The 57,671-nt window shown below is 40.2% G+C and carries 54 protein-coding genes and 1 tRNA gene; 24 read left to right on the top strand and 31 right to left on the bottom strand.

The window, feature by feature from the left end:
* The first annotated feature begins 93 nt into the window (after window positions 1-93).
* The 8 genes from PSF27_RS09105 to PSF27_RS09140 all read left to right on the top strand — a co-directional run bounded on the left by PSF27_RS09105 (window position 94) and on the right by PSF27_RS09140 (window position 7,310).
* Entirely contained in the window at window positions 94-483 is a 390-nt protein-coding gene (locus PSF27_RS09105) for a helix-turn-helix domain-containing protein (protein ID WP_206085158.1), read from the top strand.
* A gap of 82 nt (window positions 484-565) precedes the next feature.
* Window positions 566-1,129, top strand: a complete 564-nt coding sequence (locus tag PSF27_RS09110; protein ID WP_094960889.1) for a fimbrial protein — start codon at window positions 566-568, stop codon at window positions 1,127-1,129.
* A 174-nt stretch (window positions 1,130-1,303) separates the two neighbouring features.
* Complete coding sequence (locus PSF27_RS09115; protein WP_272681341.1) at window positions 1,304-1,741, top strand: fimbrial protein; 438 nt, start codon at window positions 1,304-1,306, stop codon at window positions 1,739-1,741.
* A 28-nt stretch (window positions 1,742-1,769) separates the two neighbouring features.
* Window positions 1,770-4,301, top strand: a complete 2,532-nt coding sequence (locus tag PSF27_RS09120; RefSeq protein ID WP_404461887.1) for an outer membrane usher protein — start codon at window positions 1,770-1,772, stop codon at window positions 4,299-4,301.
* A gap of 13 nt (window positions 4,302-4,314) precedes the next feature.
* Complete coding sequence (locus PSF27_RS09125) at window positions 4,315-5,064, top strand: fimbria/pilus periplasmic chaperone (RefSeq protein ID WP_206085160.1); 750 nt, start codon at window positions 4,315-4,317, stop codon at window positions 5,062-5,064.
* A 10-nt stretch (window positions 5,065-5,074) separates the two neighbouring features.
* A complete protein-coding gene (locus tag PSF27_RS09130) occupies window positions 5,075-5,689 on the top strand; it encodes a fimbrial protein (RefSeq protein ID WP_206085161.1) in 615 nt (204 codons plus the stop codon).
* A 39-nt stretch (window positions 5,690-5,728) separates the two neighbouring features.
* Window positions 5,729-6,295, top strand: a complete 567-nt coding sequence (locus PSF27_RS09135; protein WP_206085162.1) for a fimbrial protein — start codon at window positions 5,729-5,731, stop codon at window positions 6,293-6,295.
* 13 nt (window positions 6,296-6,308) lie between these two features.
* Complete coding sequence (locus PSF27_RS09140; RefSeq protein WP_241016866.1) at window positions 6,309-7,310, top strand: fimbrial protein; 1,002 nt, start codon at window positions 6,309-6,311, stop codon at window positions 7,308-7,310.
* Between the two features lie 45 nt (window positions 7,311-7,355).
* On the opposite strand, the gene PSF27_RS09145 is transcribed toward PSF27_RS09140, so the two are convergent.
* From PSF27_RS09145 to PSF27_RS09175, 7 genes are all read right to left on the bottom strand, one after another.
* A complete protein-coding gene (locus tag PSF27_RS09145) occupies window positions 7,356-8,033 on the bottom strand; it encodes a fimbrial protein (protein ID WP_272681342.1) in 678 nt (225 codons plus the stop codon).
* Between the two features lie 92 nt (window positions 8,034-8,125).
* Window positions 8,126-9,742, bottom strand: coding sequence for a fimbrial protein (locus tag PSF27_RS09150; protein ID WP_272681343.1), 1,617 nt, complete (start codon window positions 9,740-9,742; stop codon window positions 8,126-8,128).
* Between the two features lie 25 nt (window positions 9,743-9,767).
* Window positions 9,768-12,263, bottom strand: coding sequence for a TcfC E-set like domain-containing protein (locus tag PSF27_RS09155; protein WP_206085166.1), 2,496 nt, complete (start codon window positions 12,261-12,263; stop codon window positions 9,768-9,770).
* 19 nt (window positions 12,264-12,282) lie between these two features.
* Complete coding sequence (locus PSF27_RS09160; protein WP_206085167.1) at window positions 12,283-12,966, bottom strand: hypothetical protein; 684 nt, start codon at window positions 12,964-12,966, stop codon at window positions 12,283-12,285.
* Window positions 12,967-13,058: 92 nt separating this feature from the next.
* On the bottom strand, window positions 13,059-13,667 hold the full coding sequence (gene ecpA / locus PSF27_RS09165) for a common pilus major fimbrillin subunit EcpA (RefSeq protein WP_206085168.1): 609 nt from the start codon (window positions 13,665-13,667) through the stop codon (window positions 13,059-13,061).
* A 135-nt stretch (window positions 13,668-13,802) separates the two neighbouring features.
* Complete coding sequence (locus tag PSF27_RS09170; RefSeq protein ID WP_272681344.1) at window positions 13,803-14,123, bottom strand: helix-turn-helix domain-containing protein; 321 nt, start codon at window positions 14,121-14,123, stop codon at window positions 13,803-13,805.
* Between the two features lie 772 nt (window positions 14,124-14,895).
* Window positions 14,896-15,381: a cold-shock protein gene (locus PSF27_RS09175; RefSeq protein WP_206085170.1), complete on the bottom strand. Its 486-nt coding sequence runs from the start codon at window positions 15,379-15,381 to the stop codon at window positions 14,896-14,898.
* 178 nt (window positions 15,382-15,559) lie between these two features.
* Here PSF27_RS09175 and PSF27_RS09180 point away from each other — a divergent pair, with 178 nt between their 5' ends.
* Window positions 15,560-16,258 carry an RluA family pseudouridine synthase gene (locus PSF27_RS09180; RefSeq protein ID WP_272681345.1) on the top strand — a complete coding sequence of 233 codons (699 nt, stop codon included), beginning with the start codon at window positions 15,560-15,562 and terminating at the stop codon, window positions 16,256-16,258.
* 289 nt (window positions 16,259-16,547) lie between these two features.
* Here the strand turns inward: PSF27_RS09180 and PSF27_RS09185 are convergent, their stop codons facing one another.
* On the bottom strand, window positions 16,548-17,087 hold the full coding sequence (locus PSF27_RS09185; protein ID WP_272681346.1) for a DUF2058 domain-containing protein: 540 nt from the start codon (window positions 17,085-17,087) through the stop codon (window positions 16,548-16,550).
* A gap of 362 nt (window positions 17,088-17,449) precedes the next feature.
* Between PSF27_RS09185 and mtnK the strand changes: the two genes are divergently transcribed.
* The 4 genes from mtnK to PSF27_RS09205 all read left to right on the top strand — a co-directional run bounded on the left by mtnK (window position 17,450) and on the right by PSF27_RS09205 (window position 21,615).
* Window positions 17,450-18,715, top strand: coding sequence for an S-methyl-5-thioribose kinase (mtnK, locus tag PSF27_RS09190; protein ID WP_272681347.1), 1,266 nt, complete (start codon window positions 17,450-17,452; stop codon window positions 18,713-18,715).
* A 9-nt stretch (window positions 18,716-18,724) separates the two neighbouring features.
* Entirely contained in the window at window positions 18,725-19,825 is a 1,101-nt protein-coding gene (gene mtnA / locus PSF27_RS09195; protein WP_272681348.1) for an S-methyl-5-thioribose-1-phosphate isomerase, read from the top strand.
* A 42-nt stretch (window positions 19,826-19,867) separates the two neighbouring features.
* Window positions 19,868-20,515, top strand: coding sequence for an L-fuculose-phosphate aldolase (locus PSF27_RS09200; protein ID WP_272681349.1), 648 nt, complete (start codon window positions 19,868-19,870; stop codon window positions 20,513-20,515).
* Between the two features lie 95 nt (window positions 20,516-20,610).
* A complete protein-coding gene (locus PSF27_RS09205; RefSeq protein ID WP_206085176.1) occupies window positions 20,611-21,615 on the top strand; it encodes a multidrug DMT transporter permease in 1,005 nt (334 codons plus the stop codon).
* A 37-nt stretch (window positions 21,616-21,652) separates the two neighbouring features.
* On the opposite strand, the gene PSF27_RS09210 is transcribed toward PSF27_RS09205, so the two are convergent.
* The 11 genes from PSF27_RS09210 to PSF27_RS09260 all read right to left on the bottom strand — a co-directional run bounded on the left by PSF27_RS09210 (window position 21,653) and on the right by PSF27_RS09260 (window position 30,862).
* The gene (locus tag PSF27_RS09210; protein WP_272681362.1) at window positions 21,653-22,648 is read right to left on the bottom strand and encodes a sugar-binding transcriptional regulator; all 996 of its coding nucleotides are present in this window, start codon (window positions 22,646-22,648) and stop codon (window positions 21,653-21,655) included.
* A 136-nt stretch (window positions 22,649-22,784) separates the two neighbouring features.
* On the bottom strand, window positions 22,785-23,108 hold the full coding sequence (locus tag PSF27_RS09215) for a hypothetical protein (RefSeq protein WP_272681350.1): 324 nt from the start codon (window positions 23,106-23,108) through the stop codon (window positions 22,785-22,787).
* A 224-nt stretch (window positions 23,109-23,332) separates the two neighbouring features.
* Window positions 23,333-23,647, bottom strand: coding sequence for a hypothetical protein (locus PSF27_RS09220; protein ID WP_206085179.1), 315 nt, complete (start codon window positions 23,645-23,647; stop codon window positions 23,333-23,335).
* An 80-nt stretch (window positions 23,648-23,727) separates the two neighbouring features.
* Window positions 23,728-24,660, bottom strand: a complete 933-nt coding sequence (locus tag PSF27_RS09225) for a fimbrial protein (protein ID WP_272681363.1) — start codon at window positions 24,658-24,660, stop codon at window positions 23,728-23,730.
* A gap of 15 nt (window positions 24,661-24,675) precedes the next feature.
* The gene (locus PSF27_RS09230) at window positions 24,676-25,179 is read right to left on the bottom strand and encodes a fimbrial protein (RefSeq protein ID WP_206085232.1); all 504 of its coding nucleotides are present in this window, start codon (window positions 25,177-25,179) and stop codon (window positions 24,676-24,678) included.
* A 21-nt stretch (window positions 25,180-25,200) separates the two neighbouring features.
* Entirely contained in the window at window positions 25,201-25,737 is a 537-nt protein-coding gene (locus PSF27_RS09235) for a fimbrial protein (RefSeq protein WP_206085180.1), read from the bottom strand.
* Window positions 25,738-25,747: 10 nt separating this feature from the next.
* Complete coding sequence (locus PSF27_RS09240; protein ID WP_206085181.1) at window positions 25,748-28,387, bottom strand: fimbrial biogenesis usher protein; 2,640 nt, start codon at window positions 28,385-28,387, stop codon at window positions 25,748-25,750.
* A 73-nt stretch (window positions 28,388-28,460) separates the two neighbouring features.
* Window positions 28,461-29,159 (bottom strand): fimbria/pilus periplasmic chaperone, encoded by a 699-nt coding sequence (locus PSF27_RS09245; protein WP_272538858.1) that lies wholly within the window; start codon window positions 29,157-29,159, stop codon window positions 28,461-28,463.
* Between the two features lie 61 nt (window positions 29,160-29,220).
* Window positions 29,221-29,757 carry a fimbrial protein gene (locus tag PSF27_RS09250; protein ID WP_206085183.1) on the bottom strand — a complete coding sequence of 179 codons (537 nt, stop codon included), beginning with the start codon at window positions 29,755-29,757 and terminating at the stop codon, window positions 29,221-29,223.
* 80 nt (window positions 29,758-29,837) lie between these two features.
* Window positions 29,838-30,386 carry a type 1 fimbrial major subunit FimA gene (fimA, locus tag PSF27_RS09255; protein WP_206085184.1) on the bottom strand — a complete coding sequence of 183 codons (549 nt, stop codon included), beginning with the start codon at window positions 30,384-30,386 and terminating at the stop codon, window positions 29,838-29,840.
* Between the two features lie 167 nt (window positions 30,387-30,553).
* Window positions 30,554-30,862: a helix-turn-helix domain-containing protein gene (locus PSF27_RS09260; protein ID WP_206085185.1), complete on the bottom strand. Its 309-nt coding sequence runs from the start codon at window positions 30,860-30,862 to the stop codon at window positions 30,554-30,556.
* 522 nt (window positions 30,863-31,384) lie between these two features.
* Here PSF27_RS09260 and PSF27_RS09265 point away from each other — a divergent pair.
* Entirely contained in the window at window positions 31,385-31,747 is a 363-nt protein-coding gene (locus PSF27_RS09265; protein WP_206085186.1) for a YibL family ribosome-associated protein, read from the top strand.
* Between the two features lie 292 nt (window positions 31,748-32,039).
* Here the strand turns inward: PSF27_RS09265 and PSF27_RS09270 are convergent, their stop codons facing one another.
* From PSF27_RS09270 to PSF27_RS09285, 4 genes are all read right to left on the bottom strand, one after another.
* Window positions 32,040-33,131, bottom strand: a complete 1,092-nt coding sequence (locus PSF27_RS09270) for a nucleotidyl transferase AbiEii/AbiGii toxin family protein (RefSeq protein WP_272681351.1) — start codon at window positions 33,129-33,131, stop codon at window positions 32,040-32,042.
* Window positions 33,100-33,519 carry a DUF6088 family protein gene (locus PSF27_RS09275; RefSeq protein ID WP_272681352.1) on the bottom strand — a complete coding sequence of 140 codons (420 nt, stop codon included), beginning with the start codon at window positions 33,517-33,519 and terminating at the stop codon, window positions 33,100-33,102. Before PSF27_RS09275 ends, PSF27_RS09270 begins: the two co-directional genes overlap by 32 nt.
* A gap of 207 nt (window positions 33,520-33,726) precedes the next feature.
* Window positions 33,727-34,671, bottom strand: a complete 945-nt coding sequence (locus PSF27_RS09280) for a helix-turn-helix domain-containing protein (RefSeq protein WP_272681353.1) — start codon at window positions 34,669-34,671, stop codon at window positions 33,727-33,729.
* A gap of 142 nt (window positions 34,672-34,813) precedes the next feature.
* Window positions 34,814-34,908: transfer RNA gene (locus PSF27_RS09285), tRNA-Sec, on the bottom strand.
* Between the two features lie 309 nt (window positions 34,909-35,217).
* Between PSF27_RS09285 and prlC the strand changes: the two genes are divergently transcribed.
* Together prlC and rsmJ are read left to right on the top strand one after the other, a co-directional pair.
* Complete coding sequence (prlC, locus tag PSF27_RS09290; RefSeq protein ID WP_272681354.1) at window positions 35,218-37,260, top strand: oligopeptidase A; 2,043 nt, start codon at window positions 35,218-35,220, stop codon at window positions 37,258-37,260.
* On the top strand, window positions 37,253-38,023 hold the full coding sequence (rsmJ, locus tag PSF27_RS09295; RefSeq protein ID WP_206085190.1) for a 16S rRNA (guanine(1516)-N(2))-methyltransferase RsmJ: 771 nt from the start codon (window positions 37,253-37,255) through the stop codon (window positions 38,021-38,023). The genes prlC and rsmJ overlap by 8 nt, the downstream gene beginning before the upstream one ends.
* Before the next feature lie 82 nt (window positions 38,024-38,105).
* Here the strand turns inward: rsmJ and gdhA are convergent, their stop codons facing one another.
* Window positions 38,106-39,440, bottom strand: coding sequence for an NADP-specific glutamate dehydrogenase (gdhA, locus tag PSF27_RS09300; protein ID WP_206085191.1), 1,335 nt, complete (start codon window positions 39,438-39,440; stop codon window positions 38,106-38,108).
* A 268-nt stretch (window positions 39,441-39,708) separates the two neighbouring features.
* Entirely contained in the window at window positions 39,709-40,143 is a 435-nt protein-coding gene (gene uspA, locus PSF27_RS09305; protein WP_206085192.1) for a universal stress protein UspA, read from the bottom strand.
* A gap of 445 nt (window positions 40,144-40,588) precedes the next feature.
* Here uspA and uspB point away from each other — a divergent pair, with 445 nt between their 5' ends.
* Complete coding sequence (gene uspB / locus PSF27_RS09310; protein ID WP_206085193.1) at window positions 40,589-40,924, top strand: universal stress protein UspB; 336 nt, start codon at window positions 40,589-40,591, stop codon at window positions 40,922-40,924.
* A gap of 122 nt (window positions 40,925-41,046) precedes the next feature.
* Here uspB and pitA read toward each other — a convergent pair whose 3' ends face one another.
* Complete coding sequence (pitA, locus tag PSF27_RS09315; RefSeq protein WP_206085233.1) at window positions 41,047-42,537, bottom strand: inorganic phosphate transporter PitA; 1,491 nt, start codon at window positions 42,535-42,537, stop codon at window positions 41,047-41,049.
* A 376-nt stretch (window positions 42,538-42,913) separates the two neighbouring features.
* On the opposite strand from pitA, the gene PSF27_RS09320 reads away from it, so the two are divergent.
* Together PSF27_RS09320 and PSF27_RS09325 are read left to right on the top strand one after the other, a co-directional pair.
* Window positions 42,914-44,113: an NAD(P)/FAD-dependent oxidoreductase gene (locus tag PSF27_RS09320; RefSeq protein ID WP_272574367.1), complete on the top strand. Its 1,200-nt coding sequence runs from the start codon at window positions 42,914-42,916 to the stop codon at window positions 44,111-44,113.
* Window positions 44,114-44,619: 506 nt separating this feature from the next.
* Window positions 44,620-45,318: a pirin family protein gene (locus PSF27_RS09325; RefSeq protein WP_272538854.1), complete on the top strand. Its 699-nt coding sequence runs from the start codon at window positions 44,620-44,622 to the stop codon at window positions 45,316-45,318.
* 63 nt (window positions 45,319-45,381) lie between these two features.
* On the opposite strand, the gene pckA is transcribed toward PSF27_RS09325, so the two are convergent.
* The 4 genes from pckA to PSF27_RS09345 all read right to left on the bottom strand — a co-directional run bounded on the left by pckA (window position 45,382) and on the right by PSF27_RS09345 (window position 50,689).
* Complete coding sequence (gene pckA, locus PSF27_RS09330) at window positions 45,382-47,001, bottom strand: phosphoenolpyruvate carboxykinase (ATP) (protein ID WP_206085196.1); 1,620 nt, start codon at window positions 46,999-47,001, stop codon at window positions 45,382-45,384.
* A gap of 203 nt (window positions 47,002-47,204) precedes the next feature.
* Window positions 47,205-48,077, bottom strand: a complete 873-nt coding sequence (gene hslO, locus PSF27_RS09335; protein ID WP_206085197.1) for an Hsp33 family molecular chaperone HslO — start codon at window positions 48,075-48,077, stop codon at window positions 47,205-47,207.
* Window positions 48,078-48,113: 36 nt separating this feature from the next.
* The gene (gene hslR / locus PSF27_RS09340; protein ID WP_047756490.1) at window positions 48,114-48,527 is read right to left on the bottom strand and encodes a ribosome-associated heat shock protein Hsp15; all 414 of its coding nucleotides are present in this window, start codon (window positions 48,525-48,527) and stop codon (window positions 48,114-48,116) included.
* Between the two features lie 62 nt (window positions 48,528-48,589).
* The gene (locus tag PSF27_RS09345) at window positions 48,590-50,689 is read right to left on the bottom strand and encodes an IgaA/UmoB family intracellular growth attenuator (protein ID WP_272681355.1); all 2,100 of its coding nucleotides are present in this window, start codon (window positions 50,687-50,689) and stop codon (window positions 48,590-48,592) included.
* Window positions 50,690-51,013: 324 nt separating this feature from the next.
* Here PSF27_RS09345 and nudE point away from each other — a divergent pair, with 324 nt between their 5' ends.
* Window positions 51,014-51,565 carry an ADP compounds hydrolase NudE gene (gene nudE / locus PSF27_RS09350; protein ID WP_206085199.1) on the top strand — a complete coding sequence of 184 codons (552 nt, stop codon included), beginning with the start codon at window positions 51,014-51,016 and terminating at the stop codon, window positions 51,563-51,565.
* Window positions 51,566-51,728: 163 nt separating this feature from the next.
* On the opposite strand, the gene mrcA is transcribed toward nudE, so the two are convergent.
* Window positions 51,729-54,245, bottom strand: coding sequence for a peptidoglycan glycosyltransferase/peptidoglycan DD-transpeptidase MrcA (gene mrcA / locus PSF27_RS09355; protein WP_272681356.1), 2,517 nt, complete (start codon window positions 54,243-54,245; stop codon window positions 51,729-51,731).
* Between the two features lie 116 nt (window positions 54,246-54,361).
* Between mrcA and pilM the strand changes: the two genes are divergently transcribed.
* The 4 genes from pilM to PSF27_RS09375 are packed head-to-tail and all read left to right on the top strand — an operon-like array spanning window position 54,362 to window position 57,393.
* Window positions 54,362-55,243, top strand: a complete 882-nt coding sequence (pilM, locus tag PSF27_RS09360; protein WP_206085201.1) for a pilus assembly protein PilM — start codon at window positions 54,362-54,364, stop codon at window positions 55,241-55,243.
* A gap of 3 nt (window positions 55,244-55,246) precedes the next feature.
* Entirely contained in the window at window positions 55,247-55,801 is a 555-nt protein-coding gene (locus PSF27_RS21050) for a PilN domain-containing protein (protein WP_272538852.1), read from the top strand.
* Window positions 55,794-56,345 carry a hypothetical protein gene (locus PSF27_RS09370; RefSeq protein WP_206085203.1) on the top strand — a complete coding sequence of 184 codons (552 nt, stop codon included), beginning with the start codon at window positions 55,794-55,796 and terminating at the stop codon, window positions 56,343-56,345. The genes PSF27_RS21050 and PSF27_RS09370 overlap by 8 nt, the downstream gene beginning before the upstream one ends.
* Window positions 56,338-57,393, top strand: coding sequence for a secretin N-terminal domain-containing protein (locus tag PSF27_RS09375; protein ID WP_272538861.1), 1,056 nt, complete (start codon window positions 56,338-56,340; stop codon window positions 57,391-57,393). Before PSF27_RS09370 ends, PSF27_RS09375 begins: the two co-directional genes overlap by 8 nt.
* Window positions 57,394-57,671 lie beyond the last annotated feature (278 nt).

Below are 57,671 nucleotides of genomic sequence, written 5' to 3' on the forward strand. Positions count from 1 at the left end.
GTTGCGTTTACTGAGCAAAAAGAAAGCAAATCGTTTACTTTGCAAGCGGGTCTGACTGTGTAACCAAATTACATAAAGCTTTATTGGTGAGATATGAAAAATAACAAGTTAAAAACCAGTATAGATAATTTTCAGAAAATACTAACTGAGCAAATTGGTTTGGAGTTATTCCACCTTAGAAAAGAAAAAGGGCTAAGCGGTAAAGATCTAGCTAAAAAATTAAAAATATCACAACAACAAATTTCTCGATATGAAAGAGGAATATGTAGCATTAACTGTGGGATGTTATTTTCAATCTTATTCTATCTAGATACTAACCCTAGTGCATTTTTCGAAAGTATAACATTGAAAATAAATGAAGAACATCCTAATGCTAATTCATTTATTCATAACAATGAAAACCTCTTCGATGAGCAAGATAATTGCCATTATATTTTTAATCGGCAATCAGAAATTATTCTAAATTCTTTATACAGCAAATAGTTATTTAAAAAATATAAAATTTTAACTATGCCCACTTAATTGTTGGGTAATCATCACGTTGTTATATATAAATGAGGTTCAAATGAAAAAAGTATTTTTAGCAGCTCTTGTTTCTGCCGCTATCGCTTCTCCAGCACTCGCTGATCAAGGGCATGGTAAAGTTACATTTAAAGGTGAAATCATCGATGCACCTTGCTCAATTAGTTCCGACTCTATTGACCAAACTGTATGGTTAGGCCAAATCGCTAACTCTGTTTTAGCAAATGGCGGTACTTCTAGTGCTAAACAATTCAACATTGAATTAGAAGACTGTGTATTCCCTAAAGATGCAGATGACAAAGTCTATAATGACAAAGTCAGCATCACATTCTCTGGTTCTAGTGCTGCATTCAACTCTAAATTATTAGGTGTAACTGGCTTAGATGCAACCGATCCAACTATTGCGGGTAACGTCGGTATTCAATTAACTGATACAAACGGAGCAGCATTAGATATGGGTGTTGCAACAGCACAAGAACACCAATTACAAGCGGGTGATAACACTCTACGTTATAGCGCTTATGTACAAGGTGCAAACGTTGCAGTAGATAAAATTCCATTAGGTAAATTCGAAGGCGTAACTAACTTTACCTTAACTTATAACTAATTGATTAGTTAAAGAGGAATACTCCTGTATTCCTCTATTAGTCACCTAATTAAGTCAGAGGTTAAAGTGAAAGGATTTATCTATTCGCCAAGAAATGTATCGTCTCTATTGCTTCTTACATTATTTCTTTCGCCACAAATGGCGGCATCACCTCATGGATGGGGAAAAGTCACAATGAACGGCGAAATAGTCGATACTGCCTGTGCAATAGATATCGGGTCAAGGGATCAGACCATTAATATGGGGGTTCTTCCAATAAGCTATATTCGCGAAGTTGGGAAAGGCCCCATAAAAGAATTCAATATTAAGCTCGTTGATTGCCGTTGGGAAAAATATTCAAAAGATAATAACGAATGGAATTCACTCGAAGTCACTTTTGATGGTCCATCAGAAGGTGATTTTTTCACACTCTCGGGTGAAGCAAAAGGAGTGCAATTGGCGCTGCATGATATCTCGGGATACTCCATTACACCAGGGAAGCCATTGCCTGCACAAGGAATTATCCCTGGCACAATGATACTGAAATATCAAATGCAATTAGTCACCAATTATCATCCTGTTAAAGCGGGTAATTACCAAACCTTATTAAGGTTCAAGGTCGATTATTATTAATTCTAAAAGTTATATTGGTGTTTTAGGGATGTTTTTTATGTTTTTTAAACAACACAAAATAAATATAATAACGACAACGATAATGTTCGCTTTTGGGTCATTATCTGCCCAGTTATATGCTGCTGATACTATACAATTTAATACAGCATTATTTGATTTAGAAGACAAAAAAAACATCGATATTAAGCAATTCTCACGTGCTGGCTATATTATGCCTGGCACTTACCCTCTAAAAATACAATTAAATAAAGAAACTCTGCCTGAACAACGATTTTCTTTTTATGCGCCTGAAAATGACCCTGAAGCAAGCCTTGTATGTATTACACAAGAACAAGTCCAACAATTAGGGCTAACAGCGGACTCATTGAAGAAAATTACGTGGTGGCATAATAATGAGTGTCTTGATTTACTCAGTTTACCTGGCTTTCAAGCTCAGGGAGATTTATCTGACTCAACATTATACCTAAGTATTCCTCAAGCCTATCTTGAATATAGAACCGCTAACTGGGATCCACCCTCTCTTTGGGATGAGGGGATTTCAGGAGCTATTTTAGACTACAACATTAATGCAAGAGCCAATAAACCTCATGATAACAATAGTAATTATAATGTGACGGCAAATGGTGTTGCGGGTGTTAACCTCGGTGCATGGCGCTTCAGGGGCGATTGGCAGGGACGTGCTCAACGAGAAACTGGCTCAAACAGTAAAAATGAGCATGATTTCCAATGGAGCCGACTTTATGCTTATAAAGCTTTAACTAGCATTAAAGCAAAACTGACTTTGGGTGAAGACTATTTTAATACGGATTTATTCGACAGTTTTCGATTCACTGGGATTAGCTTACGCTCAGATATCTTAATGCTTCCACCGAACTTACGTGGATATGCGCCAGAAATCACAGGTGTTGCAACCACCAATGCAACGGTCATTATTAGTCAACAAGGGCGAGTTATTTACCAAGAACAAGTTGCTGCTGGGCCTTTTCGTGTCCAAAACTTAAGCGATGCAACGACGGGTAAACTGGATGTTCGAATCGAAGAACAGGATGGTTCTGTTCAAGAATATCAAGTTGAAACGGCTAATATCCCTTATTTAACGCGCCCAGGTAGTATTCGATATAAATTAGCAATGGGTCGACCAACCGATATGGATCACCATGTTAACGGAGACACATTCGCAAGTGGTGAAATGTCATGGGGAGTCACCAATGGTTGGTCATTGCTCGCAGGCTCATTAAATAGCCAAGACTATAATGCATTCAACGTAGGTGTAGGTCGCGATCTATTAGCATTTGGTGCTTTGTCTTTCGATATTACGCATTCTATTGCAAATATTCCGAATGATAAAAAACTGACAGGTAACTCTTATCGGATAAACTATTCGAAGCGCTTTGATGACTATGATAGCCAAGTCCAATTCGCAGGTTACCGCTTCTCTGAGCGCAGTTTTATGACTGTGACTGATTTTTTAACGGCTAAAGATTCAGGCGAACGCCAAGGCAGTAATAAGGAAATGTATGTGATTTCTCTAAATAAAAATTTTAGAGAACCAAGGATCACTGCTTATTTAAATTATTCGCACCAAACCTATTGGGATAAGCCAGAAAGCAATCGCTACAATTTAATGGTAACAAAAACCTTAGATTGGGGAAGCCTGAAAAATATTAATATTTCATTATCGGCGTACCGCAATAAATATAACGAAACAAATGATGACGGTCTTTATATTTCAGCATCAATGCCTTGGGGAAATGGTGCCAATATCGGCTATTCATTACAAGCAACACGGGACGACACCGTTAACCGGGCAACTTATTATGACAAGCTGTCTGATAGAACCAATTACCAAGTCAGCGCAGGGTCAACCAATAAAGGTGGAACCGCAAGCACCTATATTACTCATTACGGCGATAATACGAAGTTAACCGCAAATGCCAGCTATATTCACAATAATTACACGTCATTTGGATTAGGGGCTCAAGGCGGATTCACTATGACGTTAAAAGGTGCGGATGCTCACCGAGTTTCAAATATTGGCGGCACTCGTTTACTCATAGACACTGACGGCGTAGCTAAAATCCCCGTATCAGACCGTGGTATCCCTATTGCATCGAATGCATTCGGTAAAGTGGTCGTGCCTGACTTAAATAGTTACTACCGCAGTAAAGTTAAAGTCGATTTAAATGCATTACCGAATAATGCCGAGGTGACTGATTCTATTGTCCAGGCCACATTAACAGAAGGCGCAATTGGCTACCGTAAATTTAATGTATTGTCTGGTGAAAAAATGATGCTTTCAATGCGTATGTCTGACGGCTCTGCGCCGCCATTTGGTGCTCAGATTACTAATTTGAAAGGAAAAGAAACAGGGATCGTCACTGATAATGGATATGCCTACGTCAGTGGTATCAACCCAAATGAAGTCATGATTATTCATTGGGGTGGCGCAGCTCAATGTGAAATTCATTTTCCTGAGAACTTAGAAACAATTAGCCAAGGATTATTCATTCCTTGTAAGCCACTATCAAATAAACGTAATGAAACAGATAATAATCTGTAACTGAGTGATTGCTATGAAAAAATTAACTAATTTATATATCAGTACTATTTTATTAAGCAGTTTAGTTAGCGGAAGCGCTTTCTCAGCAATTGCTTTAGATAGAACTCGCATTATTTTTAATGGCGATCAAAAAAGCGTTTCAATTACTATTACCAATAAAAATAACCAACTGCCTTATTTAGCCCAAGGCTGGGTAGAAAATATTCAAGGAGTGAAAGTTACCTCTCCTTTTGCAGTATTACCCCCAGTGCAAAGAGTTGAACCCGAAAAATCAAGCCAAGTTCGTGTTGAAGCGCTTCCTGAAATAAACCAGTTACCTCAAGATAGAGAAAGCGTTTATTACTTTAATTTAAGAGAGATACCACCTAAAAGTGATAAGCCGAATGTTTTACAATTAGCATTACAAAGCAAAATTAAATTATTTTACCGCCCGAAAAGTATCATGCTAAGTGAAACGGAAATGTTGAATAACCCTTGGCAGGAAAAAACACAGCTTATTAAACAAGGCGACCAATATATTATTAAAAATCCAACGCCTTTTTATATCACCATTATTGGCGCTGCGGAGCGTATCAACTCACCAGTAAATCAAAACTTTAAAGCCGTTATGGTCGCACCATTTAGCGAAGAAAATTTAGGTGTCCCAAGTTCCACTGTTGGTGCGAACCCAGTACTAACCTATATCAATGACTACGGTGGCCGTCCTAAATTGCAATTCAAATGCCAAGCCAGCACATGTCAGGTTGTTCCTGAAAATAAATAGAGAGGAAAAGATGATTAATCAAAAAAGTCTTACCTTACTTCTCGGGCTTTCTCTGATATTTCCACCGTCTGTCATATATGGGGCGTCCTCGAATGCCTTTCATGACGCCACAGGAAATTGGGATGTCGAAGGCGCCAATGGAAAAATTTTTGTTTACGGCTCCTTAACTGAGAGTGCTTGCCATTTATCGATGGACTCTGCATTTCAATCTGTTGATTTGGGGAATGTTGAAACTGCGTCATTAAAAGCAATTGGCGCACAAGGCCATAAAACCCCGATTAATATTGAATTGCTGGATTGTATCGACACACCAACTGCCCTAAGAAATGATAAATCGGGCAATGTCACATGGAGCACTTCCCAGCCAGGGATGAAAATTCGGTTTATTGCCCCTGTCATTCCGTTTCGCCCTAACATTGCCAGCGTAGAAGGTGTTACTGGATTGGGATTACAAATCACCAACCCAAAAGGAAAAGAAATCGCCTTTGGTGAGTACAGCGAACCACAACTTATTTCGTCTGGGCAAAATATTTTAACTTATTACGTAGCCCCCGTCAGAGTTGCAGAAAAATTACAGGCAGGCGCATACCGAAGCATTATTTCTTTCCAAATAACCTATGAATAAGCTAATTCAATTAGCGGATAGAGCATTGAAGGTCTTTATATGAATAACTTAAATTTCAATTTTTACAAATTTAAAAAAATAATACTCTTCATGCTATTCAGTTTGTTATTTTTTTCATTACCGAGCCATGCAAAAAATGGCCAAATCGGTGAAATTAAGATAAGAGGGCAGCTTGTCGCTGAAGCTTGCACGGTAAGGCCTGGTGATGAAAATATCATTGTAGATTTTGGTACTATCGTCAATAAGTATCTCTATATTAACCAAAAAACACCACTGGAAAATTTTAATATTCACCTAGATGACTGTGATAATAGTATCTTTAAAACAGTGACAGTTAAGTTTACTGGAACCGAAAATAGCTATTTACCAGGCCTCCTTGCATTAGATTCTGGCAGCATGGCTTCGGGTATAGGAATTGAAATTTTAGAATACAATGGTAAAAAAATTCCCATTAATAGTACGACGCCCGCATACAATCTAGAGAATGGCACAAATATATTAAGTTTTAATGCGAATGTGCAAGGGGAACCCGATGCAATAAAAAATAAAAGTATTGCATTTGGCCATTTTACTGCAACCGCTATTTTTAGTTTAATTTATGATTAAGGTATCAGTAACAATGAAGATATTAATATTACTTCTCGCAACCTTATTATTCTCCCCGACCATATTTGCATTCCAATGTAAAACAAATGGGGGCCAAGAGGTTGGCGGCGGAACACAAAGCATACAAGATGTTCCTCTTGATAATGATATTTTTGCTGTACCTAATCGAATTAATGAATTCGCGGATGTGAGTGACTTTATGACCTGCCGCAATGAAGCGCCATCCGCCTATGTCGACTACCTGAATGTCACAGGCGCTGACTTAGGCCCTGCGTTTAAAAATAATCCTGAATTAAAAGCTGGTGTTGTTGTACGCGGTGCTTATTATTTAGCACCATTTAGTGGTCAAGAAATTCCAGTTTTCCGTTTAACCACCGCTTCTGAGCCCTTGCAAATTAAGTTATATTTGCAAGTAAATGTTAAGCCTACACCTTCAGTTTTAGTCAGAAAAGGAGATTTATTGATGACGCTTGATCTCCATAAATATGCAACATTTGTAGGCAGCAACCAACATATTGACCACGCTTATTTTAAATGGAATTTCTATGCTGGAAATGATGTGGTTGTAGGAACAGGGACATGTGATATCAATGATAACCAAATCATTATTGTTGATTTTGAAACGGTTAATGCATCAGGTATTTCAACAGTGGGTAGTGCGAGCCGTTTTCAGCGTAATGTTGAGATCACATATAGCTGTGAAGATAATAACCTAACAGCACCAATAAAAATGATTTTAAGTGGTGAAACATCAACCTTTTCAGGAGATGCGCTACTCGTCAGAACAGGTGATATCGGCAGTCAAGGCCCGATCATGCCAGGATTAGGTGTAGAGATTTATCATCAAGGACAACGTGTTTCCCCAATGAATGGGCATTTCAATTCAAAAATCGAAAATGGCCATGGCAGAGATACATTAATGTTTACGTTAGTAAAGAAGCCAAATTTATCGCCAAATGAGCTCATCGAAGGCCAGTTTAACTCTGCAGCAACAATTATTATGTCTACACCATAGTGTTATAAAGAGGCTTTTACTTATTAAAAGCCTCTTTTGCATTAATTATTCACAATTCCCGACCGAATAATATTTATCGAAAATAACTATATATTTTCGGCTTTTCTTTTTTAAGCGTACATCGTTAAACTCTTGATTAGGTAACAAATAAAAGACGTAAGGCTCCGAGTCATCATTAGCATCACAGCTGTCATGTAATAACACCCTAAAATAGGTATTACCCGTATTTTTTAGTACCCCATCATTTGAATTGAGATCGTATTTAAAGTCTGGCTTTTGTGGCCTCACAACAAAATAGGTTTCTAAGCTAACTGTTGGGTAAAATAATGGCTGCTTTTTTTTCCCATCATCATTACGCATATCCAAAGGCGTTTCGCTAATAATAATCTTATAATAGCGCTCAGTTTCATCCGCTTGCCCTCGATAAAAAATCTTAAAAAACTCCTGCTCTCCTGGTAATAAAATTTTCTTCAGCGGAGTAAAGATAATTTCACCGTTGAGTATCGGCTCACCCTGTTCTTGGCCACCTGGTCTATCAATTTTATAAGCGCTAAAATTATATAAATTCGTTTTTTTCGTATCATTAACGTATGGCTTAGAAAAAAACTCTTGGCCCGAATCCATCGAAGAAATATCTGAATTGATATATAACGCAAATGCGTTGTTGTAAAACGAAAACAACACCATCAAGAATAGGATTTTAAGCAAAGAGAAGCGTTTCATAATAAAAATCCGCTATTAAATTGAAGGAAGAATTGGTACCAATAAAAAAGCTACTTGCGTCTTTACAAGTAGCCACAAAATAGCCATTAAAGTTATTGAATATCAGGTCCCGTCCAAATCGCCTTAACGGTAATCGTCCCACTTGCTGAAACTGTCCCTAACCAATCAATACCGTCTAATGTGAAAAACGAATTAGCGTCATTCATTGGGAATGATAAGTCTAAATCAGTACGATAAAAAGAACCGAGATCTTCATTTGGCCGGTCCCAGGGGGTCTCCGCCCATAATGCGTTTTTTAATGAAATTTCATTATTATCACAACTAGCGCGGTATGACTCCTTCACCCCACTGCCATTTTTAAATGAAAGGTAAGCAGAAAAAGGGACATTAAATTTGTTATCACTTGAAGTAAATAAACAGTACGACTGACCTTTTAATGTTGTTTGGGGCCCCTCAACTTTTGCCGTAATAGAGTCTGCCTGTCTTGGGCCACTGGTCGTCACAATGTAATTAAATTCTATCGGCGGCTCTTCGCTACCGACCTTACCCGTTTTCGATTGATTTGGATTAAAGTCTGCAGGAATAATGCTAATTCCATAATCTCTCGGTTTAATTATTAAGTAGTTTGATGGCGTAAATTCATAAAAACCAGACTGTGGCAGTGGAGATTGAAAACCAAATGTATAAACACTGTCTGCCAATGTCACGGTTGAATTTGGCGAGGCATCAACAATCGATTTTAAATACGCATTGGAAAGAAAGACTTCAATATTCTGTGAGCCATTATTAAAAATCTCAGACATATTTGTTGTTGAAGACCAGTTCGTCCAACGTGTGCTATTACTGCCTTTATATTGAATCTGTGCAGCAGCTGGCGCCCTCGCTAAACCTAGCTTTGCACTATCAATATACATACGGACAGTAAATGAGCCACTAATTGATGAACCTTTGGTTTCTAACTCCACTAATTTACAAATCACACCAGAAGCATTTGCCACAATCCCTGTGGAACAAAAATTAGAACCCAGCCCAATGGTTGGATTCCCATTGCTGTCCACAAACACCTCTTGCAAGGCGCCAGTGCCTTTCAAAATAATGTTCCCTTTTTTATTGGTTGGAATGTAGTGTTGCTGCGTACTTGTTCGCCCCCCGCTGGTCATACACGTTGTATTACTTAAATTATAATCATCACGACTTGTACATGTTCTTAAATCAAACGTGTATTCTGTTCCTGGCGGGATTTCCGCTAACCAACGATAAAATGCTTCCGAGAAAATAGGCCTTGAATAACCCGATTCACCTGGCGTACCTGTTTGCTGTATTTTATATGCGCCATTATCCCGTAATTGCTGAGCAGGCCAATAAGAGGTTGCAGGGCAATTTCGGTTGTTCGTCATACAACGGTTTCCAATAAAGGGTTGGTTAACAGGGGAATTTTCTAACCAAATATCGCCTATATTATACGTTGAGCTAAATGGTGTACCGGTATATCCCATATAGCCTAAACTTAATTGACTATTACGCTGATATTTTGTGAAAACATTGGAACCCGAAAAACGCGGATCAACCCTATTTGCCACAATAAAAAATTCATTATCAACTTGGTTTTCAACAATGACATATTCTTGCAGGGGTGCGGTTGCTGCAAAAGAATTCGGCGTTAAAACAGCGAATGAAAAAAAGAGTGCTGTTATCGATAATAATCGCATATTAAATTAGCCTTTAAAGAGATAATTAACGTTTAGCAAATGCTTCTTGAGGCTCACAAGTCACCTCGCCAACCCACAATGCACCGCGTGCACCTTGCAGGTTTAAGTCTGCTTCACAAATAGTCTGTTGGTCGTCCTGTAATAACGATATCACTGGGTATCGAACATCAACGTCCATGGAAAACTCACCATTTTGGTCGGTTTTTGTTCGACCGATATGGTTTCGAATGGAAGCATATTTTATATATTCGCCATTAGGCGATTTCAGACGACCAAATACGGTCACTAGTTGCCTAACTTCAGGTTGATAAAGGGCAATATTTCCTGGATATAATGTAACGGACTTGTTTCGACCAGAGACAATATCAAAACTGTCTTTTGATTTGCCGTCATTCATTAATTGGATGTCATAATCAGAATAAGGAGACAATGGAATAAACGTATTTTTTCCACTAATTGGGTAGTTTTGGCCATTCACTTTCGCGACCATACTGCCACTACCTTTAATATCTGAATTAATAATCACGCCAGATTTACCTTGCTGCCCGCTAGGCGTGATCATTCCGTCACTATAGGCTACTGAGCCGCGCGAAGTTAAGTTACCATTGAGCCGGTTATTATCAGGCCTATTAATCGTCACAGTCCCTGAATTATATTTTGTGTCGTAAGACGCATAGCCCAACGTTGAAAAATCAGACTCGCCATTATCTTTATCACGAACTAATTTTGAAACTGAAACACCTGCATTGGTAATCACGGAATTTTCAAAATTCTTATTCGCATAAATATTGGCTTTTACGTTACCGTTTGTCGAAGAAACGCCAGTACTAAGCCATGTAGAGAGCGGCAAAGAGAAATCAAGATTCACGTATTTTTCGTTGGTACTGTTTTGATTATCATAATGATAACGCTGAACACCCGCTCTTAATCCTACCGTGCCATAACGACCCGAGAATAATGTGTTCGCGTACTCATAGTTGATTGAATCACTGCCGACACGGCGGTCTTTGGTGTTACTAATAGTAAACGAGCCTGTTCTATCAATGATTTTGTCAAAGTTAATCGTGCCGCCGTAAGAATAGCTATCCGCATCATAAAGCGGTAAATCGCCCGTCACGACGGTCTTTTCTTTAGATGCCCATAAAGAACCGTACCCTTCGGGGATATTGACCGAAACCGTCGCAATATTACGGTGACTGCCATGATTTTCTAACATGCCCTGCCAAGCAACTGAAATATAGTTATTTAAAGTGGCGTTAACGCTGGTTTCTTGTACAACAAACTTATCAAACCCATAGTTGGACATTTGGAAACGAATACCCGATAACACTGGGAAGTTATAAGCAAAAGAAACACCCGCTAAATAACTTTTTTCAGGGGTCTGACTAGGTGAGCCTTCACCTCTCACATAATGGCGCTTATCAAAATCAATATATCCTCCGTAAATTTCCCAATTTAGCTTGTCGTAATTTCCCGTTATCGCACCGAAGGATTTATTAATTGTTTGGTGCTGTGTGGTGACAACTTTCCCATCAACAACCGTTTCGATAGTGACTTCGTAAATACCATAAGGCAATACGCTCGTATCAACCTCAAAATTACCCATCGGGAAATTTTGAATGTTCAATAATTTACCTTGACGGTAAATACGCACTTCCCCAGGACTATTTAAAAAAGCATAAATGGGTGTTAATGACTGTTGTTTATTCACCACCATACTAGATGAATTATTCCCGATGGAAGCGGCATAAATTTTACTGCTACTAAGGGCGGTTAAACTGGCAATCGATTGTAAATTCCATGTGCTCATTAAACCTAGCGCAAAGCGAAATCCATTAAAATCACGTTCATACATTGCACGGTAAAGTTCAACGTTCGAATTCGATTTTCCAATACTGTACGCTGAGGCGTTCACATTAAAATGATGTTCTGCAGCAGCAAATAAGGTATCTAAATTAAAATAGCTACTTGATGAATCTTTCGCGTCTTTGACTCGGCTCTGAAACACACCTAAATCATAATTGGCGACGGCTGAAAATGAATTAACTGAAGAATTTCCTAAGACAGATTGTCTCGCATGCTCTTTTGCTGCAAATGCGGCTTTATCAACATCTAATGATAGGTTGAATGAAGAGATGTTTAATTGAAGAACGGCATTGTTATCAATAACAATCCCATTATTTTCATTAAAAATAGCATTTTGCTTACTTTCAAGCTTATCAACTAATAAATTATTGAGTTTCGCACCCTGATCATTCTCAATGAGATGAAGACTTGATAATTTAATTTTACCCTGATCAATGACAATAACTGCATCCGCAATTTTGCTTTCACTCTGACTTTTTTTAGCCTCATCATTCAGACGTAAAAAAACAGGCACAGACATTCCTTCCTCCAATGCACTCACAAATGCAGGAGGAATAATATATCCACCAATCTTAATACTTTTCATTTCATCAGCATTAATCGAATTCGAAAAAATAATACTCAATATTGATAAAGCAATAGCACTCTTACGCATGATTTAAGTCCATTCTTCATTATTTGACAACAATGAACTCTCCTTTGTGCCAAATACCTACGCTTGATTTTTTATTTGAGAGATCGACAAATTGCAATTTAACGGCTAAATGTGGCATGAGGTAATATCGCTCACGGCAAACACCATCCACTGCATATTTTTGTTTTTCTGCTAAACACGGTCCTGAAGCCACAACACGAAAAGAACTATTACCCGTATTCGCAACTTGGGAATTAATATATTGGTAATTAAAATTTTCAATTCTTGGTGCGACAACTAAAATCGTGCTAATTGTTGCCGATGTCGTTGCTGATGCTGATTTTGAACTTTGTGTAACACCACTTTCACCAATAGGGTCATCTTTCCAATTTAATCGGTAATAGCGTTCTTTATCGTCCTTTGGCCCCTGATAAATAATTTTAAACACATCTTTTGCTTTACCTGGCAGAATTAAATTAGCTGGTGTTGACAATATTTCATTAGGATCATTGACAGGAATAACCTTTCCATTTTCAAGTGGAGAGTCAATTTTTTCGATTGTTAGATTTACCAGCCTTGCTGTATCAACTGTATTTTCAATTTCTTTCGCTATCGTATCTTCATCGGATGGTATTATCTCAGTAATATTCCCCACATTAACAGCGAAGCTATTTTTTAATGGGAGCCATGATAATAAAATTAATGCTAATGTTATTTTTTTCATAATCATAAATTTCTAAGAAAGGAATAACGATAAAGATATTATTTCCCTATAGTATCTTTATCGTAGTATTCAATTATCCAATTAAGAGATAATTAAGGTGCTGGTGTGAAAGTACCGTCCCAAGTCGCGGTAAATTGAACTTTTACATCACCATCCCATGTACCATCGGTCAGTGCTTTAAAGTCTGTTGCTGCACCAGCAGCTTCTGCGCTTGCAATAACAAATGTGAATTCACCGCGGTCTGTTGCACGCTCAGAACCGTTATAGATACCATCAGCAGCTAAGTTATCTAAACCAGAAGTTAAGCCTTTTGATGTATCAATTAAAACTAAATCTGTATTTTTATTAAGATCTTCACCATTCCATTTAACACCAACCGTTAATTTAGAATCGTCAGTTGTTCTTGCTAATGTGTTCGCAATAATTTTTGATGCTAATTTAAAGTCTGTAGCGCCTGCTTGCCCTTGAATTGCAATATCGAACGCACCATTTTGCTGGTTAAAGCTTTTTTGGCCTTCAGCATAATTAAACGTTAAACTTTTTAATGGAGTAACAACTAACATACTTGTTGTATCTTTAATTGCGGTTGCTTGCCAAGTTGCAGTCGCTTGAGCTGTACGTGTATCGGCATTAGCAACGGTTGCAAAAGACGCAGCAATAACTGTTGATAGCAAAACAGATGCCATTTTTTTATTTAACATATTATTCTCTCTAATTTAATTTATATCAAAAAATAATTACATAGTATAAAAAACACTTTTAACCGTGCTTTTTATAAAATATAATCAATAAAATAATCAGAAAACCTGATTATTTTATTCTGCCTGTTCTAATAATTAGAAATTATTAATGAAGCTTTTAGTAGAATAGCCTTTCCATGAAAGGTATTTATTTTTACTTTCGTTTTTATCTGTTTTTATTCCAATCAATGATTCATCTTCAAGAAATCGAAGTACGTCAATCCATCTTTTATCTAATATTCTCAAAAATTGTTCTAATTGATCTAACGTGATAGCTGTGGTCCCTATTTCATAACGTGAGATTTGCTGTTGACTAATATTCATTAACTTAGCCATCTGTTTTCCTGTCATGTTTCTTTCTTTACGGGCACGTCTTAAAAAAATACCGACATGACAACTAATTATATTAGATTTCATTAACCACACTCCAATATAAAATAATTAATTAAACATTTAACTTTTATTAATAATAAATACATTAAAATAAGAGTAAAAACGTTTATATCGATCGAATCGCTTTATTTGATAGGTGCAGACTATTAAATGATGAATATCGATCACTTTAACTGATTGATATACACATTTAATGTGTATTTAAGTTAAGGAATGGATAATTAACTATATGATAAATATATTAATTAAATATTATTAGTATATTATAATTTATGGAGTGTATTATTGAGAGTAATTCCGAACGATTAATTACTCTCATAAGGATTAAAACACATAAAGTTACATTGAATTACAAATTGACACAAAACACATTAATTTTAATTATAAAAACTCATAATATGAGTAAAACAATAAACTATAAATATGGATGATTTTAGTTTTACCCATAAAAAGTAATGGCCAAGCCAATATTTATCTCTAAAAAAATAAAAACTCAACTTAATAAACCAATGAAAAAGTAAGGCAAAATGCGACTATCAGCCTATTCTCGTGATGTATTTACCTTTACCAATATTATGAGTATGCGTAAATTAAATTTATCATCGATATTTAGGCGATTACGCGTTTAAGCCCAAAAGAGAAGCCAGCCTCTTTAACACACTGCATCGATATTAAGTGGATTTACCTAGAATAACAAACGATATTATAACAATGGGAATTTATTAACGTTATCTAGCTAAGAGCGCCATATAAAATAGCGCTCTAGTACTCATCAATTTTCTGCTCTATCCAAGGACTAATTCTTACATGAATTCAACCGTTTTACCGTTTCTTCAATATCGATTTCATCTTCTGAAAACGTCAATGTGGTGCCATGTAGCGTAGTGATAGCTAATTTTTTCAGTGAGCGCATATCACCAGGTTTAATTTCCGTTTTTGGACGAATGCTGCTCATCAGCGCACCTACCGATAACACGGTATTCGCTTTATCAATACCCGCATCTGCGGGAACTTCTTCACTGTATACAAGGAAAGATTTAATTGAAGTGATTTTCAAACGCTCGCCCGCAATAAAAATATACTTGCTTTCAGGGATCACTTTAACAGCAAAAGCAGACAAGCCTTTATTATTGGTTGTTGGTTCAAAGGTGATTTCTGCACCCTTTTTGATCAGTTCAGGGTTAGCAACCTTAATCACATGGAAATAACGGTTATCTCCGTTCTCATCTTTGATAAATCCAAAGCCTTTATCTTCAAACCACGTTGTGATTGTTCCTTTCATTGCATTACCACCTAATTAATCGTTTTAAACTCAGTTTCTCTGACGGCAGTATAAAGCACAATGTAGGCTCAGACCATGCCTTTGGTTTTTAGCTGGATGATAAATTTACAACACCCCAAGGCGACGGCAGATGATAAATTAGTTATTATTCTTTCCCCTTTTTTATTTAGAGAAGTCGATGTCTACGATTATTGATACCTTTATTGCCCCGCCTTGCTATGAGCAGGTTGATGTCCTCTATCAAGACGAACATTTACTGATTATCAATAAACCTTCGGGATTACTCAGCCTTTCAGGGAAAAACCCTCAGAATTTAGATTCTGTACATTATCGACTGGTGAAGTTATTTCCAGATTGTACCCTTGTTCATCGATTAGATTTTGGCACTTCAGGGCTGATGATCATTGCCCTTAATAAAGCCATCAATGCCGCACTTTGCCAACAGTTTAGCCAACGTACTGTTGCTAAAGTTTATCAAGCGCTACTGTGCGGGCACTTGAATAATAACGAAGGGATAATTGATGCGCCGATAGCAAAAGACCCAGCGTTATTTCCACGTATGTCTATTTGCAAAGTGAATGGAAAACCCGCACGTTCCCGTTATTTGGTACTGGAGCGCTTTCAACAAGAAATAGTGGGTGGTACAACTGTCCCATTAACACGAGTGCAGCTCACCCCTGAAACGGGGCGCACCCACCAGCTACGTATTCATTGCCAATATTTGGGGTATCCCATTTTGGGGTGCGATTTATATGGCGGCCTGTGTTTATCTGGCACAGAGCATGCACCAAGGCTGATGTTACACGCCAGCGAGCTACGTTTTACACATCCGATCAGCCATAAACCACTTCATTTTATTCATGATAGCCCGTTCTAATACTCTATATAGCCCAAACTTTAATACTCTAAATAATTCAAGTTGCAGCTAGGCGACAAGAGAATGAGACGCTAGGAGTATACATAAGTATGTGACTAGTGCGAATGAACGCGGTCAACAACGCTGCGGTTTGAAACGGTCATTTAATACTCTAAACTGCCTTTAATACTCTAAATAATTCAAGTTGCAGCTAGGCGACAAGAAAATGAGACGCTAGGAGTATACATAAGTATGTGACTAGTGCGAATGAACGCGGTCAACAACGCTGCAGCTTGAAGTATGACGAGTATTACCACATCAAATCATCTGGGATCTTAAACTCAGCGTATGGATCATCTTCATCCTGAGCTTCTTCACTCAACGCATTATTTAATACAATACTATCCACATCTCTTTGAGTAATTTTATCAGCGACAACCGCAGGGATAATTGCATATCCATTTACATTATTGCTATCAATAACTAAACGAGCAATTGCTAGGCGTCCACTGATCAATTGTTTTTGTGTGGTTTTATCTACCATCACTTGTTTAATGACATTGTTGTCGGTGAAGTTAAAAGCGATATCGCCTTTCGCTATTTCAATTTTATTCATTTCGATCAGCTGCTTCACTTGCGCTTTGTATTCTTTTGATAGCTGCGCTTGTTTTTGCTGTTCATTGAGCTGCTTATCCCGTTCCTGCTGTGCCTTTTTATTTTCTTCGACCGCTTCTCTGGCTTCCCGAGCTTGTACCCGTGATTTTTTCGCAGTTCGTTGAACTTTAGCCATTTTTTTACTGGTGACAAGCCCTGCCTGTAGCATCTGTTCTTGTAAAGTGAGTTTTGCCATTTCTATTTCCGCATCAATAAAATTGTCAGTGAGATAATGGGGGATTATACCTGTAATTTTTGAGTCTGTACGGAGTCAGCATATGAATGCAAATTAAAGGGCAAAAGTTCATTAACTTGATGCCAACCACTCTCTAACCAATAGTTTTCACCATCCCAAACAATACAAATGAATAATAAAATATACATAAGATAAGATAAATCAAAAGACACCTCACCATACCAATAGATAAAACGCACAAAATCAACTCAAAATACGGCTTATCGAAAATTAAACACCGATCACATTAATATACATTTGATAATGTATACTTTACACATGTAAAGCAAATGATGATTATAACAAGATTAAGGGGATTTGTTATGTTGGACTCAATTCCAGCAGGCTACAAGCCGCTGACATGTGAAACACTGCCACTTTATCTAGCTTCTCAATTGACCGAGTCATCTGAATTGGGCGGAACGCCTGAACAATGGAAAGTCAGTGAAGTGGGTGATGGTAATCTGAACATGGTGTTCCTTGTAAAAGGAACGCTCAAAACAATCGTCGTTAAACAAGCTCTGCCTTGGGTTCGTGCAGGTGGGGAAAGTTGGCCATTATCGCTGACTCGAGCTGGTTTTGAATATAATATCTTATCGCAAGAAGCCCGCTGTGCAGGTCACGAGCTCGTCCCTGAAGTCTATTTTTATGACCAAGAGATGGCGCTATTTGCGATGGAGTACCTTTCACCCCACATCATCCTTCGTAAAGAGGTGATGGCAGGTAAAAAGTTTCCAAATCTCGCTGAAGATATTGGAACCTTTATCGCCAAAACCCTTTTTTATACCTCTGATATCGGTATGCCAGCTGATCAGAAAAAAGCGCTGACAGCCAAATTTGCACTCAACCATGAGCTTTGCAAAATTACAGAAGACCTTATCTTTACTGAGCCATATTTCAACGCTGAACGTAACAACTGGCTATCTCCTGAGCTTGATCAGGCTGTCGAAAAGATGTGGCAAGATAAAGAAATGATCCAAGTGGCCATGCGTTATAAATACAAATTTATGACTGAAGCACAAGCATTATTACATGGGGATTTACACTTAGGGTCTGTCATGGTGACAGAGACTGATACAAAAGTCATTGACCCTGAGTTTGGGTTTATGGGGCCGATGGCTTTCGATATCGGAAACTACATGGGTAATCTACTCATGGCCTTCTTCTCGAGACCAGCCTGGGACGAAAACACATCAAGCCGCGTCGAATATCAAAATTGGCTTCTCAACCAAATCGAAACAACGTGGTCTGTATTTGTTCAAGAGTTTCGTCACTTATGGAATAACAAAACGGAAGGCGATGCATGGTCTTCAGAACTCTATCAACAAGAGTCTGGCCGAAAAGCTTTACAGGAAGCCCAAAATCAATTCTTTACTACGCTTCTAGAAGACACTTTAGTCAATGCTGGTATGGAAATGAATCGCCGAGTTATTGGATTTGCTGGCGTTGCTGAGTTTAAACAAATTAAAAACACAGCCCTTCGCGCCGAATGCGAACTACGCACACTCACTATGGCTCGCGAGCTTATCGTCAATGCCAATCTGTATAAAGACATGGCTTCCGTTATTCAATTAGCCAAAAAACAATAAGAGGAACGCATGAATATTGAAGGGAAACACTACCGTACCGTTTGGGTCTCCAAAGATGGAAAGGCCGTAGAAATTATCGACCAAACCAAACTACCGTTTAAGTTTGAATTGCTAACACTCAACTCCGCACAAAAAGTGGCTACCGCCATCCAAGAGATGTGGGTACGCGGTGCACCGCTGATCGGCGTTGTTGCCTCCTACGGAATGGCACTTGGTATGCAACAGGATCCGAGTGATAAAAACCTGCAATCGAGCTATGACCTTCTTATTAAAACTCGCCCAACGGCTATCAACCTAAAATGGGCTCTCGATAGAATGATGGCAAGTTTGAAAGATGCACCAGAACAAAAACGCCGTGATATCGCTTGGGAGCTTGCTGGAAAATTAGCAGATGAAGATGTCGAACTGTGTGAGCAAATTGGCCGTCATGGCGTTGAAATTATTCGAGAAATCGCACAGAAAAAACCTGCGGGTAGCGTCGTGAATATTCTCACTCACTGTAACGCAGGTTGGCTTGCAACAGTGGACTGGGGAACCGCGCTTTCGCCTATCTATAAAGCCCATGAAGAAGGCATTAAAGTGCACGTTTGGGTAGATGAAACTCGCCCACGTAATCAAGGGGGGCTAACTGCATTTGAATTAGGCTCACACGGCGTACCACACACGCTGATTGCGGATAATGCTGGCGGTCACCTCATGCAACACGGAGAAGTTGACCTCTGCATCGTCGGAACTGACCGAACCACAACGCAAGGAGATGTCTGCAATAAAATTGGTACCTATCTTAAAGCCCTCGCTGCTTATGATAATCAAATTCCATTCTATGTGGCGCTTCCCTCACCAACAATTGACTGGACACTTAAGGACGGGAAAACAATTCCTATTGAACAACGTAATGGCACAGAGCAATCACATGTCTATGGGATCAACCCTCAAGGCGAACTAAGTTGGGTGAATACGGCTCCCGAAGGAACATCATGTGGGAATTATGCTTTTGATGTCACTCCCGCTAGATATATCACAGGCTTAATCACCGAACGGGGAGTGTGTGGCGCGAATGAGCCTGCACTCAGTAGCATGTTTGCTGATCTAAAAAATGCGGCTATTTAATTGAGACCGCATGCATAAGATGCAGGTTTTTAAGGAACGAAGATGAAAAGACTCACGTTAGCAGCGGATATCATTACTACCTGTCTAGAGATGAATGCTTCAGGGCTCAATCAGGGGACATCAGGTAATGTTAGCGTCCGGTATCTTGATGGCATGCTCATCACACCAAGCGGCATACCTTACGCGAAAATGACGCCAGATATGATTGTCTTTGTGGATGGTCAGGGCATTTCAGAACCTGGGAAAGTACCGTCAAGCGAATGGTTATTTCATCTGTCTTGTTATCAGGCTAGGCCTGAGTTAAACGCTGTCATTCATACTCACGCGGTCAACTGTACTGCCGTCTCTATCATGAACCATGATATTCCAGCAATTCATTACATGATAGCTGTGACAGGAACAGATCATATTCCCTGTATTCCGTACCATACATTTGGCAGTGCTGAGCTCGCCAACAGCGTATTTGAAGGTATTAAATCCAGTAAGTCGCTTCTTATGCAACATCACGGGATGATAGCCATGGAAACCTCATTGGAAAAAACACTTTGGCTTGCAGGAGAAACTGAAACGCTAGCTGAGCTTTACATCAAAACAGGCGGACTACACAGCAAAGTCCCTACATTATCTAAAGAAGAAATGACAAAAGTCATCGGAAAATTTAAAACGTACGGCTTAAAAACCGACGATTAAATTCACCTATTTTCACATCGATGACAGCCATGGTCGAAAATGGCTGTCAACCTCTACCTATAACGATTAATAATAACTACCTCAAGGAGTTATGTATGTTTATCGTGGAATCATATCCTATAGCAATAATTATGTGTTTTATCACGATGATTTGTTGGGGGTCATGGGCTAACACAACAAAACTGGTCAGTAATAACAAATGGGAGTTTCCGCTATTTTATTGGGACTATTCCATCGGCGTTTTAGTCTGCTCATTGCTGTTCGCTTTCACTCTCGGTTCGATCGGAGAAGAAGGCCGAGACTTTGTTTCGGATATTCTGCAGGCGGATATCAATATTATCTTCCTTCCAATACTTGCAGGGATGATTTTTAACGTCTCAAACATCCTTCTTGTCGCGTCCATTAGTTTAGCGGGAATGGCCGTCGCATTCCCTGTTGGCGTAGGTTTAGCGTTGGTTCTTGGCGTGATCACCACCTATATAGGTAGTCCGCAAGGTGATCCAACCATTCTATTCTTAGGCGTTGGTTGTGTTGTTGCAGCTATCATCTTAACCGCGATTACATACAGCAGAGTCACTCAGTCATCAGATAAAAGTCGACGTAATAAAGGTCTGATAACCGCTATTTTTGCGGGTATCATCATGGGGTCATTTTTCCGCTTCTTAGCACAGTCCATCTCTGGCAATTTAAGTGAACCTGAAGCAGGGCTGATGACACCTTATACTGCACTTGTGCTATTTGCACTGGGTCTATTTTTATCCAACTTTGTGCTTAATACGCTCGTGATGAAAAAACCCATTGTTGGGGAGCCCGTTCAAGGGAAAATGTATTTCTCGGGTAGTTTACGTGACCATTTGTGTGGCTGGTTAGGCGGCATAATCTGGTGTATCGGCTTAGGGTTCAGCCTCATTGCCTCTGGCCAAGCAGGGTATGCAATATCTTATGGGTTAGGCCAAGGGGCGACGATGATTGCGGTTATCTGGGGCGTATTTGTTTGGCGTGAATTTGCCAACGCACCCGCTGGCACGAATAAATTGATCATGGCAATGTTCTTCCTGTATATCGCAGGCATTGTCCTCATCATCGCCGCGAATCAGTAAAATATTTCGCCCCATGATGTCTATCGTGGGGCAAATATCATGGCTTATCGTTGGGCAACTCACACGCTAATAAAAACTCAGCAGTTCCCTCATCAACAATTAAATCTGTCACATAGCCACCCAACAATGCACCTAACGTTGCGGCATAGCCATTCTCGCCACCTGCTAAAAATATTTTACGCTCAATTTGCCTTAGCTGAGCAAGACTGATCCCGAGAATACGTTGGTCAACATCACCAATAACAGGTATTCCGTCTTTATCATAAAAGCGCCCACAAATGACCCCAACCGCGCCTGCATCCCGATAACCTTGCATCTCCCTTTTGCTCAATACACCCACACGAATTAATGGATTTTCATCCAGCGCACTACCAACAACAAAGAACGCTTTTGTACAATGGGTTAATACCTCGAAATTCGCACGAATGATCGGCTCAGCCTGTAATTCCATCGCGAGTCTTGCACTAGAAACAACGGCGGGAACATGAAGTGAAGCAACTTTTCCTGAAAGTTTAAACGCTATCTGTGAGGAAGACTCAAGGATTGTCAGGTCTGGCTGAGAAGGCATAGAACCGAGCATCTGAATAACGGTGACATTTTTACATGAATTAGGTGTCATCGTTTTACTCATCTCATGGATAGTTCTTCCCCAAGCGACACCTAAAACATCATCATTCTCAATAACTTGGTTCAAATACATCCCACCAGCGCGAGAAAGACGAGAACGCATCAATTTGGAATCTGTTCGTTTTCCTGCATGTTCACCATCTGGCACGATGATAACTCTATGCAAACCAAATTTATCACGAATACGTAAAGCCGCATCAATGGAGCCGAAGACATTAGTATCTAGATTAATTTGGACTAAGCCATTTTCCCTAGCAGTTTGCAGGTATTTGACGACCGTTACACGAGAAACTCCCATTAGGGCAGCAACTTCAGTTTGGCTTTTACCTTCCTGATAATATAACCATGTTGCGTGTAGTACAGGATCATCATTAAACAAGCTACTGTTGACTTGCTCTTTGCTCATCATTGTCTCCTGACATAATTTGGAAAAGCCTAGTTTAAACGATCAGAATATTACAGCCAGTCTTTATCACCATGGCTGGTCTTTTTAGGGACTCAATCCGATTTTATTCTCACCTATCCATACAGATAAAACCTTGCTACCCACCAGACTTACATACCACATCATATGACATTAAGTTTGGCTTTTCATTTTTTATCCATTCAACAATGACCTTCAATCCATCCGCGTAATAAGCATCACGCCCAGACCAAAGAAAATACCCCTTCCGCCATGCGGGCCAATCGCTTTCAAGCTGATAATTAAACTCAGGCGCCCGAAGTAACCCATGGCTTGCATTTGGCAATACTATGACGCTCGCTCGAGGATTAGTAGACAAAATAGACTTGTAACGGCACGCGTTGAATTGAGCATCCACATTCAGGTCATTAGTTCCCCAAACAGCCAGTACACGCCCATTCATATTAGAGAGATCGGAAGAAGAATCACTTAGGTAATTTTTGACAACAAAATCAAAGATCTTAACGCTCGATTAAAAAACGTTAGCTACACCCTAATATGGCGTGAGTACTTTTAATTCCAAAGACTATCCAGAGACCATAGTGATAGGCAGCCATATGGTTATTAAATAAGCTAAAATATCAGAGTTTACAATGAATGGTAAATAATGAAGGCGATAGGTGTGTACTACCCAAATTGTTTTTCATAAGCATCGAGGTGATGCTTAAAAAATTTCGCATATTCTTCGGCGGATTCAACTAAAACAGTGACCTCGATACATTGCTCGCCCAGTTCTGCGGAATAATCGTCAAACGAGATAGAGTTACAGGCAATTTCTTCATTGGTTTCGTCGGTATATAGGCTCAAATGTACTTTATCGATATCTGCGGTATAAAATACAGTTGGCTCCAGCATACCAAACACAAACCCCATCGGAGGATCTCCCCCTTCTAATGCAGTAATCCCAATCACCTTGTTTTTATATCGAATTTTATATTTCATAATCTGGCTCGCAATGGTGAATATTGGTGGGTGGAGAATTAAACCCCACCAGTGATTTAACCAATAATTCAACCAGCATGCTAATCATAAGTAAAAGTGACACCAATAATAGACTGCACTTTCCCTGCTGAAACTTGGCCTGAAGTACGTCCATATCGTGCACTTAAGCCAAGGCTAACAGCACCTGTGGTGACCCTACCTAAAGCCACTTTTTGATTAACGGCTATCGCATTCCCATTACTGACCAGTTGAATACCGACGCCTTTTGCCGCATTTGTTCCCGAAAATGTATTCGCAAAAATATTTGAACGAGTATCTGTGGTCCCTGAAAGATAATAATACAGGTTTTGCCCTGAGGCACAGTGGACCGAAAGCGGAACAGGTGCTGTGCCAGGGTATTCGGGTAGATTTACAATAACATTTCGTGAAGATACATCACATCCACCAATAGGAATGAGTACATCATTATTGGTGTAGAGGTTCCATGTAAAGGTAGCCGTCCGTACATTTCCCCCTCCAATAATATCAGAGCCCACCTGATGCATAACAAGGGTGGCAAAATGAGAGCCTTTTTTAATGGCAATTCCACCTGCAGCATTAATAGGTGTTAGGAATAATTGGGTATTCCAAGGGGTGTAATTCCCAGACGGAAAACTTTGTTGGTGCGTGGGTTGCATAAGTGGAAACGTATTGTTGATACCATAGTATTTTAGTGAACCATTAAAATTGACAAGTGCCCCACCAAATGCAGACCCTCTGATCATACTCACCAAGTCCCGACGCGTTGTTGGTGAATCATTCTTACATGAAATGGATTGTGACAAGTCAACAACTAGATTTTGCCCAGGCTGCACACTAGGCTGTAGGTTTACATAAACATCTGCGATTTTCGTACCATTATCGCTATTTACAATATTTCCCGTAGAATCTGTGCAGGTGAAAGCATAGCTCAAAGAAATACCCACGGTATAAATCGTTAAGCCTGCTGCAAATAACTGAACACATTTTTTTATATTCATAATATTAACTCATTGATAAGTATAGGTAACATCAATAACAGCTTGTATGTTTCCTTGAGTAGCTTGGCCTTTGACGGAAAGCGCTCTGACTTGCAAAGGAAAACGGGTGGATAATGAAGAGTCGTTAACTTGCAGTTTTTTTTGCGCACCATTGTTTAAGTTATTACCCGCGGTATCTTGGAGTTGTAGCTGAATATTGCCTGCTGTTCCCTGATTTTTATAATAACCCGTCGTATCAGCGATACCGCTGAAAGTGGCGGTCACCGTGGACGTTCCTACAGGGCAATTGACTAAATCTAATGAAACGGGGTGCCATATTGAGGAAGAACCTGGCGTGATTAAATTAAAAGTGTATAAATCACCTAAATCAACATTGGCACTCGTCGTTGCAACAGTGCATGGCTTCGCAACAACACTCCCATTCACTGTAATCGTCACATCAGCGGCATATGAGGATGTGGCTAGTGAAAATAAAATCAGCCAGATAAACGGGGCTGCTCCCTTCCATTTAATGTTCATGATGACATCCTCTGCTTACTGGAACTCAAGCGTAAAAGTGGCGGTAGCTCGAACATGCCCCGCTGTGACTGGTAATTTAGACGCCATTAATCGAGCATAAAAATGCAGTGTATTATTCTTACCTGCCACTAAAGGGGTCCAAACCATGTTGTTACTGGTAGCATTGAGTGCGAGTGGTTTTCTGGCACCATCTAAAATTTGTATACCTGCGCCTGATGCATTGAGGCTTCCGGGGTCTAACGCCAATAAGGTCTGATTGTTGGTATCCGCAATTCCCACAAAACCCACTTTCACCGCAGTAACCGAGTTGCCACAAGGGGTGAGCTCAATATTAAATGGAATGACAGGGGTCACTTCCCCCACGGCATAAAGTTGCTTCACCGCGTTATTAAGTAAATCAACAACTTGGCTTTGCGACCCCGGTGCAACCGCACACGTGTTATCTCGCACATACCCTTTAATGTTGATCGTACTGTCTGCCGCATATGCACTTTGAGATAATGATAAAAGTGCAAATAGAGAGGCAGAAAAAATCATGAACTTATTCGGCATTATTGGCTCCTTAGCGGCACAGTGCGCGGTACTTACTGAGCATCTCGTGTTGGCTTTGCTCAGGTAATGTGTAGTTAATCTGGCACTGTGAGTCGGGACCTTCTCCCCAGCGGGCAATAAGATGACCAGAAAGTGATAACCCCGTTAAGTAAACTTGACCGTCATCAGCAACAATGCTGCTACCATTGTTATCGCTTGAAGAAACAATCGCGCCAAATGGCACGGGCTTTCCGTCACTTTTTAGTAATGTCATCAGTACTTTTACCCCAATTCGAGGGTGGAAATCAGCGCGAACAACTGCACCTCGAGTAGGAACGACACTGACAACGGGGTCTTCTAAATCGACATTATTGGCTAATGTGTTGGTATCCAGCGCAATACGGTTTTCTCGGTAATCGGTGGCATAAGGTAAGATGGCATAGCCACGCCAATCAGTATTAACCCCTGTCTGATTTTCAACTTTTACGTTTCCCGCCCCCGGTGCTTTCACGAGGACAACAGTGTCATTCATTGGCTGACTAAGCGTGATGCCATTAGCATGAGCTAACACACCACCACTCAGACCATAATACATTTGGCGTACGTTATCGGTATAACTGTAACCCGCGTTAGCATTGCCATATGTACCGCGGTAATTCAGCGCCGTGTAACCAGATGCCGAAGAGTTACCTTGGCCGCCCCCTGCGTAACCCGTTTGCACGTTATAACTTAAGTTATTATCTTCAAGTAATGTGCCATAAAGGCCTGCCATGTTAGTGATACGGCCTTTTAGGTCATGGGAGACGTTATAACTGGCACTCGCATTACGCCAAATTGATTGGCTGTCAGATCGCATCCAATAGCTAAATGGGATATTCACATTCATCGCTAACATCTGGTCATTTGCTTCTTGCCAAGAGTTCTTAGACAGACTGTAATTGATCCCCCAGCTAATACCTTCAATCAGTGTATTGAAACCAACCTGTAAATGTTTATCGGACTTACTCGTGTTCCAATACGTTTCATGGCTTCCTGTCACATACAATGTTGATTGCTCACCTAATTGTTGGGTGAGGCTTAGCTGGATTTTTTCACGTTTGTTATAGGCTAAATTATAGTAATCCGAGAATGTTGGAGTGACTTGAATGACACCATCTTGTGTCGCAAGGCTATAACCATTCATGCGCTTATAAGTGGTATCCGCAAATGAATAATAGCCTTTGGTTGAATAACGATAGCCAGCCAATTGTATGGTTGTGCCCGTTTCATTCATCGACTTGTTATAAAGAAAACGAATAGATTGCCCTTGATGATTGCTATCGTCAGGCAGCTTCGCATTTGCCTGTGTAATATCGATAGACAGCGCACCAAATACACCAATGTTTTTCCCCATACCGATGTTGAAGGATTGATAGCGACTAGCGAGTTGCGAACCTCCATAAAGTGTCCACCCGTATGATAAACCTCTCATTAATGTCGCTTGCATAAAACTTGGTTTTTCTTGCTGGCCATTTCCTGCTCGGTAATCACCCGCAGTAACAGCATATTGGGTATGCCCTTCCCTTTGAAGTAATGGTACAGATGAGTAAGGCACCGTAAAACTTTGCACCGAACCATCCGCTTCAGTAATACTAACGTTGAGGTCACCACTGTTTCCTGCGGCATATAAATCATTAATAATGAAAGGCCCTGGCGGGAAAGTATTGCGGTAGATTTCATAGCCATTTTGTTTGATGGAGACATCAGCCGTACCACGAGCAATACCGCGAATAACTGGCGCAAACCCTTTTTGGCTTTCAGGTAGCATATTGTCATCAGAAGCTAGCTGAATTCCTCTAAAGTTAAAGCTATCAAAGATTTCACCGGGGGTATAACTGTCACCTATTGTTAAGCGGGAGCGTATCTGATTTATCCCACGCTCCAAATAGGTATTAATATGTTCCCAACGAGTTTCAGTCGTCGACGTTCCTGAGCTGTGACTCCACGTCGAGTTATCTCGTAAGCGCCATGCCCCAAGGTTTAGCCCGCTTTGCATATTTAGGTAGGTATAGCTACTGTGCTTACCATTTTGGTTACGTGCACTATTTCCCGTTAAACTATAATTTAAAATACCCGCCGTAATACCCGAGTCCCAATATTCCGGGGGAATAAAATCTCGAGCTCGATTAGCCATAAATATTTGTGGAACCGTAATGTAGAGCCGTTGCAAACCAACATCAAAGCGTGCTGTCGCGTCTTCAATAAGCATATTCAAAGGCTGGCAGTTATTTTGCTCTGGGGTATTTGTTCCTGAAATTGCGGGTGTATTAACACCCATTTTTGCTAATTCGCCGAGTGTGAAACAAGGCATAAGCTGGCGTTCATTTTTATTTGCGACGAAACGAACATCTTTGGTTGATAAATAGCCATCATTCAAATAAATATCAACACGATAGGTTCCTTCCGGTACTTCTTGGCCTTGCTCAAAAGCAGATAGGTCTGCAACAGCGGAAGGGTCATCTGCTAAAAATCGTGGATTAAAGTAGAGTTCTGCCTCAGCCCAAGCAGGATACAGGCAAGCACTAATTAATAGCGTCAATGGAATTAAGGGAAAATGGCGTTCGGATATATATCCAAAAAATGATTCTTTTCCCGAAATGAATTGCCTTTTTTCAGATGCCAGATATGACATATTCCCTCTCCCTGAACAACCATGTCGCCCAGTAAGTTATTTAAATCAAAGTAGTAGTGAGTAAAAAACGTTTTTACTGGATGTTTCCGGTCATTTTGGGAGTTAACGCACCATAGTCATTAATCGTTTGGAAAGTAATGCCACCATTCGCATTGGTTGGCGCAGAGACAGATGCCTCACCAAACGGAGGAACCAATACATTATCGAGTTTGGTTGAACCGATATTTAATGACGTTACTGTTGCGTAATAAGGTGTAGGATTAATAACGGTAACGCTGCCAGCTTGGCGCCTGAAACGTAATGATTCCGCAACAGTTTCAGGCGAAACAGATAAATTGGTCGGGCGATAATACAGTTTGATCCGGCTGATGATGGCCAATTGAAGCGTATTTTCATTCAGCTTGGATTTATCCATGGCAGGAATGGCTTTTACATTGAGCCAGAAAAGGCTTTCTCTATCTTGAGGTAATTGGTTATTAGTGGCGTCAATAATACGCAATGTATTTTCTTTTTTACCTTGCATGGTAAATAAGGGTGGCGTAACCGCAAATTGGCTATCTTTTTTCCCTGATGTATTCTCTACCCAAGATTGAATAAGAAAAACGCTTTTTTCATCATTATTTGTCACTGCAAGCTGAACTTGTTTTTGCCCAGCAGGGTAAATAACACGTGTCGCGCCTAATGCAACACCGGCATATGCCTGAGTATATATATTTGAACAGAGTAATATTAATAAGGCGCTAATTAGTTTGCGGATTGTTACGTTTTTCATTGTTACGTCTGTCCTTTTCTAACAAAAAATTAAATAGGTATATAAATTATTTACGGATGTTTTATTCATAGGTCAGCGAAAAAAGAGCCTGTGCGTTTGCCTTTCCACCCGTAATTTGATAACTCGTCGCGCGATATTTAGCGATAAAGTGCAACGTCATATCACCATTAATAACGCGTGCTATTTTCCGAGGTGTACTATTAATAGGAATTAAGGTGTTAGCGGAATCAAAAACAGCTAGCCCTACGCCACTGGCGCTATTCGGGCCATCACCAATAGCAAAAATATCTGGGTTGGTATTATCTGCGATCCCCGAGAAAGTGATAGAGACATACTCAGTCGCGGTTTTGCTGCATTCGCGTAAATGGATATCAAATAGAACAGGCGCGGTTTCTTGACCTGGGGCAGTCAGCATATTCGTTCGTAGTTGTCCCATATTTACAGTCAAATTTTTGTCTGAAGTTTCGACACTACACGCTTCTGCGATGAGTTCCCCATGGAAGTGCATTCCTCCGCCTGGTAACTGAACATTCCACTTGTTTCCAGCCTCAAGGAGTGGAGCGAATAAAAGTAGTAGCGCAAACATCACCTCTCTCATGAGACTTTACCTTTCTAATTTTATTGATAAATAAAGCCGTCCTTGGCTAACTAATTCGACATCCTAAATCTGCTTAAAAATTACTCGTACTGAACAGCAAATGTTGCATCTGCGTTTGCCACACCCGCGGTAGTTGCATCAAGTGCATAGTAGCGAGCTTGGAATGGCAGAATGTTAGTACCATCTTTCAATGTCATCGCGGTGCTAAATGTTGCACCATCAAGGCCTAGAGGAATGCTTTTAGAATCTAAAATTTGGATACCTACATTCGTTGCAGAACCAGCAGCAGAAGAGGCTACAGATAGAACTGTCGGGTTTGCTGCATTTGCAGACACACCGGTAAATGCAACTTTTGCAGATGTCGCAATAGTGGTATCACAGTCATTTAATTGAATGTTAAAACCAACAGGCGTACTCACATCACCTGTTTGTGCTAATTTAACAGTACGAACTTGACCAAGCTGCACAGTTTGTTCAACGGAACCCGCGTCAACAGCACATGCCGCATTCACTAGCTCACCTTTAAAATGAACTGTGCCACCATTTACTGTCGTTGTAGCAGCAGAAGCCACCATTGAAGATAAAGACAGCGCAGCAGCGATTGATAAAGAAATAACTTTAAATTTCATGAAATTTACCTTTTTATTAATATTTCCTAATGGACATGTGTACTACAAAAACTTTTATTAACGCGTGACGAATAGAATCATTAGATTTGAAACCTAATGATTGTTTTTATATTGATAAACACTTTTAAATTTTATTAATAAATATAATTTTAAAAAAAGAGAAATAACTATCTCTTTCTTACTGTTATAAATGAATTTTCATACGTTGGTTTTTCAGGCTCACTTTTATAAAATGTTAGGATATTTTCCATAAAATATTCTATATCACAGTTTTTAAGTCCTAGAGCAAATAAGAAATTCATTAACCCATCAATAGTTAATGTATTTGTTCCACACTCATAACGTGAAATTTGTTGCTGGCTTATGTTTAAGCGTGCACCAAGTTCAGCTCCCGTTATTCCCAACGATTTTCGGTAGCATCTTAATAATGAGCCTATATAAATGGAAATATTGTGAGATCGTGGTTTATCCAACATCCTTCCTCCGGTTTGTTTATAATAAGTGACGCTTTAAAACCGATGCTATTACTAATGGACTATAAAATTTCACTTAGTGTAAACAATGAAAATGAGTATTGGCTAATCGTTTTGGTCGATCAAATACCCATCGATTGATAGAAATTAACAATCAATGTAATAATATTGATCGCCAAAACTTATCATAAGTCAGGTTATTAGAGGGTATATTTATTTTATATTGACAGATTTATTCACATATACACGCCATTGAGTGTATCTGTATTTTATACTTATCGTAAATTTCAAACCTTTTTCGAGTGTATGTGGGGCATTTTTTAAAATAGAATTTAATAAAACTAAAATTATAAGATAAATCCTATTCGTTTATTTATTAAATAAAACTTTATTCTCACAAATATTTAACTATTTTTCACATCCAAATAAAATTTTTACGTCGCGGTCCCCACCTATCCCTTTTCACCCTCCCTCTCAGAATAGTGTATACTCGCCGACAAGAAATTTATTCACGGTTAATTAATAATGAAAGAAATCGAAAAAACACAAATTAAACTGCTTAGCGACCGTTTAGACCTTATTCGTCACCAGATGGCAAGCATGCAACTGACGAGCGAAGCAGAAAAATACGCAGAGCTTGAGAAAGAAAAAGCGACGCTAGAAATTGAAATTACTCATCTGAAAGCGTTGCGTAACAAGAAGCTAAGCAAAGAAGCACAAAAATTGGTGAATATGCCATTCAAACGCGCCATCACTAAGAAAGAACAAGCTGATCTTGGCAAACTGAAGAAATCCGTACGCGGTTTAGTGATTGTCCACCCAATGACGGCCTTAGGTCGCGAAATGGAACTGGATGAAATGACGGGTTTTTCTAAGAGTGATTTCTAGTTAGAAAATCAGCCCCACGAAACCTGTGATAAGCCACGACAACTGAAAAGTTCGTAGTCCGCTACCATAGTGAAAATTGTTAATAGACGCGTCACTTGCTGGTGCGAATATTACGAATCACAGGAGTAAGAATCGCTAAATAACTGTTTATTAAAGAAATATTAAAAAACCCCTGAAGAATTATGCCCCCAATTTTGCCCCAAATTTTTTTGGTGCTTTTACTGCGCAAAATTGGGGGCAAACACTGGTGGAAAATAGCAATAAAATAATTAACCTTATAACTATCAAAAAGTTATTCATTAGTTAATCGTTGTAGTAAATGTTCTGCAACCTCAATAAAACTTTTAGATGCTTCTTCATATGAATGTGGCTCTTGAGAGTAGACCAGTGGGCTTAATTTTGTTTTATATAATTGACTTAGCAACTGCCCTTTATCACCCTCACTGTCTTTGATCACTTTTAAGCATTCACTTAGTACACTATGAGGGTTATTTGCAAATTCTTTAAATTGCCAAGCGTATTCTTCTAAATCGGTATTAACTGTATATTCAAACATGCCAGCTGCTACATGGATGGCGTTTGGATGGATTGTATGAATTCGCCAAACATCATAAATATGCCTTACTAACGCCTCATCGAATTCAGATTGTTTGACACCCTCACAATACATTGCAAATCGTCTTAAAAGTGATAACACTTTTTCAGCAAGCGTTTCTGCAATATTAATACACTCGATATCAAAATCAGGGTAATTATTGCCTTTTATTAATTGCTGATAGAGATAATTAATCTTTAATTTTTTAGTCTCTAAATTAATGGGGCGATTTATCAGTTCAACCTTAATGCAGCTACGCAAAGGGTTAGCTCCCCCGCTACTGAAGTGCCCTTTATAGCTTAAATCAACATTATAATGACGATGTTTATCATTAATTTCTGGATTTCCACCAACTTTATCGGTGAGATAAAAACCAAGAACCTCAAGGTTTTTAGTAAGTTGATGATGAATATCTTTTAGCCGTGCTTTATCTGAAGGGAATTCTCTTTTTAATTTATAATTAGAAGGGACTTCTTGAAGAAGAACTTTTATATCAATATCTTCTGACATTCGGCTAATTAAATTATAAGCCTTCGATAAGCAAGTACCACCAGCAAAAACAAACCTGACGGGTAATTTAATATTGATAGGGTCATTTGGCACTTTTTTGCTTCTAGGGTCATACCCTTTCAACTGAGCTTCATGCACAATATGCAAGCTTGCCAAAACACGCAGAGCATCTGTTACATGGACATCTTTTTCTGCAACAAATGCAGGTAGCCCATTTAATAGCCCAGCAGCCTCTGCATCTTGAATATCAGCAATTTGGTCTTCCGTAATTTTTTTCATATTGAACATTTCTACCTGAAACAGTGATGTTTCGAGATATTTTCCTTCCTGGAGTTCTAATTTGTAGCTGCATTGGAATTTGAGTCGTTTTACCTGCGTTATAATCCTTTAAAGCTTGCCCTTGAGTTACTTGAACATTAAGCTTTTGAAAGGTTTCTTCCACAACTGACTCAAATGGTGCTGCTACCGTCCTTTTACCTGCAAATCGATTAAAACGAGTTTTCGCATAAACACCTAGACTCACTCGAATGATAATCCCCTCTTCGACAAGCATCGCTAGCACTTTGCCGATTTGTGATTTACTCCCTAGATGCTCCAATTCTGAACGTAAAATAACAGTACCTTTTCTGTTGGCAATGGAGCGCAACAGCTTTTGTTTTAAAAACATAGACGACTCCTTTTAAAAACAGGTAAATATAGTTTTATATTAGCAAACTTCCTATTAAAAACAATACATTATTTTTATATAATAAGGTAAAAAATGAGTCTTAATATCCATATATTTATCAGTTAGCTAGTCAGAGTCTTATCTGATTTTATTCAGCAAAAATACAACTGCTTAAGGCACCTTTCGATGCCTTAAAGTATGTTTTCATTAAACCCTTAAATTTGGATCATCGGGAACAAAATCTGTAATCTCAAGTTTTTCCATAATTCTTGGTAAAACTTGATGAATTAACCGCATACCGACGAGTAATTCATTCATATAAATATCAGGGTGCAACCGATGTTCATTGACCCCTAAGCTTTGTGCTTCAGCATCATGCCCAACTTCATCATGACACTTATAAACAATATCTAATAACTCCGCACGTAGTGGAATATGTTCCCTAAATGCACGTTCTTTTACAAGATTAATCCACTGGATATATTCACGATTAATTTTGTATTTAAAAGAATCAAAATTAGGTGCAAAGTTACTATCCATATCAATTTTGGATGCTGCTAAATAAATTAAACAAGGCTCTATATTCATAGCTTCAGAGTCATATATTTCTAATTTATCGTCAAAAATTAAATCTTCTATATACGCTGCATAAAAACCATAAACATCATTTAACGATTGGAAGATAGCTCGAATAAGCTTTGTATATTGATTAGTGCTAATAACATCAAATAAATTATCATCGCACTCATCGTCGTGTGTAACCTCAAGCTCCTTAGGAAACTGACTTGGTATGCTAATACCTAGTTCAGTAAAAATTTTTATAATTTGAGAGCTTAAAAAATCGACATCATCCTCTAAAGAAACCGTAATATAGCCTGTTTCTGCATTTGCTTTTTCATCATCAGCAATAATTTTGATAATACGATCCCATTTCATAGCATTTTCAATACTACCAACACGCAAAACAAGCTCAGCAGATAATTTACCTAAACCAATTTTTTCACGAATGCATGTTTCCATCTCGTTAGACATATATTCACCTTTCTTCCACTTGCTAATTTGTGTCGGTGAAACAGCTAAAAACTGAGCTAATTGTTTTTGTGTCCAAGATAACTGCTTCAATGCTAAGACAATAATATTTTCACTATCCATACAACACCCCGAATTTAGTAAATAAAAATAATTTTTTACTAAATTACAGAAAGTATAGAATAAAACAACAATAATTTATTGAAAAAAGAGGAGCTATTAAGATGATAAGAATATAGAGAATGTTTTCAGGATAGCCATTGAGTGGCGGAAGATCACAGGAGTCGAACCTGCCCGGGACTGCTGGCAGCCCCAACTGGATTTGAAATCCAGCCGCCTCACCGGAGACGACGATCTTCCTCTATAGATTGGAAAGTGATTATAGACTGAATTCATTATTTTCCAAAGCATTGAAACTACAACTATCCTCTTTATTGATAAAAGCCAACAAAAACCCCATTTATTGATAAGCACTGATAAGAAAAAACGTTATCTTGATATTGAGGTTTCCATATCCGCCCCCATATACTTTCTTATATTCATAATGGTGTGCTGGTTTTATCACCCGATAACATGAATTGTTTGGAGATAAGCTCGCCATTTAACTTTTATTGTCAACACTGTAAGCCTTGGCCTACGAGCACAAGCCTGCAATCACAGGATGTTTTTATGACAAATTCATTATTAGCCGATTCTGCATTACCCCGTTTTTCTAGCATTGAACCTGCTCACGTTTTTCCTGCTGTCAAACATGTGCTCACCGAGTACCGCCAAACAGTTGAAAACCTCCTGAATGCAACCACTCACTATACATGGGATAACCTGTGTCAGCCGTTAGAAGAAGCGAGTGATAAGCTGTCTCGCGTTTGGTCACCAGTGAGCCATCTGCATTCCGTGAAAAATAGCCCTGAACTGCGCGAAGCTTACGAGCAATGTTTACCACTATTGTCTGAGTTCAGTACGTGGATGGGCCAGCATGAGCCCTTATACCAAGCGTATAAATCCTTAAAAGAAAGTGCTGAGTTTAATTCACTTAGCCAATCACAACGTAAATCTATCGAAAACACCTTACGTGATTTCGAATTATCAGGTATCGGCTTACCTGCTGAAAAACAGCAACGTTACGGTGAAATTGTTGCACGTTTGTCGGAGATCGCGTCTAAATTCGGCAATAATGTGCTTGATGCCACCATGGGGTGGACTAAACTCATTAAAGATGAAAAAGAATTAGCGGGTATGCCAGAAAGCGCCATTGCCGCCGCAAAAGCCATGGCGGAAACCAAAGGCGAAGAAGGCTACCTCTTAACTCTCGACATGCCAAGCTACCTGCCTGTCATGACCTACGCGGATAACGCAGAACTGCGCCGTGAAATGAGCCATGCATACAGTACTCGCGCCTCAGACCAAGGACCAAATGCGGGCAAATGGGATAATAGCGAGCTTATCGATGAGTTAATGGCGTTACGCCACGAGCTTGCCCAACTGCTTGGCTTCAAAAATTACGCAGATAAATCCCTAGCAACAAAAATGGCAGAATCACCAGAGCAAGTTTTAGGCTTCCTCAATGACTTAGCCGATCGCGCCCACCAGCAAGGTAAAGACGAACTGGCTGAGCTCACCGCTTTTGCTAAAGAACATTATGGTATTGAGTCTTTAGAATCGTGGGATCTAGCGTATTACAGCGAGAAACAAAAACAGCATAAATTCTCATTAAGTGATGAGCAATTACGCCCTTATTTCCCTGAACAACGCGTTCTAAATGGTTTGTTCGAAGTTGTTCACCGAATCTATGGTTTAACCGCCAAAGAACGTAATGACGTCGAAACATGGCATAAAGATGTGCGTTTCTTCGAACTGTATGATGATACTAATACCCTGCGTGGTAGCTTCTACCTTGACCTCTATGCACGTGAACACAAACGTGGCGGAGCTTGGATGGACGATTGTGTTGGCCGTATGGTGCATAAAGATGGTTCACTGCAAAACCCAGTGGCTTACCTGACATGTAACTTTAACCAGCCATTAGGCGATAAACCCGCTCTCTTCACCCATGATGAAGTCATCACCCTGTTCCATGAATTTGGTCACGGCTTGCACCATATGTTGACGCAAATCGATGTCGCTGATGTCGCAGGGATCAATGGTGTGCCTTGGGATGCCGTCGAATTACCAAGTCAATTTATGGAAAACTGGTGTTGGGAGCCTGAAGCGCTGGAATTTATATCTGGCCACTATGAAACTGGCGAACCATTACCAGCCGAAATGTTAAGTAGCATGTTAGCCGCGAAAAATTACCAATCCGCAATGTTTGTCCTGCGCCAATTAGAGTTTGGTCTGTTTGATTTCACCTTACACGCAGAGTATGACCCTGCAAAAGGTGCGCAAGTCATGCCGACGCTATATGCGATTAAAGATAAAGTCGCGGTGGTACCTTCACCGAAATGGGCTCGCTTCCCACATGCCTTTAGCCATATTTTTGCAGGCGGTTACGCAGCAGGTTACTACAGCTATTTATGGGCTGATGTACTCGCAGCTGATGCTTACTCACGCTTTAGTGAAGAAGGCATTTTTAACCGCCAAACAGGCCAATCGTTCCTCGACAATATTTTAAGTCGTGGCGGCTCTGAAGAGCCAATGGCGTTGTTTGAGCGTTTCCGTGGCCGTAAACCAGAACTTGATGCGATGTTGAAGAGCTACGGTATTCATGGCTAATCACATTAAGATCCAGTTGATTTGTGAAGAGGGTGCCGATCAAGGCACCCTTTCTCAACTTTCTGAAAAATGGCAGCTTTCCCATACACCAGATGCCACTATGGCACTGGTGCTTACCCCCGAAAATTTGCAGCTCCGCAAACTTGATGAACCCAAACTCGGTGGTATTTTTGTCGATTTTGTTTCGGGAGCAATGGCTCATCGCCGAAAATTTGGCGGTGGACGTGGTGAAGCAGTCGCAAAAGCGGTTGGGATTAAAAAAGAGTATTTGCCTGATGTAATTGATGCCACCGCAGGGTTAGGCCGAGACGCCTTTGTGCTCGCCGCTCTTGGTTGTCACGTTCGAATGTTAGAGCGTCACCCTGTGGTTGCGGCATTGCTAGACGATGGCTTACAACGTGGTTATCAAGATGCCGAAATCGGCCCGTGGCTACAAGAACGTATGTCCTTGATCCACACATCAAGTATAACCGCATTGAGTGAAATCACTCCTGCACCAGATGTTATCTATCTTGACCCGATGTATCCACATCGGCAAAAAAGTGCGTTAGTTAAGAAAGAGATGCGGGTATTTCAGTCGTTGGTGGGAGCAGATGATGATGCAGATGCATTATTAGCGCCTGCAATTGCCTTGGCAAAACGCCGTGTAGTGGTCAAACGCCCTGACTATGCAGAGCCCCTTGCAGGACAAAAAGCACCATCAGCGGTTACAACAAAAAGCCATCGATTCGATATCTATCCGTGCATTAAAAATAACGATTAAACGTAACGGCGAAGGGCGTATGTACAGGTGAATTATCAGTATGATACAACCGCCCTTTCGCGTACGTTTTTTTGTCAGAGGATTACAACACACCCTGCCCAAGCATTGCATCAGCGACTTTTACAAAGCCCGCGATGTTCGCACCTTGAACATAGTTGGTTTGTTTTCCTTCACCGCCAAACTCAACACAGTGGTGATGGATATCCAACATGATGTGGTGTAAGCGCGCATCGACCTTCTCTGCTTTCCAGCCAAGACGAGCTGCATTCTGCGCCATTTCCAAACCTGATGTTGCCACACCGCCTGCGTTAGCAGCTTTACCTGGAGCAAACAACACGCCAGCTTCAAGGAACAGCTCTGTTGCAGGGATCGTCGTTGGCATGTTTGCGCCTTCTGCGACCGCTTTAACGCCATTTTTGATTAACACTTTCGCTGCTTCAACATCCAGCTCATTTTGTGTTGCACATGGCAATGCGATATCAACAGGGACATTCCATGGTTGCTGACCCGCTAAGTAAGTTAAACCAAACTCTTTCGCGTATTCTTCAACACGACCATAATTGTTTTTGATTTCTTCTAAGCGTGCGAGTTTTTCTGCAGTGAAGCCAGCCTCATCAACTACCGTACCGCTAGAATCCGATGCAGTAACCACTTTCGCACCCAGTTCCATACATTTTTCAATGGTGTACTGTGCCACGTTACCTGAACCAGAGACCGCAACTCGCATACCATCAAAGCTTAAACCATGGCGCTGTAACATTGCATTAGTGAAGTACACTAAACCGTAACCCGTTGCTTCAGGGCGAATTAAGCTACCACCAAAAGACAAGCCTTTCCCCGTAAATACACAAGAGGTGTCGTTAGACAGCTTTTTCATCATACCCGTCATAAAGCCAACTTCACGCGCACCCACACCAATATCGCCTGCAGGTACGTCAGTGTTTGAACCAATGTGGCGATACAGTTCCGTCATCAATGCTTGGCAGAAACGCATGACTTCACCCGTGCTTTTTCCTTTCGGATCAAAGTCTGAACCGCCTTTACCACCGCCCATTGGTAAGGTAGTTAGTGCGTTTTTCAGTGTTTGTTCGAAGCCTAAGAATTTCAGAATGGATAAATTAACAGATGGGTGGAAACGCATACCGCCTTTGAATGGACCGATGGCTGAGCTAAATTGCACACGCCATGCGCGGTTAACTTGGACCTTGCCTTGGTCATCCATCCAACATACGCGAAATTGGATAACCCTTTCAGGTTCAACAAAGCGCTCAAGCAGTGCTTGGTCACGGTACTTTGCATTTTGCTCAAGGAAAGGCCAAAGGGAAGTGAATACTTCACGAACAGCTTGTAAAAACTCTGGCTGTGAAGGGTCTCTTTTTTGGACAGACTCCAAGAATGAAGATAGTGATTGTGTCATCTATGTCTTCCTTTTTTAACATGTAGTTGTTGTGATGTGCCTCACTCTTTCTTGTCATTATTTTTAGGAAATGTGAGGTTGATTTGTGTTTTGCCTATTGAATATATCATTAGTTTGTATTCTAAATTCAAGGTTTTTTTTCACTATAATGCAAAAAAAATTGCTTGACCTGCCAATATCTACCCTAAATGTCATATTTTGACACAAAAAAAACGCCTGCATAAGCAGGCGTTTTTAGTGAATAATATTTCAAATAAGAGAGAGTAGATTACTCTTCATCGTCATTTAACGGAACAATCAACATATCCACATGAACTGTATTGATTAACTGACGTGCGGATGACATCAGTTTGCTCCAAAAGTCTTGGTGATGACCACAGACCACTAAGTCCATGTCGTATTTTTTAATGGCATCAACCAGTACTTGACCAAGATCGCCGCTACCACTCAGCGTTTCTTGAATATCATAACCCGCACCTGCAGATAAATCTTTCAGCGCATTACGCGTCTCATCAGTGATACGCTGCTGCATATCACCCAAATTGACATCAATAAGTCCGGTGTACAGGTCTGAATAGTTAACATCAACATGGATCATGGATACTTTGGCACCGTAAGGTTTTGCCATAGAGACAGCCTTATCCAGTAATACTTTACTTTCAGGTGATAAATCTACCGCAACAAGAATATGTTTGTAAGCCATAAGTAAACTCCTTCCGAATGCTGATTAATCCAGTGGTTATGCCTTCACCACATCTTAATAATACTATACCTGCTAACTGTGATAATTAAGTGTTGCACTGATCACATCTAAGCAGATTAACCTTAAAACCATAAGTGTATATAACATTTTATAAAACAATAACATCATTCCTTCAATATTAATATATTCACCTAAGTAATTCGAGTTATGGCTACACTTCCACAGACAAGAAACAACATAATTTCACTCTAAAGTGTGATATCCAATGATAAGCAGCAATGAAGTATTTTTTCAATATAAACAAAAAGTAATCAAAAATTTGCAGGGATTGCACTTTTTTTAAACAATAATTTATCCTACAATGAAATGACTGAGTATAAATAAAATATCTTGCTGTATTTCCTTTTTGACAAGTGCTGTGAGCTGGGTTTCTAAGGAGGGGATTATGTTCAGTATGATTGCTTTATTTTGGGCACTCTGCATTTTATGCATCTTGAATATGATGCGTTATTTTTCGTCCATTCGTGTTTTATTATCTATTTTGCGGGATTCCGATCCGTTACTCTACCAATCCGTTGATGGGAATGGTTTTTTCACCACCCATGGTCAACTGAACAAACAACTTCGGCTTGTCCGATATATCAATAGCAAACAGTATCTTGAGCACTATGACCCTGAAGTCATTGCGCGTTGTGAACGAATCCGTAAACAATTTATGACAATAAGCCGGCTCAGTATTCTTGTTGTCGTGAGCTTAGTTTATCTTTTAATGACGGGTTAACCCGCTTTCTTGACGTAAAAAAATAGTGATGACCTTACGATCATCACTATTTTGTATTCTTATATCACTGTGTTCATGTCACTTTCGACGGCTTCACAACAGTGAAGCCAAGTGAAGTGCTGTTAGATAAACAGCAGAGATAACCAGTACAACCCACCAGATAAAACAATCGAGACAGGTAAAGTCAGTAACCACGCTAACGCAATACTTTTGATTGTTTTAGTTTGTACACCGCCGCCATCAACAACCATGGTTCCCGCAACAGCGGAAGATAAAACTTGGGTTGTTGAAACTGGCATACCCGTATAACTCGCCACACCAATTGACACTGCCGCAGTCACCTGCGCAGAAACACCTTGTGCGTAGGTCATGCCTTTCTTACCAATCTTCTCACCAATCGTGACTGCAACACGCTGCCAACCAAACATGGTGCCTAAAGACAGGGCTAAAGCAACCGCAATGATGATCCACAGAGGTGCATACTCAACAGTATACAGCAGGTCATTACTGAGTTTTTTCAGTAAACTTGCATCTTTCGAGCTCGTCTCTGGTAATTTCGCTACCGCATTCGCTGTATCAGAGATACACATCAATAAACGGCGCGCATGGTTACGCTGGTCAGGCGTTAGCTCTTCGTAGCTCTGAATGCCGTTTAGCATCGTCTGAGCTTGATTTAAAATTGCACCTGTACGTGAACTATCGCAATGGAATTCGCCACCAGGCTCATTACTACTTTCAGCAACTGCAGGGGCATTTTCTATCGCGTGGTTTAACGCAGGTTTATGTGTTTCATAGTATTGTTGCAGGTGGACTACAGCATCATGAGTTCTCGCGATATCATAACCGTTCGAGTTCATATTCATGACGAAACCAGCTGGCGCAACACCAATCAGCACAAGCATGATAAGACCGATACCTTTCTGCCCATCGTTCGCACCGTGCGAGAAACTGACGCCAACCGCGGATAAAATCAGCGCGGTACGGGTCCAGAATGGCGGCTTACGCTTACCATCCTTTTTCTCACGTTCTGCAGGTGTTAAGTGAATACGGCGACGTTTCTTTGTTCCGCTCCAATAACGGCGTAAAAAGAAAATCATCAAACCGGCAATCACGAAACCAATCGCTGGAGAAAGAATTAACGACATGAAAATACTGATCATTTTCGGTATATTCAGAGCGTCAACCACTGATGAGTCTGTCACTATCGCATTGGTTAAACCTACCCCGATAATGGCACCAATCAGTGTGTGGGAACTGGACGCAGGGATACCGAGGTACCACGTTCCAAGGTTCCAAATAATTGCAGCCAGTAGCAATGAGAAAACCATTGCAAGGCCGTGAGCAGAGCTCACATTAAGCAAGAGGTCTGTTGGTAAGAGGTGGACAATCGCGTAGGCAACGCTCAACCCTCCCAGCAAGACACCAAAAAAGTTAAAAACCCCTGCCATGACAACTGCGAACTGTGCCCGCATTGCTCTGGTATAAATAACCGTTGCTACCGCGTTAGCGGTGTCATGGAAGCCATTTATAGCCTCATAGACCAGCACAAATAACAGTGCTAGAACTAATAATAGACCTGTATGAAATTCTAAACCTGTAAAAAGATGTAGCATAGACGTTAAGCCATTATATGTTGGACATGAACGCGGCGCATTATCAGTGACAAACGCTGGCGGTGGAAGCAAAATCTAACCTTTTTTTGATTTAACTACCCATCAAAAAAGCACCTCATAGCAATTACCCCATAAATATCAATGCATTAGCCAAAACAAACTTATTCTGAATTTTTGAAACTTTTTTAACGATTTTTCCCGAAAATAAAAGTTATTTGCTCTTTTTGCGCGAATTTTTCTAATTATAATACGTCTTACACACTTTTCATCCGATCTCGCTCGAACCTTTACATTACAACCACCGCAAGATGACGTAAAATACCCATACTCATAATTTAATTGTGCTAAAAATCAAATAGCTATAGAGAAAGCCATTGTGAAAAATATCGACGTTATTATTTTAGGTGCAGGTGCCGCGGGTCTATTTTGTGCCTCACTCGCAGGTAAACGCGGACTCAACATACTTGTCCTTGATAACGGCAAAAAATTAGGCAGAAAAATATTGATGTCCGGAGGCGGACGCTGCAATTTCACGAATATGTACGCTGAGCACAGCAACTATCTTTCCACGAACCCACATTTTTGTAAGTCAGCACTTGCTCGCTATACACAATGGGATTTTATCGGGTTAGTTGCCAAATATAATATTCCTTATCATGAAAAAACCTTAGGGCAGCTTTTTTGCGACAATAGTGCGCAAGATATTGTCGATATGCTGCAAAATGAGTGTAATTTACCGAATATTTCGATCAAACTTCGCAGTGAAGTCACCGAGGTCGAAAAAACGCCAGAGGGCTTTCTCGTCACCGTGAATGGAAGCCAAGTAAGTGCTCGCTCACTAGTTGTCGCAACGGGTGGGTTATCGATGCCAGGTCTTGGTGCCACACCATTCGGCTACCGCTTAGCAGAACAATTTGGCCACTCGATTATTCCAACCCGTGCAGGCCTTGTCCCATTTACACTGCACAAGCCCCTTTTAGAAGCGCTGCAAGTGCTATCAGGGATCTCTGTCGCGGCAACTGTGACAGCGGCTGACGGAACGCTATTTAAAGAAAATATCCTCTTTACTCATCGCGGCCTCTCTGGCCCTGCTATCTTGCAGATTTCTAACTATTGGAACCCTGGAGAGTATGTAAGTATTAACTTACTTCCGACCCTTTCGCTCAGCGATTTTTTAATGGAAGAAAAACAAGAGCACCCGAATCAATCTTTAAAAAACACCCTCGCAAAATTATTACCTAAGCGGTTAATCGAAATCATGCAAGCGCAAGGGCAAATCCCTGAATGCGCCCTAAAGCAATTGAACCACCCACAAGTTGAAGCGCTGCATAACACACTACATGCTTGGCAAGTTCAACCTAATGGGACTGAGGGCTACCGTACAGCTGAAGTCACTCTAGGTGGTGTTGATACCCATGAAATATCATCAAAAACAATGGGTTCACTGAAAACAGAAGGGTTGTATTTTATCGGTGAAGTTGTGGATGTGACAGGTTGGTTAGGCGGTTATAACTTCCAATGGGCATGGAGCTCTGCGGCAGCTTGTGCAGAAAGTCTGCCAGTTAACCATAAATAATTTAAGGTTAATAGTTATCCGCAATGTTTTGTTGTTAACATCTTTTTAGGAAAAACCCCTTAATCCATTGAAAAATAATGGTTAATATTTAACTTCATAGAAATCATATAATTGCAGTATTAATTATAAGATATATTATTTTGGTTAAAAATAATGCTTTACAAACGATAGTGATAAGCATTATCATTATCATCACTTCCTCGATATGGTTACTTAGTCACCTATTGTTGGGAGTACGACATTGCTCACATTGCTTCCAGTGTTTACTTTAGCCAGCCTTGTGCTGGCTATTTTTTTATCTGCATCAATTGGTTAATTGACTAAAACTCCCCCCGTCCCTTTCTCCATCCATTTTCTTAACTTATCTCAAATACACTTATTCAAATTTTTTGGATCCTATGGTTAATGGCGGCTACTTTTCTCTCTTAGCGAAACGGTTAAACTGTTTGCAATTGATTTAGAGAGAAGTTCAACCACGGTTGGGTATCCAACTAGGAGATAACACAATGATCTATTTACGCAAAGCAAATGAACGTGGTCATGCTAACCATGGTTGGCTTGATAGCTGGCACACTTTCTCATTCTCTAGCTATTATGATGAAAAATTTATGGGTTTTTCAGCTCTGAGAGTGATTAACGAAGACTTTATTGCCGCAGGCCAAGGCTTTGGTACTCATCCCCATAAAGACATGGAGATTTTGACCTATGTGCTTAATGGTGCCGTCGAGCACAAAGATAGCATGGGCAATATGGAGCAAATTCCAGCGGGTGAATTCCAAATCATGAGTGCAGGTACGGGCATTCGCCACTCAGAATATAACCCGAACAGTGATAAAGAGCTGCATCTTTACCAAATTTGGATCATTCCTGAGAAAACAGGTATTGAGCCACGTTATGAACAAAAACGCTTTGATTCACTTGATGGTAAACAGTTGGTTCTGTCACCAGACGCCCGTGACGGTTCACTGAAAGTGTATCAAGACATGGAATTATGGCGCTGGGCATTGCCTGCAAACGACGTACAAACCCACGAGATCGCCGAAAAACGAGTGGTGTGGATCCAAGTCGTCAAAGGCACCGTTGAAATTAACGGCCAAAAAGCCTCTACCAGTGATGGTTTAGCGATTTGGGAAGAAGCTCGCTTAGCCATCAAGGCAGATGAAGACAGCGAAATTCTGTTATTCGACCTGCCTTCTGCTGAGTAATCACTAACAAAAAAGGCGCTACAACGTAGCGCCTTTCTCTATAACACAAAACGCATTCGCAAATTACAGTTTTGGACCTGCTTTTACTAAAGCAGCACCTGCTGGCGTGTCCGTGTATTTATCGAAGTTATTCACGAAACGGTTCGCTAAATCCTTCGCCTTCTCATCCCACTGCGCTTTATCTGCATAAGTATTACGTGGGTCAAGGATATTGGTATCCACGCCTGGTAATGCTGTAGGGACTTCTAAATCGAAGACTGGCAGCTTAATGGTATCGGCTTTTTCGATGTCGCCACTTAAGATTGCATCAATGATGGCACGGGTATCTTTAATCGAGATACGTTTACCTGTTCCGTTCCAACCTGTGTTCACTAAGTATGCTTTTGCACCCGCAGCTTCCATACGTTTAACTAATACTTCCGCGTATTGTGTTGGGTGCAGTGATAAGAATGCTGCGCCGAAACACGCAGAGAACGTAGGAGTTGGTTCAGTAACACCGCGTTCTGTACCTGCTAATTTCGCAGTAAAACCAGACAGGAAGTGATACTGTGTTTGCTCTGGGGTTAAACGAGAAACAGGTGGTAACACACCAAACGCATCTGCCGTCAGAAAGATAACTTTTGTTGCATGACCTGCTTTAGAAACAGGTTTTACAATGTTTTCAATGTGGTAAATCGGGTAAGAAACACGCGTGTTTTCCGTTTTAGAACCATCATTGAAATCAACGGTACCATCTGCCAATACCATCACGTTTTCAAGTAGTGCATCACGCTTGATTGCGCCGTAGATATCTGGCTCAGCTTCTTTAGACAGGTTGATAGTTTTTGCGTAGCAACCGCCTTCAAAGTTGAATACGCCGTCATCATCCCAACCGTGCTCATCATCACCGATTAACTTACGTTTAGGATCGGTAGATAGCGTAGTTTTACCAGTACCCGATAAACCGAAGAAAATCGCAACGTCGCCTTTTTCGCCTACGTTCGCTGAACAGTGCATTGATGCGATGCCTTTTAATGGCAGCAGGTAGTTCATCATTGAGAACATCCCTTTTTTCATTTCGCCGCCGTACCAAGAGCCACCAATTAACTGCATACGCTCAGTTAAGTTGAACGCCACAAAGTTTTCTGAATTCAAACCTTGTGCTTTCCAGTTCGGGTTCGTACATTTTGCACCGTTCATCACGATAAAATCAGGCTCAAAGCCAACTAACTCTTCATCTGATGGGCGGATGAACATGTTTTTAACGAAGTGCGCCTGCCATGCCACTTCCGTAATAAAACGGACTTTCAGACGTGTATCTGCGTTCGCTCCACAGAATGCATCAATGATAAACAAACGTTTGCCAGACAATTGCTCTGTTACAATGTGTTTTAAATCACTCCACACTTCTTGTGACATTGGCTTATTGTCGTTCTTACCTTTACCTTGGTCTGCCCACCATACAGTATCGCGAGTGACATCATCACGAACGATATATTTATCTTTTGGTGAACGACCCGTAAAGATACCTGTATCTACTGCAACCGCACCTAATGTGGTGACCGTGCCGCGTTCATAACCTTCAAGTCCTGGCTTAGTTTCTTCCGTGAATAATAGCTCGTAACTTGGGTTATAAACCACTTCAGCTACATCATGAATACCGTACTTTTCAAGTTCCTTCAGGGTAATGCTTTTAGCGCTCATTATATTGCTCCTGGTAAACATAACTAATCTGCAGATGATCATAATTCTTTACGACTAATTAACAGCGATAGTTATCAAAGAATTGAAAATGTATAATTTTTTTTAATTCATAATGAGACTTAGAGCACGTAATAATGCTTTAAAATTATAAAAAAAAGGTGCAGAATTGCACCCTTGTCACATAATTAGGTTGCTAAATCGTATCAGTGAAGTTGCTGATTTCGCTCATCATTTAACCCTTCAATATCGGATTCAATAAATACGTAGTGTGAGCCACAAAATTCACATTCCATATCAATTTTTCCATCTTTGTGCAAAATATCGATAACATCTTCCTTTGGCAAAGTTGCTAATGTGCTTTCACAACGTTCCCTTGAGCAGGTACAACGAAACTCCACAGATTGCGGGTCATATAAAGTGACATCTTCTTCATGATAAAGGCGATGTAAAACCTCTTTGACGCCCAGAGTGCTCAGCTCTTGGCCTTTAATAGTTGCCGTCAGTTGTACGAGGTGATCAAAGAAATCGTGGCTGGTGTCATCAGCGGCAGGTAAAACTTGCAGCAACATCCCACCCGCACTCATTTTGCCATCCACTTCACCCACACGAATAAATAAACGCGTTGGCAGCTGCTCTGATTGGCGGAAGTACGCATCAATACTTTCTTCGATGGAGTTGCCTTCAATCGCTACAATCCCTTGGTAACGTTCACCTTGATTAGGCGTTATCGTGATCACCATAAAGCCATCGCCAATCATTTGGTTCAGTGTGCTACCCGCAACAACGGGGCCATCAACACGCGCAACACCTCGCATTTGTTGTAGGTTATTACCGTTAATAACAGCCATTTTAACTGGGCCATCACCTTGAATTTGAACGGTAATATCACCATCAAATTTCAGTGTTGCTGTTAATAAACTGGTAGCAACAAGCAGTTCGCCCAATAAGCCTTTTACTGCAACAGGGTAGTCATGATTTTCTAAAATCTGCTCGTAGGTCTCATCGACACTAATCATTTCCCCACGAACGGAATGCTGTTCAAACAGAAAACGGTGGAGTTGGTCTTGTTTTGACATAATTTCTCTCTATTGCTCGGGCAGTTGCTCAGGCCATCATTCAGATGACTCATGAGAATTCGTTTGTTTAAATTTTAGCAGAGTTCGTCGCTCTTTTTTATCTGGGCGGCGCTCTGGATGGGGCATGGTTAACGCATTCATTTTGCGCGCTAACGCTATTTTTTCACGATGTTCAATACTTTCGGCGGTTTCACGGTAAAGTAATTGTGCTTCGGGCGCACCTCTACGCTGGCTACTGATTTCAAGGATCTCAATCGTTCTCTCATCATTCCCCTGCCTCAGCTTCACTAAAGCATGGAGTTCAACGATTTTTCCAGGCTTAGTTCTTTGTCCATTATAATGAACTTTGCCCCCATCAATCATTTCACGCGCCATGGAACGTGTTTTATAAAAACGCGCAGCCCAAAGCCACTTATCGAGGCGAACAGGTTCTATAGACGATTGATTCATGGTGCCTCCTCACTATCAGTCTGAATCAAACTCAATGAGGCTCCCACCATTTCGGGATAATGCTAATGACGATTGGAAGGGTTATTAGCCTCAAAGCATTTATCGTAATATTGCGTGATATTACGTAATCGCTTCTTATTATTCAAAATACGGAACACAATTAGTGAGCCGTTTAGTAATACACAAAAGATAAGAAACAAGATAAAAAACGCACTACAAACATATTGAGAGACGATATCTTCATTCGGCTCTTCATGTAACACGATATGCAAAGTGCCATTAGCATCTGTCGATAATTTAGTCACAATGCCTTCCACACTAAAGGGAGTATTGCTTAACAAATTCGATAAACGGTGGAGCTCTTTCCAACGTTCCAACTGTGATAATTCATTAAAATTAAAAGATGGCCCTATCATTAAATCCACCAGAGGCTTGTTTTCATCACTCACAAACAATACGCCACCTGGGGAAGGACTATTAATTTTACGCACTTCTTTGTCTATTTCTTTTCTGATAAAGTCATATGTGGTGTCTTCAACGATGTTTTCCAAGGCCTCGGCACTTCCTGCTCGTAATAAAACATGCGCACCACTTAATTTCCCCGATGACGCCTTACTCACTAAGGTCGGCCAATCATCTGTACTACCAAGGTTTGTCAGCGCATTTTTGAGTTTTAGGCAAGCGTTCTCATCATGACACAACTTGTTCGTTTCTATAATAATGGCTGAAAAATCAAAGATAATGTTCATCCCTGATTTCATAATATCGCGCTGTAACCTTGGGTTCACACCAATAGAATCTTTATCAGGATGTAATTGATTTCTAACTATATTGAGCAAAGATATCGATAGATCAGCAATCTCAGACTGTGGCTCTGTCGACACATTGATGTTATTCCAATAGATGCCAGAGCAATCAAATGGGACAAAATTCGCCTGATTAGTGTCATCTAAATTCGGTGGACGATAGCACATCCCCTGCCCCTGTGCTGTTAGGGTATCCCCCACATTGAGCTTATGAGAAACAAGCTCCGTCACTTCCGTTACATTAATTTTTTGTGTTCCGCCAAACCAAGCAAAACCCAACTTAATGGGTAGACTCATAGATTGGTATGAAAACACCAACACAATCACCAATAACGCACCAATAAACATCAGGACATTTTTTTTGTAACGCTTGTAAGGGTAATAACGTTCTTCTTCATGTAAAGAGAGGTACTGCCCATGACGAACAACCTCCCCCGTAGGGTAAAAATCAATATTAACGGGTTTATCTGATTCGTATTTTAAATACTCCTCCCAATGCAGAGGGTAATGTAAATCTGTCCCGCTAACGGAAGCACTCGTGGAATATTTTTTATCTAATTCACCATACAATTCCCAACGCTTCGGCTGCCCATAAATACATTGAATATCTTGGTACTTACGAGGGAACATTTTTGAACGAAAGAGCACTAATGTACCAATAATAAAAATCAGTACTGCACTCGCTAACCCCCATCCTTGCAAAATTCGAATCGAAATTAACGTGAGATAACCCAATACAAAACTTAAACAAATCAACCCTGCGCCTAACCATCCCGTGGAGTTGTGTAGACGATGTTCCTCCGCTGTTTCTTGGCGGACACGTAATAATTCTACATTCTGTTGTCCACGCTCTCGAATAGCCGCTTCAGGTAAGGTCGTAGTCGATGCTGAGTTACCGAGCCATTCATTACTAAAATCTCGAAGTGAATGGCTATTCATTGAAATAATCAATGGCAGATGATCTGTCTCCACAATCTCCATCACATTTTGTCGCTGTAGATATGGCTCCAACTGTGATGGAAGCTGCACTTCAATCGTATCGATAAAATAACGCCAGCTATTCCCTTGCTCCTGGCGTAAATTAAAACGCGTTACCGAATGACAAACTGTACCAATTGTCGAATTTCGCTTAATTTGCCAAGGACTTTGTGAAGAGGAATTCGAAGCTGTAGCGCAATAATTTAAATACTGAGTGATTGTTTGGTAATCTGAATCAATCAATTTGCGAAAGGAAGGTGCGGCTACCGAAGGTATCTGATAGATGCCAGAATGCCGCCCCCGCCTGAAATACAGGAAGGAAGCCATTATAGTTAGGCTAATAACAATTATAGCCGTTATAATGACATGGTTTAACATTGTTTCCCCAACAGAAAATGAATAAGAAAAGCATAGCAATCCTACTGCCTTCTCAAAATAAGCCGATTCCTATTCTATTTATACTTTTTTCTTTAACTTACAATACGTTGTAAAAAAATCTTTATTTATTTATCTGTGCTACATTTGTGCACGAAGCAAGTTAACAATATTTTATCTACTCGATCATCTCTATCATTTTTTTTTGATATAGGTCATAGTGACATAATGATGCCAACATACTGGCAACGCAGAGTAAATTTACCACATAAATAAATGAAACATGCTTTTAGCAAGAGGTTCCACCCATCTTGTTTGGAAATCGTTATGACAGAGCTAAAAAAACCAAAAATCTTGAATATTCAAGATGTTGCTCAATCAAAATTATTCAGTATCCAGTCAGTTGATCTCGAATTTAGCAACGGTGAAAAACGAGTCTATGAAAGAATGCGCCCAGCAAAACGCGAAGCCGTTCTTATTATTCCTATTATTGATGACCACTTAATTCTGATACGCGAATATGCCGTTGGGATTGAAAACTACGAACTCGGTTTCCCTAAAGGGGCTATTGACCCAGGCGAAATTGCGCTAGAAGCAGCACAGCGCGAGCTCAAAGAAGAAGTTGGCTATGGCGCAAACAGCATCATTCAGCTCGCTAAACTGACTATGTCACCATCTTATTTTTCCAGTAAAATGAACATATTAGTAGCACAAGACCTTTATAGCGAAAAGCTTGAAGGCGATGAGCCTGAACCACTGCAACAAGTTAAGTGGCCAATTGCGCGTATGATGGAACTACTGGAACACCCAGACTTCAACGAAGCGAGAAATATTAGCGCACTTTTCTACTTAGAACGTTACTTAAAAAGTAGTAAGTAATACTACTTGTTTTTTGTATTTTATATAAGCCACGTTTTTTTTCTACGCCTATTCTTATCGTTATCAGCTATTTTACACTCATTTAGTGTTTTTTAGCATAAAAAAACACCCCATGTTTTAATAACAATGGGGTGCTTATCACGATATTACTAAACGTATTTTCTTAGAACAACTCTTGGCTCAAACCGCCTTCTGTTGAAATGGTTGTTCCCACTTCTTGTACAGAATACTCTTTAGGCTCAGTCCCTTCGATAAAATATTCACGGCGTGAAGAGCCTAATTTGCCCGTACGACTGTCAATTGACACAGAGATAACCCCTTTCGGCGGTTTCATCATTTTTACTGGAACACCTGTCAGGATGGATTTCATAAAATCATCCCACATTGGCTGAGCACTTTTCGCACCTGCTTCACCTCGGCCGAGTGTCCGTCTATTATCATCAAACCCGATCCACGCTGATGCCACAACATCTGGACCATAACCCGAGAACCAAGCATCTTTTGAACTATTAGTCGTCCCTGTTTTACCACCAATATCTCGGCGTCCACCTAAATCTCTTGCTGCGCGCCAGCCCGTTCCAGACCAGCCTGGTTCACCATAAATATTCGTCATCATCGCATCTCGAATTAAGAACGCAAGCGGCGTACTTATCACATGAGGTGCGTATTGAGGCTCTGAACTCACATTTTCGTCACCCGAGGTTGCCACTTCCATTGTTGGCTCTTGATTCACAACATTATGGCCTGATTGAGTGACTTCTTCTGTAGATTCATCATCAATCCCTTTTATTTCGATGGTACGTTCTGTATCGCCGTAAATGACTGGAATATTAGTACAATCAGGACATGCTAGCTTAGGATTCGCTTCAAAAATCACTTCATCATTGTGATTTTCAATTTTCAAAATATAGTACGGATCAACAAGATACCCGCCATTGACCATAACCGCATAACCACGCACCATTTGCATTGGTGTAAATGATGGCGCACCCAAGGCTAACGCCTCTGTGCGGTTAATATTTTCACGCGGAAAACCAAAACGCATCAAATAATCAGCTGCGTAATCGACCCCCATTGCGCGCATTGCACGAACCATTACCACGTTTTTTGACTGCCCTAACCCTTGACGTAAACGGATTGGACCATCATAGCGTGGAGGCGAGTTCTTCGGCCGCCAGTCAGAGCCAGCCCCCGCATCCCAACGACTAATAGGCACGTCATTCAGCAAAGAAGATAGTGTAAGGCCTTTATCCATTGCCGCAGTATACAAAAAGGGTTTTATATTCGAGCCCACTTGGCGCAGTGATTGTGTCACGCGGTTAAATTCGCTCATATTGAAATCAAAACCGCCGACTAATGCGATAATCGCACCATCATTAGGGTTAAGTGCAACAAAAGCAGCATTTACATCAGGAACTTGCCCCAGCCACCAATTATCTTTCACTTTACGAACCCAAATTTGCTCACCCACTTGAACAACCGCATTCACCGCTCTTGGGGATGCGCCTTGTTGTGTATCAGAAATAAATTTACGCGCCCAGCGTACACCGGTCATCGTAATATCAATTTTTGAGCCATCTGCTAACATAACATTCGCTTCAGAACCCGTTGCGGATAGCACGACCCCAGGCATAAGTGGCCCGTAAACAGGGGATTTCTTCAGCTTTTCAATAATTTTTTCAGCTGCCCATGCCATTTCAGTGGGCTTCCACAGCACTTCTGCTGGGCCACGGTAACCATGGCGAGTATCGTAATCGATCAAGTTATTGCGAACAGCATCAGTTGCAGCTTCCTGATCTTTGCGGATCACCGTGGTATACACTTTGTAACCGTCGGTATACGCATCTTCACCGTATTTATCATACAGCGTTTGGCGAGCCATTTCGGCAAGATAAGGTGCAGAAAAATCAATCTTTGGCGCATGATAAGACGCCACAATTTTTTCGTTTCTCGCTTGCTCATACTGGTCTCTCGTAATGTACTTTTCTTCCAACATACGAGAAAGCACAACATTACGACGATTGATGGCACGATCATAAGAATATAATGGGTTAAATGTTGAAGGTGCTTTTGGTAGCCCTGCAATCATGGCCATTTCGCTCAATGTGAGCTCATCCACTGTTTTCCCGAAATAAACGTAAGCCGCAGCCCCAACGCCATAAGCACGGTTACCCAAATAAATTTTATTTAGGTACAGCTCCATAATCTCATCTTTCGAAAAAAGCTGTTCGATGCGAATCGCTAAGAATGCTTCTTTGGCTTTACGCATTAAGGTTTTTTCAGGGCTTAAATAGAAGTTTCTCGCCAGCTGCTGAGTAATGGTACTCGCACCTTGTGACGCATGACCAGATGACGCCATCACTGATACCGCACGGAAAATACCAATCGGGTCAATACCGTGATGTTCATAAAAACGGCTATCTTCTGTCGCGATAAACGCTTTCACCATTAATGGTGGAATTTCCGCTAATGGGAGTGGAATCCGACGTTTTTCACCGTATTGGGCAATCAACTCGTTATCAGCGCTGTATACCTGCATTGGAATTTGCAGACGAATGTCTTTCATCGTTGCAACATCAGGTAGCTCACCTTCGACATATTTATACATGCCATAAATCGAGGCGGTTCCCAAAAAAATGCAACAGAAAACAAGAATAAAAAAATATTTTACGAACTTCACCGGAAAATTCCCATGCTCGGCTAACAAGAGGGTTTAGATATCACTAACGCATAGTATAAAGCTTATACAGCACAATAGAAAACGTAATTTAACCGTTAATGATAAGGAAATTAACTATGTACACATCAAAATGGAACATTGGGATCGATATCTATCAAAATAAAATTCAATTAGTTGCCACAAAACAACGCCGTAAATACTGGTCTTTATGTGAATGTTGGCAACAGCAACTCCCTTTCGAAATAACTGAGAGTTCAGATCCAGAACAACACCAAATTCTACTGAAAGTTTTAACGCAGTGGCGTCAGAAATTACCGAAAAACTGTACCGTTTCTATCGCCTTGCCCGCTGTTCGTACGTTAAAACAGCAACTGTCATTGCCGAACCAAGTCCATCTGCAACAGCCTGAACTAAGCTGGTATCTGCAATCTCAAGCTAAAAAATGCTTTCCAATGAATGTTCATGAGCTCGCCATTGACTATCGCGTGATCAATCAACACGTTTACCTTAATGGGGCTCGAAAAGCTGATATCACCTTTTGGCAAAACTTATTAACACAAAGTGGGTTTAATTTACTGGCCATTGATGTCGCCCCTGTCGCATTGCGTTATGTTGCTCGCCATTGCCAGTTACCTGATGATGCATGGTTAGTTCATTATAGGCAAGGTGAATGGTTATGGTCAGGGCCCATTAGCCTACCTACAAATTATAATCATGTTCTAGATAATGAAATCACCTCCCTTTCACAGCTTTTACCTCATCTGAACGCAGAAAGTCACGCCTCAACTTTGCCTGTTTACCTCATTACCGATCATCCAAATATAGACCAACCACTCGATATCACAAATCCACAAACCGACCATGACTGCCATGCTCAATGGCAATCATACAGATGGGAATTACGACAAGCCTTTCAACACCATAATCTAAAACTGCCACGCCAATTAGGGGACTTTGTGATCGCAGCTGGGCTGGCGCTACGCCATGGGGATATTTAAGACATGAAAAACACAAATCTATACCAAGTCAATTTTTTACCTTGGCGACAACAAAAAATAATGAAAAAAAAACGTGAGTTTATTCTTTTCACTAGCGCACTGTGCTGCTCCACACTTACTGCTTGTTGTTTTTTATATATATTTCAACAGATTGATCTTAATAACAAACAAGTTTCACTATATAGCACACAAGAAAAAAGCCAGCAAATCCAGCAATTAAGCCTGAAGATAGCACATCAACAGGCTCAATTAAACCAGCTAATGGAAAAACAAAACAAATATAAAGTCATCGAACAAAACAACCGTGCACTACTGGTTTTACTGCGTAGCTTACCAACGATAACGCCATCAAAAAGCTGGCTGACCTCTTTTCAGCTAATTAATGATCAACTTAATATCAAAGCTAATAGCTATGACTTTCAAAATATGGCTCTTTTTAGCCAACAACTGGAAAACCAAAAAAATTTAAGTGAAATTCAATTAAAACAACTCAGCCGAAATCAGCAATTAAATAGTCTGCACATTTCAGCAAAACATCAAGGAGAGGCAAATGAATGAAACATTCCATGCCTTTTGGTATCGCTCTTTTTGGCGACAAACCTTACCCGTTGTTGTCTTTATTGGGTTGTTTCTATTTGCGGGCTATTTTATTTATTGGGAAAAGTCTTCAATACAACTTATTGAATTAGAAAATGAAATAACTCATTTATCTGACTACATTCAAAAGGAAGAACAACGAATTCAACAACTGCCTGCACTCTATCAGTTAGCACAACAAATTGAAAATATTGAAAAACACACTGTGTTTGATAACCGCCCTCTAGCACTATTTTCGCATTTTAATGCACTCATGAGTCAGTCCGCCGTTACACTCAATAAGCTTCAACCTATAAATAACAACGAAGGTTATTTTATGGAAATACAAGGCAGCTTCACCGATATCTATCATTTTATTCAAAAGCTGATTTCCTCGCCCTCTCCCCATAAATGGCATTACTCAGAGGTCACCCTTAACCCGAAAAAAAATTTATTGGTTGCTTCAATGACACTGTCATCAATAATTCATTTAACCACTCTCAAGGATGAAAATGGCCATGAATAACACCTTAATCCCCGCTGTAAGGCTAATAACTGTTTTTTTGATATTCATGTTTAGCTCTGCTGTTGCAGAGCAAATTCGCGACCCTTTTGTCCCACTATTGCCAATTGAGGAAAATATTTCCCCTCAAGCCACCAAACATTCTTTACCTTTAGAGACCAATAACGAGGTTTGGATTGAGAAAATTTTCAAATTAGTCTCAATAAAAGCGCAAGAGGTTCACCAATTACTAAAACAGCCTGAGATAGCTTTATTGTCAAAAAATGCAACCATTCATCACGAAGCGACAACAAATAGCGTGATCATCAAAGATAGCCAAGAACGCCTCACACTCATTGAAGAATGGATAAAACAAAAAGATTTACCTCAACAACAAGTTCAGATCACCGCGCATATTATTAGCAGTAGTAAAACGGCACTACAGGAGTTAGGCCTTGAATGGGGATTACTTGCAGGCAATACAACACACAGCCGGCTTAATCGCTATAATCGCTACCACTTTGCACCTGGGCAATTTTCATTTAACGTCTTAAAACTAAGCGAAGGTTTACTTGAAATGAAGCTCAATGCGTTAGAAAAAGAAAATTTATTATCTATTATTGCCAGCCCACGTCTCATGGCTTCACACCAAAAAGCCGCTAGCATCCAGCAAGGCACCGAAATCCCTTATGTCACCAGTAGTGAAAAGAAGACCCATGTACAATTTAAGGATGCTGTCTTAGGTATGGATGTAACACCCACGATTATCCGTGATGAAAAAGTAGAGTTGAACCTAAAAATTAGCCATAACTCGCCAGATACCGCGCTCACTAGCAGTCAAAATCACCATTTAGCGATAAACAAACAAGAAATCGCCACCTCAGTCACCATTAAAAATAATGAAACCCTAATATTGGGTGGAATTTTTCAGCAAAAACAAGAAACAACACAAACGGGTCTGCCCTTCCTTTCTCATGTCCCTCTTTTAGGAGCATTGTTTACAAATAGCGCAGAACATATCGACAGACGGGTTCTTGTCGTTTTTATTACACCAAAACTTATCAATATTTAGTATGAGTAAAATAACATCTATACTTCAATTAGTTGAATAGACAATAAGTCAAAGTGCACAAAAAAAAACTTTTTTTATGCCATAAACCTACCGGATAAATTTGACGCTGACGTCGTTTTAGCATACAAGGTTATCCATTGAATGTTCTAACTATCCTTAGATTAAAGAACAAGCTGTCAGTCGCTTATAAAACAGCCACAATAATTTTGCTCTACAATTAACAGAAATTATATGCACCTAATGGTATTCTAAATCTGTTAAAGACCATGCTAAACAAT

The organism is Providencia sp. PROV129 (assembly GCF_028482245.1).
Classification (GTDB): Bacteria; Pseudomonadota; Gammaproteobacteria; order Enterobacterales; family Enterobacteriaceae; genus Providencia; species Providencia vermicola.

Excerpts from the sequence above, each read along its gene's own strand:
- PSF27_RS09105 (WP_206085158.1), top strand. The coding sequence starts at position 94 with ATGAAAAATAACAAGTTAAAAACCAGTATAGATAATTTTCAGAAAATA.
- PSF27_RS09110 (WP_094960889.1), top strand. The coding sequence starts at position 566 with ATGAAAAAAGTATTTTTAGCAGCTCTTGTTTCTGCCGCTATCGCTTCT.
- PSF27_RS09115 (WP_272681341.1), top strand. The coding sequence starts at position 1,304 with ATGAACGGCGAAATAGTCGATACTGCCTGTGCAATAGATATCGGGTCA.
- PSF27_RS09120 (WP_404461887.1), top strand. The coding sequence starts at position 1,770 with ATGTTTTTTATGTTTTTTAAACAACACAAAATAAATATAATAACGACA.
- PSF27_RS09125 (WP_206085160.1), top strand. The coding sequence starts at position 4,315 with ATGAAAAAATTAACTAATTTATATATCAGTACTATTTTATTAAGCAGT.
- PSF27_RS09130 (WP_206085161.1), top strand. The coding sequence starts at position 5,075 with ATGATTAATCAAAAAAGTCTTACCTTACTTCTCGGGCTTTCTCTGATA.
- PSF27_RS09135 (WP_206085162.1), top strand. The coding sequence starts at position 5,729 with ATGAATAACTTAAATTTCAATTTTTACAAATTTAAAAAAATAATACTC.
- PSF27_RS09140 (WP_241016866.1), top strand. The coding sequence starts at position 6,309 with ATGAAGATATTAATATTACTTCTCGCAACCTTATTATTCTCCCCGACC.
- PSF27_RS09145 (WP_272681342.1), bottom strand. The coding sequence starts at position 8,033 with ATGAAACGCTTCTCTTTGCTTAAAATCCTATTCTTGATGGTGTTGTTT.
- PSF27_RS09150 (WP_272681343.1), bottom strand. The coding sequence starts at position 9,742 with ATGCGATTATTATCGATAACAGCACTCTTTTTTTCATTCGCTGTTTTA.
- PSF27_RS09155 (WP_206085166.1), bottom strand. The coding sequence starts at position 12,263 with ATGCGTAAGAGTGCTATTGCTTTATCAATATTGAGTATTATTTTTTCG.
- PSF27_RS09160 (WP_206085167.1), bottom strand. The coding sequence starts at position 12,966 with ATGAAAAAAATAACATTAGCATTAATTTTATTATCATGGCTCCCATTA.
- ecpA (WP_206085168.1), bottom strand. The coding sequence starts at position 13,667 with ATGTTAAATAAAAAAATGGCATCTGTTTTGCTATCAACAGTTATTGCT.
- PSF27_RS09170 (WP_272681344.1), bottom strand. The coding sequence starts at position 14,123 with ATGAAATCTAATATAATTAGTTGTCATGTCGGTATTTTTTTAAGACGT.
- PSF27_RS09175 (WP_206085170.1), bottom strand. The coding sequence starts at position 15,381 with ATGAAAGGAACAATCACAACGTGGTTTGAAGATAAAGGCTTTGGATTT.
- PSF27_RS09180 (WP_272681345.1), top strand. The coding sequence starts at position 15,560 with ATGTCTACGATTATTGATACCTTTATTGCCCCGCCTTGCTATGAGCAG.
- PSF27_RS09185 (WP_272681346.1), bottom strand. The coding sequence starts at position 17,087 with ATGGCAAAACTCACTTTACAAGAACAGATGCTACAGGCAGGGCTTGTC.
- mtnK (WP_272681347.1), top strand. The coding sequence starts at position 17,450 with ATGTTGGACTCAATTCCAGCAGGCTACAAGCCGCTGACATGTGAAACA.
- mtnA (WP_272681348.1), top strand. The coding sequence starts at position 18,725 with ATGAATATTGAAGGGAAACACTACCGTACCGTTTGGGTCTCCAAAGAT.
- PSF27_RS09200 (WP_272681349.1), top strand. The coding sequence starts at position 19,868 with ATGAAAAGACTCACGTTAGCAGCGGATATCATTACTACCTGTCTAGAG.
- PSF27_RS09205 (WP_206085176.1), top strand. The coding sequence starts at position 20,611 with ATGTTTATCGTGGAATCATATCCTATAGCAATAATTATGTGTTTTATC.
- PSF27_RS09210 (WP_272681362.1), bottom strand. The coding sequence starts at position 22,648 with ATGAGCAAAGAGCAAGTCAACAGTAGCTTGTTTAATGATGATCCTGTA.
- PSF27_RS09215 (WP_272681350.1), bottom strand. The coding sequence starts at position 23,108 with ATGAATGGGCGTGTACTGGCTGTTTGGGGAACTAATGACCTGAATGTG.
- PSF27_RS09220 (WP_206085179.1), bottom strand. The coding sequence starts at position 23,647 with ATGAAATATAAAATTCGATATAAAAACAAGGTGATTGGGATTACTGCA.
- PSF27_RS09235 (WP_206085180.1), bottom strand. The coding sequence starts at position 25,737 with ATGCCGAATAAGTTCATGATTTTTTCTGCCTCTCTATTTGCACTTTTA.
- PSF27_RS09240 (WP_206085181.1), bottom strand. The coding sequence starts at position 28,387 with ATGTCATATCTGGCATCTGAAAAAAGGCAATTCATTTCGGGAAAAGAA.
- PSF27_RS09245 (WP_272538858.1), bottom strand. The coding sequence starts at position 29,159 with ATGAAAAACGTAACAATCCGCAAACTAATTAGCGCCTTATTAATATTA.
- PSF27_RS09250 (WP_206085183.1), bottom strand. The coding sequence starts at position 29,757 with ATGAGAGAGGTGATGTTTGCGCTACTACTTTTATTCGCTCCACTCCTT.
- fimA (WP_206085184.1), bottom strand. The coding sequence starts at position 30,386 with ATGAAATTTAAAGTTATTTCTTTATCAATCGCTGCTGCGCTGTCTTTA.
- PSF27_RS09260 (WP_206085185.1), bottom strand. The coding sequence starts at position 30,862 with ATGTTGGATAAACCACGATCTCACAATATTTCCATTTATATAGGCTCA.
- PSF27_RS09265 (WP_206085186.1), top strand. The coding sequence starts at position 31,385 with ATGAAAGAAATCGAAAAAACACAAATTAAACTGCTTAGCGACCGTTTA.
- PSF27_RS09270 (WP_272681351.1), bottom strand. The coding sequence starts at position 33,131 with ATGAAAAAAATTACGGAAGACCAAATTGCTGATATTCAAGATGCAGAG.
- PSF27_RS09275 (WP_272681352.1), bottom strand. The coding sequence starts at position 33,519 with ATGTTTTTAAAACAAAAGCTGTTGCGCTCCATTGCCAACAGAAAAGGT.
- PSF27_RS09280 (WP_272681353.1), bottom strand. The coding sequence starts at position 34,671 with ATGGATAGTGAAAATATTATTGTCTTAGCATTGAAGCAGTTATCTTGG.
- prlC (WP_272681354.1), top strand. The coding sequence starts at position 35,218 with ATGACAAATTCATTATTAGCCGATTCTGCATTACCCCGTTTTTCTAGC.
- rsmJ (WP_206085190.1), top strand. The coding sequence starts at position 37,253 with ATGGCTAATCACATTAAGATCCAGTTGATTTGTGAAGAGGGTGCCGAT.
- gdhA (WP_206085191.1), bottom strand. The coding sequence starts at position 39,440 with ATGACACAATCACTATCTTCATTCTTGGAGTCTGTCCAAAAAAGAGAC.
- uspA (WP_206085192.1), bottom strand. The coding sequence starts at position 40,143 with ATGGCTTACAAACATATTCTTGTTGCGGTAGATTTATCACCTGAAAGT.
- uspB (WP_206085193.1), top strand. The coding sequence starts at position 40,589 with ATGTTCAGTATGATTGCTTTATTTTGGGCACTCTGCATTTTATGCATC.
- pitA (WP_206085233.1), bottom strand. The coding sequence starts at position 42,537 with ATGCTACATCTTTTTACAGGTTTAGAATTTCATACAGGTCTATTATTA.
- PSF27_RS09325 (WP_272538854.1), top strand. The coding sequence starts at position 44,620 with ATGATCTATTTACGCAAAGCAAATGAACGTGGTCATGCTAACCATGGT.
- pckA (WP_206085196.1), bottom strand. The coding sequence starts at position 47,001 with ATGAGCGCTAAAAGCATTACCCTGAAGGAACTTGAAAAGTACGGTATT.
- hslO (WP_206085197.1), bottom strand. The coding sequence starts at position 48,077 with ATGTCAAAACAAGACCAACTCCACCGTTTTCTGTTTGAACAGCATTCC.
- hslR (WP_047756490.1), bottom strand. The coding sequence starts at position 48,527 with ATGAATCAATCGTCTATAGAACCTGTTCGCCTCGATAAGTGGCTTTGG.
- PSF27_RS09345 (WP_272681355.1), bottom strand. The coding sequence starts at position 50,689 with ATGTTAAACCATGTCATTATAACGGCTATAATTGTTATTAGCCTAACT.
- nudE (WP_206085199.1), top strand. The coding sequence starts at position 51,014 with ATGACAGAGCTAAAAAAACCAAAAATCTTGAATATTCAAGATGTTGCT.
- pilM (WP_206085201.1), top strand. The coding sequence starts at position 54,362 with ATGTACACATCAAAATGGAACATTGGGATCGATATCTATCAAAATAAA.
- PSF27_RS21050 (WP_272538852.1), top strand. The coding sequence starts at position 55,247 with ATGAAAAACACAAATCTATACCAAGTCAATTTTTTACCTTGGCGACAA.
- PSF27_RS09370 (WP_206085203.1), top strand. The coding sequence starts at position 55,794 with ATGAATGAAACATTCCATGCCTTTTGGTATCGCTCTTTTTGGCGACAA.
- PSF27_RS09375 (WP_272538861.1), top strand. The coding sequence starts at position 56,338 with ATGAATAACACCTTAATCCCCGCTGTAAGGCTAATAACTGTTTTTTTG.